Annotated in this window: 32 protein-coding genes and 2 pseudogenes (2 of these 34 running past the window's edge); 11 read left to right on the top strand and 23 right to left on the bottom strand. The window is 41.7% G+C overall.

What is annotated here, in order from left to right:
• Positions 1 to 1256 carry the 3' portion of a glycoside hydrolase family 95 protein gene (locus tag BacF7301_RS07250; protein WP_167961575.1) on the top strand. It extends 1162 nt beyond the left edge of the window, so 1256 of the gene's 2418 nt are visible here — the last part of the coding sequence; the start codon falls outside the window, past its left edge; its stop codon occupies positions 1254 to 1256.
• Between the two features lie 144 nt (positions 1257 to 1400).
• The gene (locus BacF7301_RS07245) at positions 1401 to 5420 is read left to right on the top strand and encodes a hybrid sensor histidine kinase/response regulator transcription factor (RefSeq protein ID WP_167961573.1); all 4020 of its coding nucleotides are present in this window, start codon (positions 1401 to 1403) and stop codon (positions 5418 to 5420) included.
• Positions 5421 to 5441: 21 nt separating this feature from the next.
• Here the strand turns inward: BacF7301_RS07245 and BacF7301_RS07240 are convergent, their stop codons facing one another.
• From BacF7301_RS07240 to BacF7301_RS07160, 17 genes and pseudogenes are all read right to left on the bottom strand, one after another.
• On the bottom strand, positions 5442 to 6827 hold the full coding sequence (locus tag BacF7301_RS07240; RefSeq protein ID WP_167961571.1) for a glycoside hydrolase family 43 protein: 1386 nt from the start codon (positions 6825 to 6827) through the stop codon (positions 5442 to 5444).
• Between the two features lie 5 nt (positions 6828 to 6832).
• Positions 6833 to 8749, bottom strand: coding sequence for a sialate O-acetylesterase (locus tag BacF7301_RS07235; RefSeq protein WP_167961569.1), 1917 nt, complete (start codon positions 8747 to 8749; stop codon positions 6833 to 6835).
• Positions 8750 to 8782: 33 nt separating this feature from the next.
• Positions 8783 to 10096 (bottom strand): annotated as a pseudogene (locus BacF7301_RS07230) (glycoside hydrolase family 5 protein); the annotation flags it as partial.
• 127 nt (positions 10097 to 10223) lie between these two features.
• The gene (locus BacF7301_RS07225) at positions 10224 to 12422 is read right to left on the bottom strand and encodes an endo-1,4-beta-xylanase (RefSeq protein WP_167961565.1); all 2199 of its coding nucleotides are present in this window, start codon (positions 12420 to 12422) and stop codon (positions 10224 to 10226) included.
• A gap of 19 nt (positions 12423 to 12441) precedes the next feature.
• On the bottom strand, positions 12442 to 13500 hold the full coding sequence (locus BacF7301_RS07220) for a DUF5627 domain-containing protein (RefSeq protein WP_209319511.1): 1059 nt from the start codon (positions 13498 to 13500) through the stop codon (positions 12442 to 12444).
• Between the two features lie 26 nt (positions 13501 to 13526).
• Complete coding sequence (locus BacF7301_RS07215; protein ID WP_167961561.1) at positions 13527 to 15314, bottom strand: RagB/SusD family nutrient uptake outer membrane protein; 1788 nt, start codon at positions 15312 to 15314, stop codon at positions 13527 to 13529.
• A 33-nt stretch (positions 15315 to 15347) separates the two neighbouring features.
• A complete protein-coding gene (locus BacF7301_RS07210; protein ID WP_167961559.1) occupies positions 15348 to 18182 on the bottom strand; it encodes a SusC/RagA family TonB-linked outer membrane protein in 2835 nt (944 codons plus the stop codon).
• Positions 18183 to 18224: 42 nt separating this feature from the next.
• Complete coding sequence (locus BacF7301_RS07205) at positions 18225 to 20225, bottom strand: RagB/SusD family nutrient uptake outer membrane protein (RefSeq protein ID WP_167961557.1); 2001 nt, start codon at positions 20223 to 20225, stop codon at positions 18225 to 18227.
• Positions 20226 to 20235: 10 nt separating this feature from the next.
• Positions 20236 to 23385 carry a SusC/RagA family TonB-linked outer membrane protein gene (locus BacF7301_RS07200; protein ID WP_209319510.1) on the bottom strand — a complete coding sequence of 1050 codons (3150 nt, stop codon included), beginning with the start codon at positions 23383 to 23385 and terminating at the stop codon, positions 20236 to 20238.
• A gap of 120 nt (positions 23386 to 23505) precedes the next feature.
• The gene (locus tag BacF7301_RS07195) at positions 23506 to 25239 is read right to left on the bottom strand and encodes a glycoside hydrolase family 43 protein (RefSeq protein WP_167961553.1); all 1734 of its coding nucleotides are present in this window, start codon (positions 25237 to 25239) and stop codon (positions 23506 to 23508) included.
• Between the two features lie 218 nt (positions 25240 to 25457).
• Entirely contained in the window at positions 25458 to 26789 is a 1332-nt protein-coding gene (locus BacF7301_RS07190) for a glycoside hydrolase family 43 protein (protein WP_099146527.1), read from the bottom strand.
• Positions 26790 to 26808: 19 nt separating this feature from the next.
• Positions 26809 to 28785, bottom strand: coding sequence for a glycoside hydrolase family 97 protein (locus BacF7301_RS07185; RefSeq protein WP_167961551.1), 1977 nt, complete (start codon positions 28783 to 28785; stop codon positions 26809 to 26811).
• 20 nt (positions 28786 to 28805) lie between these two features.
• Positions 28806 to 28997 (bottom strand): annotated as a pseudogene (locus BacF7301_RS07180) (DUF5110 domain-containing protein); the annotation flags it as partial.
• Between the two features lie 14 nt (positions 28998 to 29011).
• Positions 29012 to 30739: a glycoside hydrolase family 43 protein gene (locus BacF7301_RS07175; protein ID WP_167961549.1), complete on the bottom strand. Its 1728-nt coding sequence runs from the start codon at positions 30737 to 30739 to the stop codon at positions 29012 to 29014.
• Between the two features lie 432 nt (positions 30740 to 31171).
• A complete protein-coding gene (gene xyl3A, locus BacF7301_RS07170; RefSeq protein WP_167961547.1) occupies positions 31172 to 33757 on the bottom strand; it encodes a xylan 1,4-beta-xylosidase in 2586 nt (861 codons plus the stop codon).
• Positions 33758 to 33853: 96 nt separating this feature from the next.
• Positions 33854 to 35452 carry a glycoside hydrolase family 43 protein gene (locus tag BacF7301_RS07165; RefSeq protein ID WP_167961545.1) on the bottom strand — a complete coding sequence of 533 codons (1599 nt, stop codon included), beginning with the start codon at positions 35450 to 35452 and terminating at the stop codon, positions 33854 to 33856.
• A 290-nt stretch (positions 35453 to 35742) separates the two neighbouring features.
• On the bottom strand, positions 35743 to 36759 hold the full coding sequence (locus tag BacF7301_RS07160) for a zinc-binding alcohol dehydrogenase family protein (protein ID WP_167961543.1): 1017 nt from the start codon (positions 36757 to 36759) through the stop codon (positions 35743 to 35745).
• 138 nt (positions 36760 to 36897) lie between these two features.
• Between BacF7301_RS07160 and BacF7301_RS07155 the strand changes: the two genes are divergently transcribed.
• Positions 36898 to 38061: an IS4 family transposase gene (locus BacF7301_RS07155; protein WP_167961421.1), complete on the top strand. Its 1164-nt coding sequence runs from the start codon at positions 36898 to 36900 to the stop codon at positions 38059 to 38061.
• A 47-nt stretch (positions 38062 to 38108) separates the two neighbouring features.
• Here BacF7301_RS07155 and fucP read toward each other — a convergent pair whose 3' ends face one another.
• Genes fucP through BacF7301_RS07140 form a run of 3 tightly spaced genes read right to left on the bottom strand, consistent with a single transcriptional unit; the run spans position 38109 to position 41292 of the window.
• Positions 38109 to 39383, bottom strand: a complete 1275-nt coding sequence (gene fucP, locus BacF7301_RS07150; RefSeq protein ID WP_167961541.1) for an L-fucose:H+ symporter permease — start codon at positions 39381 to 39383, stop codon at positions 38109 to 38111.
• A 37-nt stretch (positions 39384 to 39420) separates the two neighbouring features.
• Positions 39421 to 40344, bottom strand: coding sequence for an amidohydrolase family protein (locus tag BacF7301_RS07145; protein WP_167961539.1), 924 nt, complete (start codon positions 40342 to 40344; stop codon positions 39421 to 39423).
• 15 nt (positions 40345 to 40359) lie between these two features.
• Positions 40360 to 41292, bottom strand: coding sequence for an aldo/keto reductase (locus BacF7301_RS07140; RefSeq protein ID WP_167961537.1), 933 nt, complete (start codon positions 41290 to 41292; stop codon positions 40360 to 40362).
• 178 nt (positions 41293 to 41470) lie between these two features.
• Between BacF7301_RS07140 and BacF7301_RS07135 the strand changes: the two genes are divergently transcribed.
• Both BacF7301_RS07135 and BacF7301_RS07130 read left to right on the top strand, forming a co-directional pair.
• Positions 41471 to 42499, top strand: a complete 1029-nt coding sequence (locus BacF7301_RS07135) for a LacI family DNA-binding transcriptional regulator (RefSeq protein WP_167961535.1) — start codon at positions 41471 to 41473, stop codon at positions 42497 to 42499.
• A 479-nt stretch (positions 42500 to 42978) separates the two neighbouring features.
• Positions 42979 to 43692, top strand: coding sequence for a hypothetical protein (locus tag BacF7301_RS07130; protein ID WP_167961533.1), 714 nt, complete (start codon positions 42979 to 42981; stop codon positions 43690 to 43692).
• A gap of 148 nt (positions 43693 to 43840) precedes the next feature.
• Here BacF7301_RS07130 and bamJ read toward each other — a convergent pair whose 3' ends face one another.
• The 3 genes from bamJ to BacF7301_RS07115 all read right to left on the bottom strand — a co-directional run bounded on the left by bamJ (position 43841) and on the right by BacF7301_RS07115 (position 47365).
• The gene (gene bamJ, locus BacF7301_RS07125; protein WP_167961531.1) at positions 43841 to 44440 is read right to left on the bottom strand and encodes a BamJ family beta-barrel-assembly machinery protein; all 600 of its coding nucleotides are present in this window, start codon (positions 44438 to 44440) and stop codon (positions 43841 to 43843) included.
• A gap of 11 nt (positions 44441 to 44451) precedes the next feature.
• Positions 44452 to 45993 (bottom strand): glycine--tRNA ligase, encoded by a 1542-nt coding sequence (locus BacF7301_RS07120; RefSeq protein WP_167961529.1) that lies wholly within the window; start codon positions 45991 to 45993, stop codon positions 44452 to 44454.
• Between the two features lie 103 nt (positions 45994 to 46096).
• On the bottom strand, positions 46097 to 47365 hold the full coding sequence (locus BacF7301_RS07115; RefSeq protein ID WP_167961527.1) for an ATP-binding protein: 1269 nt from the start codon (positions 47363 to 47365) through the stop codon (positions 46097 to 46099).
• 1044 nt (positions 47366 to 48409) lie between these two features.
• Between BacF7301_RS07115 and BacF7301_RS07105 the strand changes: the two genes are divergently transcribed.
• The 6 genes from BacF7301_RS07105 to BacF7301_RS07080 form a co-directional block, all read left to right on the top strand.
• The gene (locus BacF7301_RS07105) at positions 48410 to 49582 is read left to right on the top strand and encodes an AraC family transcriptional regulator (protein WP_167961525.1); all 1173 of its coding nucleotides are present in this window, start codon (positions 48410 to 48412) and stop codon (positions 49580 to 49582) included.
• A 285-nt stretch (positions 49583 to 49867) separates the two neighbouring features.
• Positions 49868 to 50941, top strand: a complete 1074-nt coding sequence (locus BacF7301_RS07100) for a family 16 glycosylhydrolase (RefSeq protein WP_167961523.1) — start codon at positions 49868 to 49870, stop codon at positions 50939 to 50941.
• Between the two features lie 90 nt (positions 50942 to 51031).
• Positions 51032 to 54172, top strand: a complete 3141-nt coding sequence (locus BacF7301_RS07095) for a SusC/RagA family TonB-linked outer membrane protein (RefSeq protein WP_167961521.1) — start codon at positions 51032 to 51034, stop codon at positions 54170 to 54172.
• A 17-nt stretch (positions 54173 to 54189) separates the two neighbouring features.
• Positions 54190 to 55773, top strand: a complete 1584-nt coding sequence (locus tag BacF7301_RS07090; protein ID WP_167961519.1) for a SusD/RagB family nutrient-binding outer membrane lipoprotein — start codon at positions 54190 to 54192, stop codon at positions 55771 to 55773.
• Between the two features lie 62 nt (positions 55774 to 55835).
• Positions 55836 to 57170, top strand: coding sequence for a glycosyl hydrolase family 18 protein (locus tag BacF7301_RS07085; RefSeq protein WP_167961517.1), 1335 nt, complete (start codon positions 55836 to 55838; stop codon positions 57168 to 57170).
• Between the two features lie 20 nt (positions 57171 to 57190).
• Positions 57191 to 57671: the 5' end (the start) of an acyltransferase family protein gene (locus BacF7301_RS07080; protein ID WP_167961515.1), read on the top strand. It continues 641 nt past the right edge of the window; only the first 481 of its 1122 coding nucleotides appear in the window; its start codon is at positions 57191 to 57193; its stop codon lies off the right edge, out of view.

The raw sequence follows: 57671 nt of genomic DNA, 5'->3' as shown, positions 1-57671 counted from the left end.
GTGAAACACATAGTCCACTATTCTCCATGTTGAAAAATTTATCTGTCACAGGAGCAGAAACAGCCCGAAACATGTATGATTGTAGGGGATGGATGGCGCATCATAATACTGATTTATGGCGAATTTGCGGAGTTGTAGACTTTGCCGCAGCCGGAATGTGGCCTAGTGGCGGTGCATGGTTAGCTCAACATATCTGGCAACATTATCTCTTTACCGGAGATAAAGAATTTCTAAAGGAATATTATCCGATACTGAAAGGAACCGCACAATTCTATATGGACTTTCTCGTGGAACATCCTACCTATAAATGGTTGGTAGTAGCTCCCTCCGTATCACCGGAACATGGTCCGATTACTGCCGGATGTACCATGGATAGCCAAATCGCTTTTGATGCGCTATATAATACTTTATTAGCTTCACAAATCGCGGGTGAAGCTCCTTCTTTCCAAGATTCTCTCAAACAAACACTAGAGAAACTTCCACCCATGCAAATTGGAAAACATAACCAATTGCAAGAATGGCTGGAAGACATCGATGATCCCAAAGATGAACACCGCCATATTTCACATTTGTATGGGCTATACCCCAGCAATCAAATCTCTCCGTACTCAAACCCTGAATTATTTCAAGCAGCAAGAAACACATTGCTACAACGCGGCGATAAAGCTACAGGTTGGAGTATCGGTTGGAAAGTCAATTTCTGGGCACGTATGCAGGATGGGAACCATGCCTTCCAAATTATCAAAAACATGATTCAACTATTACCTAATGATAATATGGTCAAAGAATATCCGAACGGACGTACTTATCCCAACATGCTGGATGCTCATCCACCTTTCCAAATCGATGGTAATTTCGGTTATACAGCCGGAGTAGCGGAAATGTTACTTCAAAGTCACGACGGTGCTGTACATCTATTGCCCGCATTGCCTGATGCATGGGAAGAAGGAAGTGTGAAAGGATTAGTAGCACGGGGCAATTTCACAGTTGATATGGATTGGAAAAATAATTTATTGAATAAAGCAACCATCCACTCCAATATAGGTGGCATCCTCCGTATCCGGTCTTATGTTCCACTGAAAGGAAAAGGCTTGAAACAAGCAGACAGAGAATGCCCAAATCCACTATTCACCGCCACTCCGGTTAAGAAACCTTTGATGGCTAAAGGACTGAAGCCTGAATCTCCTCAATTGCAAAAGGTATATGAATATGATATTGAGACAAAGGCCGGTAGAGCCTATGTCATAAATAGGTAGCATCTTTATCCATGTTACATTGTCCACCTTGTCTTGTTACAACATCAAACCAGAACCTCAGAAGCCATTTAAAATATTCCTCTTTTATTAGGTTATATTTAGGTTTTTAGCTTCTTTTGTACTACAAACATTGATCTGATGAACATGAAAAATGTATTAACCTTTCTATTACTATTATTTTCTTTGTTATGCAACGGGCAATCTCCCAAGTTATTTACTGCTGACAGAGAACTATCCAGTAGTCTGATTAATCATATGTATCAAGATCGGAACGGCTTCATCTGGATTGCGACAGAAGACGGGCTGAACCGTTACGACGGTGCAAAATTTACTATTTACAAACATGAACCCGCTAATGAGCATTCATTGGCCCATAGTTTTGTCCGTACTGTATTTGAAGATAGTAAAGGACATCTGCTTATCGGTACATATATGGGAGTTCAAATGTATGATCCCGCCACTGATAACTTTACCCCACTTGCAAAATGGGAAGATAATGGAGAAATATTTGAAAGCAACATCGTATCCATTATCGAAAGAAGAAATGGAGAAGTATGGATATCAGGCAATGTATTGTGCAAACTGAATATTAAAAACAACCAATTGACAGTTCAACAGATTAATGCTTCCATAACCTCACCGGGGTATATGATTGAAGACAGAAAGCTGAATATTTGGATGTCCAAAGGAGAAGAAGGATTATATCGGCTCGATCCAAAAAATCAGCTCTCCCTGTATTTGTCTAAAGACAACGGATACATCAACAGTATTTGTGAGGACCCACAGGGAAATATTTATGTAGGGAGTATGAGAAAAGGATTATTCGCCTACGATAAGAAATCCGATACTTTCGCACCCGTTGACTTCAAAGAAACAAAAGAACTTCCTGTCAGCTTCCTCTATTCCGCAAGCCCGAATGAATTATATATCGGGACTGACGGGAAAGGAATGAATATCTACAACAATAAGACTCATAGAATCTCTGAATATCGGTTCGACAACAGTTACTTTGACTCCAATAAATCAAAAATACATTCTATCCTAAAAGATAATTCCGGTAACTTATGGCTGGCTGTTTATCAGAAAGGGGTCATACAAATACCTGCCCGGACCAACAGTTTCAAGTATATAGGACACAAGTCCATGGACAAGAATATTATAGGTTCCAGTTGCATTACTTCATTTTGCAAGGACAATAATGGCATATTATGGGTAGGAACAGACAACGACGGTATTTACGCTCTCACAGAAAAGTTAGAACCCGCAAAACATTTCTCACATACCAATCATCCCAATTCAGTACCTTCAACTGTTATAAAACTATATGAAGATTCAGAAGATAACATTTGGATAGGTTCATTTATCAACGGTATGGGAAAACTGGACAAACGAACAGGACAATGTAGTTACCAGTACAAGCTAGTGGACAAGAACAATAACTATATACAACGTGTATATGACTTTGCAGAAGATAAAAACAAACGTCTTTGGGTTGCGACAATGGGATTCGGACTATTTTATTATGACCTCAAAACACAGAAGTTCACCTCTGTACAATCCAATTCTTCCTTGATAAATGAATGGATAGGTTGCCTGCACTATTCTGATGACAATAAATTATATGTAGGAACTTATGACGGAATGAACTGCATTGACCTTGATAGCCCTGATTTTCATAGCTACAAGATATTATCGCAGCACGTAATCTATTCAATTTATGAAGACAACCATGGAATTATATGGCTTGGAAGTTCCGAAGGGCTGTCAAGTTGGAACAAGGAGACTAAAGAAATAACGACCTATACCACCGCGGATGGATTGCCCAGCAACACAATATATGCAATACAAGGAGACGAGGATGATTTCCTGTGGATAAGCAGCAATGCGGGAATATCCCAATTTCAAAAGAAAAACAACAAATTCATCAATTATTATGTAGGTGACGGATTACAAGGGAATGAGTTCTACAAGAATGCCTCATTCAAAGATGAGCAGGGCACCATCTGGTTTGGAGGCATGAATGGCATCACCTACTTCAGCCCTCAAGACATTATCAATCCGGCAAAAATATGGAACATACGTATTACCGACTTTTTTCTGCATAACAATCCGGTCAGAAAAGGAATGAAATCCGGTATTCACAATATTATCAACTGCCCTGTATTTAATGCAAAAGAGTTTTATTTATCCTATAAAGACAATGTGTTCAGTATCGAGTTTGCAACTCTGGAGCTAAATGCCCCCGAACATATCAACTACCTTTATTCCATTAACAACGAAAAATGGATTAGCCTGCCCAAAGGTGTAAACCGTATCTCATTCAGCAATCTGAAACCCGGTACCTATAACTTTAAAATCAGAGCAAAAGACAACACTGTGTATTCAAATATAAAAGAAATTACCATCTTCATATCTCCTGCATGGTATGCTTCATGGTGGGCCAAAGTTATCTACTACTTATTATTACTGACCATTATATTTATCGTTATTCTTCAGATCAGACATCGGTACAGAATGCATCAGGAAATGCTGCAACATATCCATGCCGAACAAATCAATGAAGCAAAATTGCAGTTCTTTATCAACATCTCTCATGAGATACGCACTCCGATGTCTCTAATCATCAGCCCTCTACAGAAACTGATTAAGAATGAGGACAACAATGAACGCTTGAAAACATATCATATTATCTACAGAAATGCGGAACGTATTCTGAATCTTGTCAATCAACTAATGGATATTCGGAAAATTGATAAAGGACAAATGTTCCTGATGTTCCGGGAGACCAACATTATTCCTTTTATTGAGGATTTATGTACAACTTTCGGTCAACAGGCAAATACAAAAAATATCCAGCTACAACTTCATTGTACACTCCGGAAACTGAATGTATGGGTGGATACAACCAATTTTGACAAGATTATCCTGAATATTCTTTCCAACGCCTTCAAGTTTACTCCGGAAAAAGGGAACATAGATATCACGATCCGCACAGGAGAAGATAACACCCAACCTGAGCCCTTGAAACAATATGCCGAAATAATTATCTCGGATACCGGAACCGGTATTGACGAGAAGGAAAAGGAGCACATCTTCGAACGTTTCTATCAGATTCGCAACAGCCAGCACAATCCGAAAGGCGGCACGGGAATAGGATTACATCTTACCCGCTCACTAGTGGAATTGCACCACGGAATCATATTTGTAGAAAATAATAAAGAACAACCGGGCTGCCGGTTTATTATCCGGCTGCCATTGGGAAACAAGCATCTGCGTCCGGAAGAAGTAGATAACAATGAAAAAGGGACAACAATAGCCGCACCAGTAACTCCCGTCATTTCTCATGCTATAGAACAAGAGGAAGAAAGGAAAGGCAGGGTGAAAACGAAATATCATGTATTAATTGTTGAGGATGATGAAGAAATCCGGAATTATATAGCGAAGGAGTTCGGGGACAAATTCCATATCATGGAATGCTGTAATGGCAAAGAAGCACTGGAACTGATATTTAAAAAGACTCCGGATTTAGTCATCAGTGACATCATGATGCCTGAAATGGACGGACTTACCTTATGCAGAAAAATCAAACAGAATGTAAACCTCAACCATATCCCAGTCATTTTGCTTACCGCAAAAACAAGAGAAGAAGATAATCTGGAAGGTCTGAACACAGGAGCCGATGCTTATATCATGAAGCCATTCAATATCGAAATCCTGCAAAAGACAGCGGAAAATCTGATTAATACACGCCAACAGTTGCGCAAGGTATTTACAGGTCAACAGGATCAAGAGAACAAGGTTCAGAAACTGGAAGTGAAATCACCCGACGAAAAGTTGATGGAACGTGTCATGAAAGTGATTAATGAAAATATCAGCAACCCTAACTTAACGATAGAGACAATCACTACCGAAGTAGGTATCAGCCGCGTACATCTTCACAGGAAACTCAAGGAGCTCACCAACCAGACAACCCGTGACTTTATACGTAATATACGTTTAAAAGAAGCCGCTCGTTTATTGTCCGAAAAACAGCATACCATATCCGAAATAGCCATGTTAACAGGATTCACTGATCCTAACAATTTCTCGACAACATTCAAAGAACTGTATGGAATGCCGCCTTCAATGTATATGAAAGAGCAGTTGAGTAAAAAAGAAGAGTAACCCAACTGCTCTCTAGCATGTTTATCTGTTAAACTTGTACCAATCAAAGTTAAACAGTTTGCAGCCTTTACGTCCTTTGAATACAAAATAAATATCTTGTATTCCTGTGACCGGTTTTACAATATCAGTCTGCAATGTTTTCCAGCATTCCCAACCTCCCGTTGAAGGAATAGTCAGTTCCGCAATTAATGGTCCGCTTATACTGTCTGTACGTACTTCAAGTGTCCCGCCACGAAGGGCACTGGCAACGGTAGCAGTGAACCGTTTGGGAGATTTATTGCCGAAATCCACTTCACGTACCTTTATATAATCTCCATTATGAATTTCAGATATATATATACCGGTTTTCACATTTGGTTCGGACTTCACACCCTCGGAAAAAGCTATTGTTTCAGCTTCCACCCTTTCGTAAGGATTGAGCGTACCTACCGGTGACACCCCTTCCCGGGTAGCATTAATAATCGGGAAAGTGCCGTCAGCATTATACTTAAATTGCTCCACCGCTGCACTTCGCCCGAAGCCTCCACCACCCGGCAGCTTACCCGTATGATAGAAGAAATAAGAATTGCCTTTATAGTCTATCACTCCACAATGGTTAGTAAACGAGCCCGTATCTTGTAAAGGCATGATTTCTCCCATATACTTCCACGGACCAAGAGGTCCGTCACTCATGGAATAGGCAATATGTTCGGGTACACCTCCGGCAGCATAAAGAAGATAGTATTTTCCTTCCCGTTTATGAAGCCATGGACCTTCTGTATAAGTATCTTTATACTTAACACCTTTGACACGCTTTTCCGGATTGGGTGCACCAAAGCTTTCAACAGTCTGTTCCAGTTTGCCCACTTCACCTTTCAAAGAAATCATATCTTCATTCAATTCTGCATAATAGATATTCGGATTTCCCCAATACAGATAAGCACGACCGTCATCATCTATATATACGGTAGGATCTATATAATCCCAGCTCCCGTCATGAAGGGGTTTACCGATGGCATCCTTAAAAGGACCGACAGGCGTATCACCGACTGCCACACCGATCGCCATGGTATTGGTCAGTTTAGAGTGCAAACAGACATACCAGTAGAATTTACCATTACGCTCGATGCACTGTGCTGCCCAGGCACGATCGTCCGCCCAAGCAAATGATTCAATAGCAAGAGGAGAACCATGGTCAGTCCAGTTCACCATATCTTTGGTAGAATACACGCGCCATTCCTGCATCCAGAAAAAATCAGCCTTATCTTCATCATGTCCCGTATAGACATACAATGTGCCATCATGCACCATAGGGGCAGGATCTGAAGTATAGCAAGTTTGTACAATCGGATTTTGCGCAGATAAATGATATGGCAATATCCCTAAAAACAGCAATACTGCCGCAACTTGTTTAAGTTTCATATTCATATTATTTAATGTTTAAACAGGTTTGGAAGAAACTCTTTCAGGCAACGTCTCCAAGTCAACCATTCATGTCCCGTACCTTTCGATTCATAATAATCGACTTTGATTCCCAATTCGCGGAGTGATTCTACCATTTTCTTTGTTCCCATTTGTTCTTCCGTACCACAACCAAGAAAGAAATAATTCACCCTTTTATTGAACCCGTCCGCATCGGAAAATACTCCGTTAAAACAAGTTTTCATATCCAATCCGAAAATTGCTCCGCTAAAACTCCCTATATAAGAGAACTTGTCCAGGTGGGGCAGTGTAGTATTGAAAGTCTGGTGTCCTCCCCACGACAATCCTGCCATTGCACGATGTTCGCGGTCGGTCTTGGTGCGGAACGTACGATCTATCATAGGTATCAAGTCTTTCAGGATAACATCATAAAAAGTTGCGCCATACAGAGCCCGCTCTTCATTTATATCCTTTCCGGGACGCGGCCGGAACGGAGCTTCCACATCTCCGCTATCCATCACTACCAACATCGGCACGCACTTGCCGGATGCAATCAAATTATCCATAATGTGATTCATACGTCCTTGTGTGCTCCAGCCGGTTTCATCTTCTCCCATACCATGCTGCAAATATAGTACCGGATAACGCTTCTTCGGATGAGTTTCATACTCTGCCGGCGTATATACCATACACCGACGAAACTCTTTTTGTGTTTCCGAATAATACGTACAGGAACGAACTTGTCCGTGAGGTACTTGTTGAGGATGATAATAATCCCCCTCTTCACCTTCAGGGATTTCGATACCACTTGCCACACGGCAACAACCGAAGAACGTGTAACTGGAAGGATCTGTTACCGACACTCCGTCTGCTATCAGAAAATAATAATGGAATCCTACAGGTAGAGGATCGGTCGTTACCGTCCAGAGTCCTCCGGCATCTTTCCACATATCATACTTCTTTCCGCAACAATCCACTTGTAGTTTAGTAGCCTGCGGAGCATAGAAACGAAAATGAGCACGCCCCTCTTTATCCACCCGGGGATAGTCATATCCCGGAATATTAGTGGATGCCGGTTCGGTAGTAATTCCGGAGTTTGGTTCTTTCTCCAACAAAAGGAGTCGTTTCTCGGCATACCGCACTCCCAATTTTCTGTATCCTTCTGCCGTGAAATGCAAATTATCTTCTGCGGCAGGACAGCCCGAAGAAGGAATCACGTACGCAGTCGGAATCGCTTGCGGCAGCGTATTGATTATCTCATTCATGCTTGCACATCTACCATTCTGGTCGGCATGCACCACTTCTCCCGCCAGTAAGGGAACATCCTTTGCCTGAAGATTCAAATCCCTCAACAGATTCTCATAGACTCTCTTCACTTTTTGAGGCCACTCTTTATCACCGGTATTAGACTCGCCTTGATGTAAGAGGATACCTTTAATCACACCCGCTTTCTGTGCTTCTACAGCCAATTCCTTTAGTCTACGGTAAGGATTATTACCATACGCTTTCGCGGTATTTTTCAGCCATTCCGGTTGAGAGGCAATATGCTCTTCGCAATTCTCCTCATCAAACAGTTCAATCTTGCAACCACCTACAGCTACATTGATGACACCCACCTTCATATTATCAGGCAGCCTTTCCACCAATGTACGACCGAAATAATCGGCAGGCGTTAACCCTGTATGGCAACGTACCAATGGTGGAACAGCTTTATACCACTGTCCTTTGACACGTCCCAAAGACGGACAATCAACAGCCGCCATCATCAGAAAGCGTTCATTGACATTGCACGTATCCTGCGCTTCTATTTTTGCATTCCCTTCCATATTGGATTGTCCTAGACAAAGGTAAATATGGAAATTAGGGTCTTGTGCAAAGGCAAATATGCTTGCACATAACATACAACTCAATAAAATAATATTTTTCATCTTGTAACAAAACTGATATTATTATTCATCCATTTCGGCATACTCTTTAAACCAGTGATAAATAGCCCACGGGCACGCTTCCGGATCATTCAAAAAAGTATAGTTTCCCGGTTCACCCGCTACATCCTTAAAAGCAGCCAGTTCATGAGACTTTGTAGTAAAGAACAGCCAGGAAACATTGCCGGATTGATCGGCTATATATTTGAAATTAGCTCCAAAACCTTCGCCTTTCGCCACTCCCGTAATACTTTTCCCCCATGTTGCATCATATTTCTTCGGTGCCCAGTCTATCTCAGTCACCATGACAGGAGCAAAACTAGCCACCGGACCGACCTGCTTGTCCCAACCACGTTGGAAAGGTTCATATCCCCCTCCTGTAGAGGAGCCATTTCCTTCACCACTGTCCTGTTCGGCATCACTTCCATACCAGCCCGGATAACAGTGTACGGCAAAACCAATATTTTCTCCTTCGATACGATGGTCTTTATAGCCACTATACTGAGATTGCCAGCCCAATCCGGGTACCCAAATAATATTGTTACAAGCATTTCCACGTATTTTATCAACAATCGCCTGAAAATACTTTTGCATATTGATGAAGCAAGCATCACCGTCACCACCATATTTACCGTCTGTACCTTTTATATGAACGGGTTCATTAGCCAACTCGAACATAATTCCGGGATTATTCTTCACAACAGCATTCTGCGATACAATATCCCACACTTTCAGCAGAAACTCCTGATAAGAATCTCCCAACTCTAGACCTAGATACCTGTTATCTTCAGTATCACCTGCATGTGGACAAACTCCCGGCGGGCGCATCACCACATACATCCCTTTAGAAATAAAGTATTCCGCCATCGGGACAAATAACTCTTTCAGGTACTTCTTGAAACGTGTTTCCGAGAAACGTTCATGTCCTTCATAACGCACATAAGGCAACGTAGTATCATCACTCCAATAAGGATCCATATGCAGACGTACAAAGTTAAATTTCCATCCGGCAGCCAGTATTTTATCCACCATACTTTTGTTATAGCTAAGACAACTGCTTACATCATAATTACTCCATGCGTTGTTATTAAAATAAGGACTATAAGTCTGCGTAAATCCATGCAAGTTGACTATTTTTCCTTGTTCATTTTTCAGATAACGTCCCTCTACATGTAAAGGAACAACCAGCTTCGGAGAATCAGGATCATCATCCGATTTATCACCGCCGGTATCATCACCGGGTGTTGTCTCTTCTGTTTTCTTTTCGTTTTCCTCTTGCGGAATTTCATCCTTGGCACAAGCAGAAAACAGCAGACAAGACAAAGTTAATATACCTATTATTCTTTTCATAATTTCATCAATCTATTTAATTACATCTATTTAAAATAATAGCGGAGTTCTATCGAGAGACTCCGCTATCCGGACGAGCGTGCCTAATCTAAATCAGCATAAACTACATGATAGTTTTCTACCTCATTTATTTACTGGCAGTACCATTTTTCAAACCTTCAAGGAAACCGACATAGACAGGTTTGCGGTTGTAATTCAAATCCCACAGACCAATTGGCTGTCCTTTTCTCCAGAAGGAGTTTTCAGAAGGGCTGTCTGTCGGGCTCCAATGAGTGATGCCATATTGCTGTGCCACCGGAATAATCTCAAAGTATTTCTCAATAATGAACTGATAGAAATCAGACATATTCTGCTGCATTTCGTCTGTCAGATTCTCTGTCAGTATCGTTTCACCGGCTGCATCGACAATACCCATATCCAATTCTGTGATCTTTATGAGCTTACCGGTAGAAGCTAACAGGGTAAACATATTGATAATGGCGTTTTCCTTACTAGCCTGAGTAGCAGGACTCATATAGTAAGACACATGCATTTGAGTACCGATACCGTCCACCTTTGTTTCCCCGTCAGACTCCCAACGTTCGATCCAATGTATCAAGCTCTTTAACTTCTTATTCTGATCCCAGTCGGATTCCAGATTATAGTCGTTAATAAAAAGCTTCAACTCATCAGGGTTACCACCGGACTCCGCAAAATACTTACGCGCAAACTTAATCGGAATACGGGCGTAATCATCACCCAAATAATCCTGCCAATAGAAGTTTTCACCGGAGACACCATTATCATCTGTTTGAGAAGCTGACTGCAGATCGTAATAACCATCTCCATCCGAATCTTTTCCGGAAATAGGTTCATTCACGACATCCCATGCTTTAACATAACCACCGCAAGATTCCAACATACCTTTAATCCAACGTTCCAGTTCGTTCGTTAGGATTTCTTCTTTCTCTTCAGGAGTCAGAGGAATCGTATTACCCGATTTCTGCCAATATATAGACAAATCATCAATATAGATGGTACCGACATACTTCCCATAGTTAAAAAGAATACGAGTAGCCGCATCTCCCGTGCAGTTGGTAAATACAGTAACCTCTTCCCATTCTGTTGTAATTGGTATGGAAGGGAAGTCACCACGCCCGGCAAATCCGTCCGGTTTTTGAAAGGCCGCCCCAATGCTACCTGCTACACTGCCTTTAATCTTCATCTTTAAGAAATAGGTAGTCCCTTCTGTCAAAGGAGCTGAAAAATCATAGCCAGCCTGTGCTTCCCAAGAATTTACTTCCGACGGATTTGTCATTTGATGTATTCCGTCAATCACCTGCCGAGTCGAATTATTTCCCCAGCCCATCATAGCCGTCCCACTTGAAAAGTCATCCTCTAATATATATACATTAGTTAACACGGATCCACTTTCCTGAACCTCCTCTATACCATAGGCAAAATCAATCCAACTCGCTTTGCTCCATCGGGACAGATCTTTGCTTTCTTCGAAAGTAGAGTTCACAATCAAATTTTTTTCAGAGCCCACGGCAGTCAATGTTAAATCATCAAAATACAAATCACCGCCAAACAAACCGAAACAGAATCGTAACCTATCTATATCAGCAGAAGGCGTAAACGTAAATGTGTTAGTTGACCATTGCTCACCCGCTGAAAAGGTCCCTGCACCATATTGCGTGTCAGATCCATCTTTCTTCCCCGGCCAAAACGGAAAGGTTATAGCCGAAGAAGCCTTCATCCGCACACTTATGGTATATTCTTGATTTGCTATTAATGCTTCATCCAAATCATAATACAATTCCCAATCCCATACATTCGATTGAGGATTCGAAGTTTTTATATGAAGTGCGATTTCTGAACTTCCAGGATCCGGTTCCAGTTCTTTATCCGCAATCAGCCCATTCAAATAAGCATTTTGCTGTTGTGAATGCCAACAGAGCGTATGTCCGTAAATACTGATTCCCGTTTCTTTAGCAGTTTTCACAAACTTCTTGACTGTACCGAAATCCATATTCCCTTTGGCATCTACGCATGAGCTATATTTCATGGCATTACCAGCCGTCACGTCGTCATAGTTGTTGGCAGTCAAAGTATAAACCAAATCTTGCTTCAAGAAATCACTCACCGTGACCCCCGTTCCCAACTTGAAGTCGGGATGGGTGGTACGATTAATATATGTTTTCAAATCACCATATTCGTTCAAGTACTCATACTTTTTCAGACTCTCCGGTTTCTCCGTCTTGAAGTCTGCAAAAAGTGCATCCGCACAAGATACAGTTATTCCGGCAACCATAGCAAGCAGTAAAATTCTATTATAGTATTTCATATTCTTCTAGATTTAACAATTAATTCTTCACATAGACCGGCGTAAAATCTTCTCTTGCCACACCACGGCTATGCGCAACCAATGTATCTTCCGTTTCAAACTTTAACCCGTTACCGAAATCAACAGTATACTCCAAATAAATGGCATCACGATCTTTATTGCCCCAACTATTCTTCTCACCGTCTTGAACAAACTTGCCTGTACCAGTTGCCGTAACGCCGTCCAACCCGGAAACCACACATTCATCGCCATTGAAAGTCAGCAGTAACTGATAATTGATGTTACGCGGATTGTCCGTTGTCCCCAAATTGGTAGTAACCGTAAGAATGGTTTCAGTCAAGGATTTTGTTGCAGTCTGACATATTTCATCATTTTCTACATACTCGTTATGACGATCATTCTCGGTAGTTGTCCCGTTTTCTGTCACTTTGTCCACGCCATGACGTAGATACTTACCAGTCCATTTATTGATGTATTTCACACAATAAAGTACATAATCCTGTGGTTGCACCAGCCACACTGACGAATTACATCTGACGGCTTCTGCCCCTTCAGACAAAGTACCATTCAAAATACGGTCAGCATTAGTCACACCTGTCATTACCAAAGGTATGACATAGGTAGCGGTCAATGCTTCGGGATCAGTAAAGAAAGCATCTGTAAATGAGACTTCCACACCATTCATTAATACATTCTTCAGAGTGATCTTATCATCGGATAATGTATAGTAGTTGGAAGGCATAGCTTTTACCGGCATATTCTCAGATGCAGAAGTATACGAATAATAAAGGTTATCACACAATGTATTGTCTACTTCAATATCTATCGTGATATCCTTCTTATTAGCATAAACACCGCCCATAGTAGCATTAATCTTACATTTATGAGCATTGTCCAGCGTCGTATCATACTCATCTTCACCCATAACCAACGTTCTCACCGGATACTGGGTTGCAAAATAGACTGAAGTGCCGCCCTCATAATCAGGAAATTCATTATCTTGATTTTCACAGGATGTCATCGTCCATGAAACAAAGACTCCAACTGACATGGCAAATATTAATTTAATTAATTTCATATGCTTCATTATTTATTATTTTACAATTATTTCCAACCGACATTCTGTTCCAGATTGCTCCACTTCATTACTTCAGCAAAAGGTATTGGCCCGTAAATCATATACTCCTCATACTTTCTTTTCTCTACCGTAAGCGGAGAGTAGTTCATTACAGAACCATTCTTGCTTATTTCCACCCCAAGAGCAGTTTCATTCAGTTTGGTCAAATCAACATTCCAGCGACGTAAATCCCAAAAACGGAAATTCTCAAAACAAAGTTCGATACGGCGTTCATTACGGATTAGTTCACGCATCTTGTCTTTATTATCCTTTATGCTCTCCAAATAAGCATCTCCATTATCCATACCTAAATCGGCACGCGTACGAATGGCTTTGATTACATCATAAGCACTAAAAAGATGTCCATGATTATTCTGTGGTCCCCAAGCCTCATTAGCCGCCTCCGCATAAATCAGAAACATCTCTGTATAACGGATACGTGCGGTATAATGCTTCTTCTTTGTATTATACTGTGAATTAGGGTTACACTCTTTACGCAATAGTTTCCGCAAGTAATAACCTGTACGAGTAGACCTTCCGCTTTCCTTATTCACAACGTCTGTATTCGTTCCGTAAGTCCCTGTAATAATTTCCGTATCACTAGGACCTTGCTTGCTACTATTGTAAACGATGTATTTTGCCAAACGCGGATCACGGTTATCATACGGGGTTTCTGCATCGTAATTGCCTGATGTTTCAGAAATAGGGTAACCGTTCGCCATAGGAAAGGCATCCACCAGATTCTGGGTAGGATTGACACGACCGTTTCCGTAAAGTGATGGAGGGAAGTTAGCTGTTTCCAATGTATTATTATCATCTGTACTACTACGCCAAATAACCTCGGCGGGACTGCCGCCCGTTCCATAATCTTTATCCGCAAGTGTATACCACTCCAATCCATCTGCATCCAGCCCGCAGCCGCCGCCACCGTTAGCTTTCTCTATAATTTCAGCAGCATAATCGGCAGCTTGTTCCCAAGTCATTCCCGACCCGCTTTGAAATGCCGGACTGGCAGCTAACAGAGCCGTTTGTGCACGGACTGCCAATGCAATCCGTCCGCTCATCAACCCTCTATATTCTTCACCACAAACACGCCGATAATCACTCGCATTCGTCACACCGATGTTTTTATATTTTTCCGGTATCTCACTATCTGCAAATTTCTTATAATCGAGCGGCAATAATTCGATAGCCTTATCAGCATCTTCCATTATTTGCTTCACGCAATCGGAATAAGTGGCACGAGCATGATTAAAATCCGCATCCGGTCCTTCCGATTTCAAAATAATAGGTACTCCCATCAATGTGCCGTCCGCAATCTTACCACCATGTGCACGTAACAAATAATACATATGCAATGCACGCAACCCATAAGCCTCTCCTTTCAAACGATCAAGAAACATGGTAGAGATACGTTCGTCTTTCGCCCATTCTACCTTATCCACATTCTCCAAAAAAAGATTGATATACTGGATAGCATTGAAACGATTCTGCCATTGGGAAACCGGATTATTATTGGCAGTCCAGGAACCTGTAGCCATCCGCAGATAGTTACTGGAAATCTCATTAGTCACAGCATCATCCGTAGCCAAGTCACTTGTAGGTGAAGTTTCGTAAGGAAGTATAATATAAGCGTTCGCAAGTATACCCTGCGCATAGCTCGGTTCTTTATACATAGCCTCAAGATCTCTGTTGTTCTCCAGTGCCGGTTCAAACAAATCGTCACAAGCAGTCAGCAGAGGTAAGAAAGCCAATAATTTGAATATATTTTTCATAATTTCGTTCTTTAATTATTGAAATAATCTGTATTAGAAAGTTGCAGTCACACCTAAATTATAGAAGCGGCATTGCGGGTTGGAGCCAACATTCAATTCCAGTGCCTTGCGTTCCTTGGATATTGTGAGCAAATCAGAACCGCTGATATATGCGGATACTCCATGAACAAAACTATTCTTAAACCACTTGGAAGGCAGGTCATACGTGACCTGTACTTTTGCCAGACGGAAAGCATCCGTCTTATACATCCAGAAGTCGGAAGAATAAAAGTTATTAGTTCCACTTTCTGTAGTCAGACGCGGATAAGTAGCTGTTGCTGCCGTTTCCGGAGTCCAACGCCCCCGGACTACTGCCGAGTATTTATCTTCACCGGATATCCAATAATAAGACTCGTTGTTTTTCATGGCATGTCCGCCAAACTCACCTGTACCCAATACAAAGAAAGTTAATCCTTTCCATTTAGCAGTCAAGTTTATACCCAACGCCAAGGGAGCTCCATACCAACCGCCACGAGCCAGATAAACCTGATCTTTATCATCAATTATACCGTCATTATTCTGATCTACATACTTCAAATCACCCGGTCTTATTGTACCGCCAAGACGCTGTTCTGGAGAATCGATGATGTCCTGCTCATCCTTGAAGAATCCGATGCACTGTAATCCCCAAATACCGTCAACAGCATATCCTTTACGATATTGGTATTTATCCTGATATAATTCATCCCGCTTGGTAGCTTTCGTTGTATAGTAAGTTCCGGTAACGCCCGCTGTAAAATCAACCTTGCCAAAACGTTTGTTGTAGTTTACGTTGAAATCAAATCCCATGCGACGGTCATTATCGTAGTTGATGTACGGACGAAACGAAGCGGTCGGATAATAAGTGAAGAAATACTCCGGATACTGAGTAGTAGAAGTCACGATTTTACCTTCGATTGAATTAACAAAGAAAGATGCATCCGCTGTTATCATCCGGTTCCATAAAGAAGTTTTCAGATTAACTGAAAGCTCTTTACGCTTGATAAAGCTCAAGTCTTCATTCGCCCCTTGTTTGGAATTAGTAGAGTGTAGGGATACACTCTCGCGCCATCCCCACCATGCACCGTCCGACTGGTTGTAATAACCATCATACATATAATAGTTGTCAATTCCCAAATCCGTATTCAAGATACTGCCGGACACACTCAACATCAGTTCGTCCACTGCCGGAGAATTTTCCAGGAAGCTCTCGTTTGATAATTTCCAGCCCAATGTCAAAGAAGGTGAGAAAGCATTACGATGTCCCGGAGCCAACTTTGCAGAATGTATAACAGCCCCACCAAAATCGGCATAATATTTATTGCGGAAGTTATATCCCAACTGCATGCCCAAATTTACATTGCTTGTCTTATGATATTCTCCTGAATAACTTTGTTGATAACCGGAGACTATTAACATGGCAGCCAAATGATGATCATCATTAAAAGTGTTCTCATAATCGAACTGGCCGGAGAATAAAACAGTCTGGTTATCCGAACTGCCGCTGATATTCTGCACACCGGATTTCTTATCCTCATTGTATTTTGTCAAACCGACAATAATATCTTTCCCCCCATTATTAGACCAGGTAGGAGCATATGTGGCATAGCTGTTATTATAAGAAGTAATATAAGCAGTAGAGTAATCTACAGAAAACCGAGTATGAAAAGAGAGTCCTTTCAACACCTTGTCCAAACCAATGTTCACTCCCGCATCAAACTGGAACGAACGATCTGTTGCTTTGCTATAACCTGAAGCATAATAATCGCCAAATACATTTGTCATATCAGATTGTGTCCCTGCCAGAAAGTATTTTCCATCAACTATATTATTGCTATTCGCCACCAAATCCCATGCACTGGCTGCATTTGCATCAATATAGCTCAACGGAATCAACGGAGAAATACGATTGGGACGCAATGTAGATGCCGCACTCCAATAATAAGAGCCATTGGCACTACGACGTGAATAGAAAGATACCTTAGCATTTACATAAGCTGTAATAAAGTCATTTAATGTCAAATCTACGTTACCGCGAATATTTAAACCATTGGTCCCATTATGCTTCGCTTCACCGATTTTGAAAACGTCATTGGAACGGAGATAATTTATATTCGTATAAAAATGGGCACGGTGATTGCCACCCGAAATTTCGGCTGTAACATCCGAACGATTATATGCCTTCTTGATATAGTCCGACGAATACATATTCACATTAGCATAACGATAAGGATTCTCACCGGATCCATAATGGTAAATATCCTCCGCGCTATAGAGAGCACCGAGCCCGTCATTGGCACGTGCTTCATTATAAAGAGTCATGTATTCGGCCGAACCTAAATATTCGGGATAACTCTTTGCGACATAAAACCCTGTATTGGCACGTACATCTACTTGAAGATCCGTACTCTTACCTCTTTTGGTTGTAATCATAATTACTCCTTTAGCCGCACGACTACCATAGAGCACCACAGCTTGCGCACCTTTCAAAAAGGTTATCTGGCTGATTTCCGTAGGAGAAATATAATCAATATTACGAGGTACTCCGTCCACCAATATCAGCTTTTCATCCATTCCCCACAATGAATTTCCATTGTAACCGCCAATATATCCCTGCATACCAGCCAAGCTCCATGTATCGTAATTTTTCTTCGTCAATTCCTCCACGTTTACTACTGAGGTGCCCCCTAATAAATCATTCTGAGAAACCTTTCGGAAAGCTACCTGCACCAACGAATCGTTTTGCAGCGAACTTGTATTATTCCCTGCCAACTCTTGTGCACCGGCAGAAATAACAACCGGTAAAACAAGCACTGCACTGAGAATGAATCTTCTATATATATGTTTCATTGTTTATTCATTTATAATTATACATTCAGTAACCATAAGGAATTACCATCCCGGATTCTGCGGGAATTCAGCATACAGATACACGTCATTATCCAATAAGGGGAACCAGTAATGCTTCGTTCCAAATACCCGTTTCAAAATAGTCACCTCACGGAAGTTTCTCACTTCTGCCTCTGCCGGATCATTATTCTTATAAAAGTCTTCATTCTCTACACGTTCGAATTCTTGTGAAGTCTTAATAGTATAGGGCTCTTCGGTCAGCAGCAACCAACGCTGCAAATCGTTAAAGCGGAAACCTTCGAAAGACAACTCGACAGCACGTTCACGACGAACTTCATCCATAAATTTCTGGGAATTAGAAATATATTCCGGACAAAGAGTACCTTTTTCATCACCCGGTTCCCCTCCACCAACAGGGCCTACTCCCGCACGTTTACGCAAAGTATTGATCGCATCTTCGGCCGTTTTACCAAAATTCGTAGATTTACCTGCAGCACCGTCTACTGCCGCACAAGCCTCAGCATACATCAGATAAATATCCGCCAAACGCATGTAAGGTAAGTATGTATGCAGGTTACCCGACCAATTATAGAGTCCGTCATATTTATTAGCCTGATGCGGTACTAATTTCTGGATGAAATAGCCGGTACGGCTGGCATTGGCCACGGCTCTCATAGCTCCGCCCGTATACAGGGTGCAATAGCGCAAGAATTCCTTGTCCGCTTCAGGAATAGCTGCATTGACATAATGGAATCCGTCGAAAACTATGTCATGATAAAAACGGGCATCACGATTTCTAAATGGAAAATTCTTTCTAAAACCGGATTTTGTTTCATCTTCACTCAATGGCAAACCGTTCTCCATACCATATAAATTCACATAGTTGGCGGTAGGCTGGTGGATGATATTATCATGTTCAACCAAACCATAAATTTTAGGTCCCCACAATTTGGTCATATTCCAGTTACTACCGTTGAAGTCTTCGGACGGACCACGGAAAATAGCTTCTGTAGTACCCGGCATTTTCCAGTTCTGACCAGTAGTATAGAATATTTCAGAATAACTATTAGAAGCAGATGCCGATTTGGTATGATTGTAAATATCACTATAATCAAACTGCGCCAATGCATATTGCGTCTGCCCGCTTTCGACAAGTGTCAGTAACTCTCCGAATGCCTCTGCTGCTTTTTTTGCATATTCTGTATTGTAATTGTAAGTATTGCTTCCACCTAGCTGCGCACCATGCTCCATCAGAGGACTGGCAGCCCAAAGATAATTCTTGCCCAGATAGCCTAATGCCATAATCTTGTTGATACGCAAATCATTCTTACCCGCGGTTTGTTTGCCAACAGTTGTGTTATCCCAATTAATAGGAAGCAAATCCGCTGCCATACGGAAATCGGCTGCTGCTTTATCCGCACATTCCTGATAACTCAGACGTGGCAAAGACATTTTCTCTGTAGCAGATAAGACTGTATCAATATAAGGCAAGCCGCCAAAATATTGCATCATTTCAAAGTGCCACCATGCGCGGAAAAAATAAAGCTGACCGGCAATCAGTTTTTTCTCCTCATCCGTAGCTTCCGTTAACCTTTCTAGATTAGCGATACCGATGTTAGCCTTACGTATACAATACCATGCATGTGGCCACAGTGAATGTTTAAACTTAGCATTGCCGTCACTGTTCGGATGATAAGTAGCCGTAGGATCACTGCCGGTACGATAGAGCCAGCATTGATTATTGGTAGACCATGCACGGAAGTTACCCAAATCGACCTGATGCGTCATGTGGCTGTCACCTTCCGGGTTGAATATTTCATCATCTCCCCAGTTCCAGGAAGTAGTATAATTGTTCTTCTCCTTATCAGGAATACAGTTGTATATTTCCTCGATAAACCCCTGAAAATTCCTAAAGTTCTTAAATGCTTCTTCTTCTGAAACAGTAGAGTCGGCTTCCTTGTCCAGATAGTCCTCACAAGATGAAAATCCCAACGAGAAGAGCAATAAGCTACCGCATAAAAGAGTTCTATATATTTTTCTCATAGTACTTTGATTATAATGTAAATTTAACACCTAAGTTGAAACGTTTCACCGTAGGATACGCCCCTTGATTACCCGAACCTGCAAAATTCGATTCACGGTCGTCCGGCATCTTAGACCATACCCATAAGTTGTTTCCATTTAAGTAAATCTTCAAATTTTTCACCCCGAGTTTTCGCACCCATCCATCTGTAAAGGTATAGGCTATCTCCGCATTTTTCAGACGAATGTAAGAACCATCATAATAGTATTGCGTACCATTACTGTAACTGCTCACCTTTGACAACCAGCGCGGAGTTACAACATCGGCCGCATCGCCAGCCTCTGACCACCAGCTACCCTGGTCGTACACCGTATTCATCTGACTGCCGAAACTGGTCAACTGGACGACACGAGTCACATTATTTACACCATAGAACTGAACAAAAGCGCTGAATCCTTTCCACTCAAAGCCAAGAGTAGCATTATATGTGTTCTGTGGAGTATCAGAGTAACCGTAAGGAGCTTGGTCCTTGCTGTCGACGACACCATCCCCATTGAAATCGACAATATAATAGTCTCCGGGAAGACGTTGTGAATTGTTTGTATCATGCTGCGGGCTACCAATTACATCGTCATAAGAATTCAAATATCCATTATCAATATATGCCTTATTCTGACCAATGGCATAACCAGCCACCTTTTGATACCCAGCCAACAATGGAGCATCGTCTTTTTCAAGTATCTTATTCTCCGCATGGGTCATGCTCATATTAGCCCAAACGCGCATCTTATTGGAAAATGTCTTGTTGATACGAAGTTCCAACTCATAACCTTTGGTTCTAACCTTACCTAAGTTAGCAGTAACTGCTGTAGTACCAAAATAAGAAGGAATAGCCCGATCACTTCCACCCACCAGAATATCAGTACGTTTATCACGAAAGACTTCCACGCTACCTGCAAACAAACCATCCAAAAACGAGTAATCAATACCAAAATTCAATTTCTTTACTTTCTCCCAATGCACATCAGAATTACCCACTGCTGATTCACGATACCAAGTATATGGGCTTTCACCACGATCTACATCCAAAGACGAGGTTCCGCCGTAAGCCCATTGGTTCATATACAACCAACGTGTTTTTACATTATCATCACCGATTTCACCATAAGAAGCACGAATTTTCAACATATCCAAAATTCTGCGTTCTTTCAAGAATTTCATAAACGGTTCTTCACTAACCATCCATCCGATAGCACCGGAATTAAAGAATGCAAAACGATTTTCTTTGCTGAACTTCTCGGAACCATTATAAGCACCATTATATTCAATAAAATACCGATCCGCCCAATTATAAGTAGTACGGAATGCCCAGTCTTCACGATAGTGAGGAATTTCACTTCCTGTAGCCGTTTCCTGACGACTGAACAATCCCATAAGGGTAACATTATGCTTTCCAAAACTACGGGCCCAATTTAATTGTGCCTGATAATTAAGGTTACGCTGTGTCGCCCAATTCTTGACTTCACCACCTTCCGTATTCCACATTACACCCTGCATAAAATCAAAACCTGTATTGTTGTCATACGACTTTTTATAACTGACCTCACCTGTATCCGGATTAATCCATTTATGTTGTGCGTCGTTATATAGGTCATTGATACCGCGCTTCCATTCTACAAAAGTATTATCCCAAGAAACCATAGCCCTTGCACTCAATCCTTTCGTTATAAAGCTCAAATCCTGCTCCAATGCAAAGTCAGTTGTTATCTGTGTAGTAGTGGTAGTCATCGTACCTCCCAATGAAACATTCTCTGCAGAGTTGGTAACATTCGAAATATTCGGATAATATCCCCACGAACCATCCGAATATTTGGGAAGGAATACATCCGGAGCAATATTATACGCCCCCGCCCACTGCTGGGCAATCGACCAGTCGGCCGAACTATCATAATTGGAATTATTATAAGGAGTTTTCTTGTATCCATTAGAGCCTGCTACATTAACCTTAAAAACAGTACTCTTGGTTATCTGAAAATCCAGATTACTACGTACATTAATTCTGTCATATCCATAACCGGAATTATAATCACGCCCATTATCAAATACATCGAACAAGTCCCCCTCATGCACATAATCGACAGAAGCGAAATATTTTACAAACCGAGTTCCACCGCTGACATTCACATTTGCATTGTAGGACATCGCATAGTCTTTGAACAATACATCCTGCCAGTCCACATTCGGATAGCGTTCCGCTTCTTCCAAATTTGCCGGATTACGATACTTATTAATTATTGCCTGCGGCTTTATGTACGACCATGAATCCGGATACAAGCTCAACTCATGCTCAATAGCCATATTGCGCGCCATCAAAGCATCATAAGAATCCAACTTGTTAGGAAGCTTGGAAGGTATCTTCATCGTGGCATTGGCTGCTATGTTTATTTGGGCAGCTCCCTCAGTTCCGCGTTTGGTCGTTACCAAAATGACACCATTTGCACCTTTCACACCATAAACAGCAGTTGCAGAAGCATCCTTCAAGACAGAAATAGATTGTACAGAAGCAATATCCACACTGCTCATCGGACGTTCTATGCCATCCACCAGTACCAACGGGTCACTATTATTCCATGAACTAGTCCCACGTATTGTGATTTTCGGTTCTTCTTCACCCGGCATACCGGAACTTTGAGTCGTTATAACCCCCGGCAGGTTACCGGTTAACGCCGCACCAATATCAGAAATACCAGCCGCCCGTTCCAATACTTTTCCAGTGGTCTGCGTGATAGCACCTACCACACTCGCTTTCTTCTGTTGTCCGTAACCTACAACTACTACTTCTTCCAGTTGTTTAGTATCATCTTCCAACACCACTTTAATAAGACCTTTGGAAACCACTTTTACTTCCTGTGGCTTCATTCCTACATACGAAACAACAAGAGTGGACTTCTCATTGGGTATGGTCAATACAAAGTTTCCATCTATATCCGAGATCGTACCTACGGAATTATTACCTTTTAAAGTTACCGAGGCTCCAATGATTGTCTCACCATTACTATCAAGAACCGTTCCCCTCACCGTTATCCCTTTTTGTGCTGATGCTGTTACAAAACTAAACAACATAAGGAGAAACAAGTAAGGAATCTTTTGAATTTTCTTCGTTACATTTTTCATTACCATTAGTTTAAGATGTTAATTAACTACATTGTTTTCTAATCATCATTCTTTTTTTAATTGCATTAGCTATCATTATAAATACCACCCATAGTTACTAGTATTAGATTTATATAAAAAAAATAATTATTTGCAAGTAGCGTATAATCCGATTGTAGTACCGGTAAATCCACCAGCCGTTGTAGTAGAGAGATAACTAGGATCTACATCTTTACAAAGCAGTTTCCAGCTTTTTTCACCATCAATAGAATAATAGAAATCATAACCAATTCCTTGAGATACTAATTTCAAATATACTTCATTTGTATTTGCGTCTATTTCATCTGAAGCCAAAGTCTGTTCCTTTTCACCGATTTGTTTCAGAGAAATATTTTTATTCTCACCCACTTTATTCAAGCAGAAGAAATATTGATACGTCTCATCTTTAAACAACAGCATTCCGGCTGTTTCCTTATCGTCAGAAGGATTGAACAACATGCGAGTAGCACACTCAAATTTATGATGTTGTAATCGACGACAGACAAATGCCGGAGTCTTCTTTTCCGTAGCGCTAATATCTGCACACTTCAAGGTCAGGTATCCGGGTGTTTCCGACAAAGAATATAGATCGGAAGCAGAAGTTCTTAAAGTCATCCAGGTCATATCAAGTATAGGAGAATCAAAATTCTCTATTAACTCGAAATTACCATAAGTAACTGTCGTATCGCGTTTCACACCTTCACGTTTTACAATCATAGGTACTAAATCATCACCTTGAGTCATGTACGGGAAACCGTCTTCACTCCATTTCACCGGCATCATAAATGTTTCACGTCCCAAATTCTCAAACTGATTATTAATAGGACGACAAGCCAGAAAAACAGCCCACCAATCACCTTCCTTTGTTTGAATCAAGTCTGCATGGCCAGCAGAAGTTACTGAATTCGGACGATCAGAATTCAAATGCCTTTGCGTCAGGATCGGATTGTTTTCCCATGGAAGATATTTACCCATCGGAGAATCAGCACGGAAAATCACTTCCGAATGCCAGTTCCCCGTTCCACCTTCAGCAGACATCAAGAAATACTTTCCATTTATCTTATATAAATGAGGGCCTTCTATCCAAATTGGTTTGTCTGCCGGTTGAGCTCCTTTGTTTACAAGAATTTTACGGGGACCGATCGTCTTATCTGTTTTCACATCAAACTCTTGTATGCGTATAGTACGGTGTCCGCTATATTCAGGTTTATTATCCGGAGCCTCATCATTATTAACAATATATGCCTTACCATCTTCATCAAAAAAGAAAGAAGGATCAATACCTCCGACCTCCGGCAACATGACGGGTTCCGACCATTCACCAAACGGGTCTTGCGTCTTAACAAAGAAATTTCCGGCTCCGACATTGGTTGTTACCATATAATATGTCTTGTTATACGGATTATAAGAAATAGCCGGAGCAAAAATACCGCCACTCACTTTCTGTCCTTCCATATTCACTAATTGCGAAGCACGGTTCAACACATGCCCTATCTGTTTCCAATTCACCAAGTCTTTGCTGTGAAAAATAGGAACACCGGGGAAATAAGTGAATGTAGATGTTACCAGGAAATAATCACCTTCTCCATTTGTGCAAACACTAGGATCAGAATACCATCCCGGCAAAATAGGATTATAGAAATAGTCTTCATCTGACAGAGGATTGGAAATATAAAAATCATCATTTCCTTTATAAGAAAAATAATCAAAGAGAGCCACAGATTTTCCAATAACCGGTAATTGTTGTTCTTTCTTTGAGTTACATGACATCATTGTTATCCCCAACATAAATATGGAGAGCCGGACGATTGACATTAATTGTATTACCTGTGTATTCTTCATAATACCTCTTATTTTCTTTATAATCAAATATGAATTACTGATCTTTTTCTGCAAAGATATGCCAGCTTATAAAACTACAAACATAATTATGTTACGGGCTTCTTTTCCTAAATAACATCTTCATTTTCAATGTTACATCTATCTTTCCCCTTGTAGCACACCCAAACAATTACACTGATTATAAGCACATTACAATCTTATTTTTTTTTGAATAAAAGCTATTCAAATTCCCAATAATCCAGATTGAAAAGTTTGTTTCCTTTCTCTCCTTTAAAGCAGAAATAAAGATCATGTACCCCCTTTGCATTCTTTATCCGGCATGACATCTGTTTATATATATCCAGTCCTCCTGTTGGTGATATACTGACACAGCCTATTACCGGACCTTCCGTGCTGTCCAGACGAATTTCTATCATTCCGCCTTTTTCAACACAAGCTGCGCTTACACTGAATTTCTTTGCTCCCTTCTTGCCAAAGTCGACACCACGCACACACAGATATTCATTATCATCAATATCGGTTATATACAAACCACCATTCTTATGATTTTCAGCTTTCAGACCATATCCCCAAGCCATCGTTTCGGCTTCCACTCTACGGTAAGGATTAAAGTTTTCAATCTGTTCCAGTTTCGTCTCCTGCCAATAAGGAACTTCCTTAATGGTTCCATCCGGATTATAATGCATTTTTGCAACAGATACCGAACGACGTTCTTTATGGTCGAAAGTCTCCAGATGAAGCAAATCATAATTTAGGCCGAACACATAAGAACTGCCTTTATAATCAATAATTCCGGGATGATTTCCTCTGGTTCTTTCCGTTGGACGCATAATATATCCTTTTGTACTCCATGGTCCGGTAGCTTTGTCGCTCATAGCATAGCCAATCCCTTCCGGACAACAAGTAGAAGCAAAAGCCATATAATAATGACCGTTACGTTTATATACCCACGGACCTTCCTGATAATGTTCCGGTTTATCAGCCAATTTGACTATTTCCCCCGAATATGAAATCATATCTTCATTCAGTTTCACATAATAAACATTCGGATTGCCCCAATACATATACGCTTGTCCGTCATCATCAATAAATACGGTAGGGTCAATATCATCCCAATGCTCTTTTTGCCAAACTAATGGTTTATTCAAAGGGTCTTTAAAAGGACCGTAAGGAGAGTCGGATACCAATACGCCAATACCATTACCGTGAATCGGGCAATACATGTAAAACTTGCCATTACGTTCGATGACCTGTTCTGCCCAGGCACCATTATCACGTTTCACCCAATCAAAACTCTTCAGAGAAGCGACCGCTCCGTGATCGGTCCAATTCACCATATCAGTGGAGGTATAAAGCAACCAGTCCAACATTTTGAATCCTTCGGCATCATCCTCATCATGGGTTGTATAAAGGAAAACGGTATCGTTATATACCATCGGAGCCGGATCGGCAGTATATTTTGTTTGTATAATAGGATTTTGTGCAGTTCCTGAAGTAGCGGCAGTGATTGCCAACAAAAACGACACGCCTAAAAATTTAAAGTTTCTCATATTCTTTTATTTAAAATGGTTATTTGGTTATTAATACTCCACCATTGCAAGGAATAGCCAATTGTAATTCTTGTATCTTTCCTATTTCTATTTGTTTCACACCACCCTGCAATGCCTTATCATCACTGAATAGTCTCACCTTTTCTCCATTGGAGAACATCGGCAAATTAACTTTAAGTTTCAGTGTTTCCTTCTGCGCATTTACTCCGGCAATATACCATTTGTCGCCATGACGACGGGCAAGAATAACGTATTTACCAGGATAACCGTCAATGAAACGTACCTCGCCCCAAGTCGTTGGAACCTCTTTCATAAAATCAATAGCCCACACAGGAGCATCAGTCAGATTATTCGGTGCCAAAGCGAAATGTTGTACCGGGCTCTGAAATAGAACCGCCGTAGCCAGTGCGTAGACATCTGATGTCACCCGCCGGCTTCCCCGTGGAGCATTATCCGCATTATAATATTTGTTCAATGCACTACCTCCAAAATCCATGCTACCTACAGTGTTACGAATAAACGGATGCAGGGTGGCATTAAAGGCCTCATTATCACAACTGCCTTGAGAGAAATGAAGATTTTCACTAGCCAATACAGCCTCACTCGATGCGAAGTTAGGATACATACGTTCCCAGCCACGAGGCAAAGTACATCCATGGAAAATAACTAAAAGGCCATACTCGTTTGCATCCGACAAAATATCCTCATACAACTGCATAGTCATTTGCTTGTCACCTCCGAAAAAGTCAACTTTTATTCCACGGATACCAATGCTTTGCATCCATTTCATCTCCTTACGTCTAGCTATCGCATTATCCATCATACCCCTCGGAGTTTGCGGAGCATCATTCCAATACCCATTCGAATTATACCACAAATAAAGAGCTACCCCTTTATCCTTCCCATATTTAGCCAATTCTTCAATTTTATCACGTCCTATTTGCTTATCCCACAAAGCATCCACCAACACAGACTGATAGCCCATTGCTGCCGAGAAATCAATATACCGGAGTTGCTCTTTATAATTAGTACTTCCATCCATACCGATAATCCAGCTCCATGAACCCCTGCCATACGTATACTCTCCTTTTGCAGGATAAAGCGGTTTTACAACATCAAAAGGAACCGTTGTCTCCACTATTGGAGCCAAAGTCTTGCCCACAGTAATAGTACGCCAAGGCGTCTCGCCCGGCAACGCTATCCCCGGAGAAACCGTACCATTCCCATTTGCTTCACCTTCTTGCGGAAATCCGATTGTATACGTTCCTTCTTTGTGTCCCAACAGACGGCTCGCACAATATCCACCATTTACTCCCGTTTCGGAAACAAGCACCCAACCGTTATCTCCATTACGGAACAAGCAGGGAAATGTGTATCCTTCTCCCCAGCCATTTTTCCCTGCGGCATCATCTACCGTATAAGACGTCTCATAACTTGGAGAAGTACGGGCAAATCCCCCCATCGGTTTACTTTGCGGACAAAGGAAAGTGGTGGTTCCGTCAGGAAACGCAAATCCTGTAACTTCTTGCTTAACCACGCAACTTAGTGTCTCACCTTGCGGATACATCTTATATTTAAAAGCAACATCGTTATTACTTATGCGGAATATAACATCATAAATTGTTTTCCCTTGTTGTGTAAACGAAAATACAGCTTCATTGGCCACATAACGAACCTTGTTCTGCTTAATAGAAGCCAACTCGTATGTTTCATCTATTTTATTTGTTGAAACATTCTTTTCCAGCGACATCCCCGATGAAAAATCTCCAATATTTGCAATAATCCCCAATGGAGATGGCTTCAAAAAGAGAACATTGTCATAACTAACAGAATAAGAGGGTCTTCCATCCATATCTGAGACTGTTACTACCAGCTTCCCATCAGGACTTGTTATCTGTTTATTTTCTGCACTTGCAACGCTACTCCCCAATAGCATAGCCATTACTATAAAAGACTTCATCATATTTCTACTTTTCAGATTCTTTTCTACTGACATAATCACACATTCTATTACAATCAAAACTTTACAGAAACTGCCTTCCCACTATAATCAACGCTTTTTTGAGTCCCGTCCTGAAGGGTTACAGTAAACTTACGGTTCTTCAACATTCCCTCATACGCACCTTTTCTTGCCCCTATCGTCAATTTACGAGATGCATTATTCCAAGAGATTGGAATTTCCGTATAAGCTCCTTTTTCATAATTATAGAATAATAAGGTTTCTAATTACCAACAGATGTTGCATACAGTCCGATCATTGTTCCTGTAAAGCCACCAGCCTCATTAGTAGAAAGAATATCGCCGGAAACGGTTCCTCCTAAATTTATGAAACCCTTGCCATCAATCGAATAATTAAAACGATAATTATCTCCATTAGCTGCTACTTGCAGTGTCACAGGTTTCTCTGTTTCTATCTTCACCTCACCCAGGACACTCGCTTGTCCTTTTTCGGTTCTTTGCAGCATCAGGTAATAGTCTTTTCCCTTTTTAGTAATACCGAAGACATAGTGATATCTTTCATTCTGATAACATGTTATACCAGCAAAATCTTTCTCATTTTTCGGTTTGTACTCCATGGTCGCTGCCGCTGTAAATTGATTATGCTGCTGACGATAGAACAAGGTAGAAGTAGGTTTCACTTCATTGATATTTGAGGTAAAAGGGATGATCCGCAACCCTTTATCGGTCATATCAACGAAATCTTCACGAGGACCTCTAAGACCGATCCATCTAAAATCTAATGTCTTATCGGAGAAATCATCCTTAAAGACAAAGTTACCACTAGGCAAATAACCGTTTTTCCCTGTTTGGTTCTCTACTCCCGAAGGCATCTTCAATGTAGGTTTCATAGGGATAAGCCCATTCTCGAAAACGGGAAATGTTCCGCTCCAGTCCACCGGAAGAATAAAAGTTTCGCGTCCGGTATTCACTCTGTTCTTCTCATTGGGGCGTATTCCTAAAAATACACCATAATATTTTCCGTCGGGTCCCTCCACTAAATCTGCATGACCAGCCCAGTCTACTTTATCCGTCCGATTTGCAGGAAAATAACGTTGAGTTAAAATAGGATTATTATTTGCCGGAAGATAAGGTCCTTTCGGATGATCACTTACAAAAATGACTTCGCTATGCCAGCCTCCGGTTCCTCCTTCGGCACACATTAAATAGTAGCGTCCATCTTTTTTATAGATATGAGGAGCTTCAATCCATATCGGCTTTTCTTCTATATTGACGCCACCGTTTACAATGATCCGGTCCGTTCCCGGAACCACTTTATCATTCTCCACATCATAATCCCATATTTTTATGACACGGTGTCCCGAGTAACGCTCGTTTGCTTTAGCAGGAGCATCATTATGTACCACGTATGCCTTGCCATTATCATCAAAGAAAAGAGAAGGATCAATGCCTTCAAATTGTAGTTTGACCGGATCACTCCAGCCATTCTCCGGATTCTTTGTCTTTACCACCATATTTCCAAAGCCACCTGAGAATTGAGTGGTTATCATATAAAACGTATCATTATTGGGATTATATCTTATAGCAGGAGCATATACACCAGCACTAATACCACAATCTTCAACCTTTAATTGTGACGTTCTGTCCAGCACATGACCGATTTGTTTCCAGTTGACCAGATCATTAGAATGGAAAATAGGCACCCCGGGAAACATAGCAAAAGATGAGCACACTAAATAATAATCATTCCCTTTCCGCGTTATACTCGGATCGGGATAGCAACCCTGCAAAATAGGATTATAGAACTCACCCGGCTTTAAAGGATTGTTTTGATAAATAGCATCCTCCCCCTGATAAATAAATTGCGTAAAGACAGGAGCATTTTTCGTTATTTTACCCTTGCCACTCACCTCCATATTAAAAAACAGCATAAAAAATACGACAAGACCCACGGATTGCCAGCCCGACAAAATCAATTTTAATGTTCTCATATTATCACTTTTTATTTTCTATAATTTTCTGTTCCATAGTAGTGTTTGCAAATGTATCGATTCGGTTTTATCATATATGTACAAACATGATACAGGCATCTATATACAAGTTACATTTATCACAGACATGTAACATTCTTCTTTTCTGATGTAACAAAAAGCCCCAAAACAGAAAAATGGTAAGATAAATAACTACATTACCTATTATTTCAGTACTTTTATCTTCCATCATGTAAAATGCTGAATATCAAGAATTAGCAAATACTCATTTTCCTTTAAAAGAAAGTCCCCGTTGGTTTAAAAGAAACGGGGGCTTGGTTTAAAAGAAACGACCCGTTCCTTTTAAAGGAACAAGGTCGTTCTTTCTTTATTCATTCAATAAATAAATCCGGATTGTCTATCTGTAACAATAAACAAAATTCCAAAGTGGTATTACTGTACGTTCATTACAATCGTTTTCAACTTATTTCTATCAGAAGTTCCTCCATACAGTAATTCATAAGTACCTTCCAACGGACGCATCGTATTCGACTCTGCATCAAACCATTCAAAGTTCACACCAGTAAGAGGAATAGCTACTGATTCAGTTTTCCCTGCCGGAATATGAACGCGTTTGAAAGCACGCAAGGTATAACGGGGGCCTTCCTTATCACCCGGACGTCTCAAATAAACCTGAACCACCTCTTCTCCATCACGTTGCCCGACATTGCTTACCGGAATAGTCAATACTACATTTTCACCTTTGGCGATTGTATTCTTGCTCAATTTAGCTTCTCCATAAGTAAACGTAGTATAACTCAGCCCATGACCGAATGGGAAAAGTGGTTGCTGTTGCATATATCGATAGGTACGCCCCTTCATGGAATAGTCTTCAAAGTCCGGCAATTGATTCACATCCTTATAGAAAGTGACCGGCAAGCGTCCACCGGGATTATACTCTCCCCAAAGAGCATCAACGATAGCCGTACCACCCGCCTGTCCCGGATACCACGCCTGCAGAATCGCTTCACAAGTATTTGTCTCCGGCACCAACCCGATAGCCGAACCGGAATAATTGATAAAGACCACCTTCTTTCCTGCCTTCTTCAATGCTTTCAACAGATTACGCTGAACAGCGGGAAGTTCAATATCCGTACGGTCACCACCTTTAAATCCGGGAACAGCAATCGGCATTTCCTCTCCTTCCAGACTTGGAGAAATTCCACCTGCAAAAAGAACCACATCGGCATCTTTTACTTTCTCTACAGCCTTATCCAGATTGATTTCCATCTCTTTGCCCATATCAAAATCGAGGGTTGCCCCTTCATTCCGTTGAGTGAACAGAATTTCGACCTTATATTCTTTTCCTGCTTTTGCCTGCAAGGTATAAAGATTCGTCGGATTTTTTACATATACTTTTTCCGCCACCTGTTCGCTGTCGATAATAAGTGTCACCGCACCGTCCAATTGAAAACGGAAAACAACATCACCCGACTGCGAAGGACGAAAGACTGATTCATAACGAGCCGAGAAATTAGTTATTTCCACACCGGGCGCAAATGTAGTAGCCCCTGTTGTCGCAAAATGGAACGGAGTGGAAATCTGATCGGTAGCAACCACTTCCCCTTCACGATCACGATTATTCCAATATTCTGCCAAGAAACCGGGTTTACCATTTATGCTACATTCATCAAACAGGCTTTGGAGTGTCTTTCCGTCCACACGGTCACAACCCGGTTCGTATATGATTTGTCCTTCCGGTAGTTTGGCACGGACAGCTTCCAATAAGGTAACCGTATGTGCCGGAATACCGTTATAATTTCCCCACTGCATCACGGAGTCATTGGCATTAGGTCCCATAACGGCTACTTTCAGATGGGTATTCAGAGGCAGGATGTTGTTTTTATTCTGCAAGAGCACCAATGATTCACGAGCCATACGCAAAGCCAATGCCTGATGTTCCTTACTATTCAACACAGAGGCCGGAATTTCCGACCAAGCCGGTTGTTCGTCCATTTCTCCCAGTTCAAAACGTGCTGTCAACAAACGTTTCAATGAAATATCTATTTCTTTTTCGTCAATCAAACCGGCTTTTACAGCACCCACCAGTGAAGCATATTCACTTCCACATTCAAGGTCTGTGCCTGTCCGCACAGCAGCGGTCGAGGCGTGTTCCTTATCCGGGTGAGTCTCATGCGTTCCCGGTCTATAGAAATCGGAAATCGCTCCACAGTCAGAGACTACAATGCCTTTGTATCCCCATTCATCTCGCAATATTTGCATCAACAGGCGATTGCTGCCACAACAAGGCTCTCCCTCAAAACGATTGTAGGCACACATCACTTCCTTTACATGTGCTTTCTGTACCAAATCTTTAAAAGCAGGCAGATAGGTTTCCCATAAATCCCGGGGATCTATATTCTCCGCATCAAAACTATGCCGGTTCCACTCCGGTCCTGAATGAACGGCAAAGTGCTTGGCACATGCGTGCAGCTTATCATATCCGGCATCTTCCGGTCCTTGCAAACCACGGACTACAGCCATTCCCATTTGTCCTGTCAGATAAGGGTCTTCACCGTATGTTTCCTGACCACGTCCCCAACGAGGGTCACGGAATATATTGACGTTCGGTGTCCAGAATGTTAATCCTTGATAGCGTTTCAGTACGCCACTTTCACCGAAAATACGCGATTTTACGCGAGCCTCATCGGAAGTGGCATTGAACACTTCATATAATAATGAATCATTAAAAGAAGCTCCCATACCGATAGACTGGGGAAAAACAGTAGCCAATCCGGCACGTCCCACACCGTGCAACGCTTCATTCCACCACTCATATTCTTTAATTCCCAGTCGGGGGATAGCAGGTGACGCATTTTGCATTAATGATACTTTTTCTTCCAAAGTCAACCGGGGCAACAAATCCTCCGCCCGTTGTTCCGCCGTTAAAGAAGTGTCCTGGTAAGGCAGCAATTGCTTACATGCCGAAAACGATAACACCAAACAAACACCCATAATCGGTATCCAACCTCTTTTCATAATATTATACTTATTAGTTATGATTAATTTGGAAACAAAAATAGCCTATTTTCCAATAAAACAATGTTTCATTGGTTACAAATACATATTTTTGTGTTACATTGACGCATCACAGAACGAATAATCAAAGGAATCCACATCCACATAACCGCCCACGGAACGTGTAGCATAGTTAAATATGGCAAACTTACTGCCCATGAACATACGGGTGTAGTCAAATTTCATCTTAATAGGCAGACCGACAGGTATCCATGTTTTCCCGTCAAGACTATAAGAGAAACGTGCCTCATCCCGTCCATTGGTAAAGTCACCTTCCACACGCAAATAGACAAGCTCTTTTTTAAGAGGTATACGGGCTTGTTCGGTCATATCCACACGGCTAATGGCATGCTTCGTTTTATCAAACACACTTTTCTGTTCACTCATCACAAGAGACAGTTTATTTCCGTTCTTTTCAACCGTAAGCACACCGCTGTCACCATTAAAAGCCGATAATCCCGCACGGTCACCATCTTTCATCCCCGCCAGAGAGAGACTGACAGTGCCCATGCATTTCGGTCCTACCATACGCTGAGTCAACGTATTGGGAGCAACAAACAGGTTATCTACCACACGGGAGGTTTTCAAACGCAGAAATCCGGGACGGTCGGTAAGACTCCATGCCTGATCGACGGGGTTATGATTCCACTGCCAATAGAGGGAAAGCTCGGAAGCGGAAAAATCATCCGAACCGCAGATACCATCCATTGACATATACGACAAAGTGGTATCATTCGGGATGCGCCCATCCTTGTCTCCCAGCATAGGCCAACCATCTTCCGTCCATGTACAAGGCATGAGGCACGGCACACGTCCTACGCCACCACGATCCTGAAAAATCAGTCCGTACCATTCACCGTTTTTCCCGTCTACGATGCATCCCTGACCAACACCGCCATGCCCGTCGAACTCTGTTTCAAGAATAACACGTTTTTCGTAAGGTCCGGTAATCTTATCGGCACGATAGCATACTTCACGACGCAGACGACCGGGAATACTCCAATCCATAGAAATCATCAGCAAATAATATTTTCCATTATGCTTGATGACGGAACTACCTTCCAACAGACCTTGTTCGTCAGCATCCCGTTCAAAGATCTGCTGGTTGATGCCACCGGGAAGCACATCGGTCAAATCGGGTTTCAACTCTGTAAGCTGTCCTGTACTGTGAAAGAGATACACCCGCCCGTCATCATCAAACAGAAGCGAACCGTCATGGAAATGCGGGGGGCGCGAAAGAAGTTTCCAGGGACCGGCCGGATCTGTCGCAGTATAGACAAACCCGCGTCCGGGCGCGCCATTGGCTGTAAACCATACATAGAATTTTCCGTCATGATAGCGGATAGATGATGCCCATTGTCCTTGCCCGTAAGCAGTGCCTTCGAGCAGATCATAACGGGGACCATCGTCAATGCGAGGAAATACGTAGCTGATAGTTTCCCAATGTTTCATATCCGGCGAACGCATGATAGGCGCTCCCGGCATCAGGTGCATAGTAGTGGAAACCATGTAAAAGTAATCACCTGCGCGACACACCGACATATCGGGAACGTCAGCATAAAGAATAGGATTACGGTATTGTGCTCCGGCTGATAGCGGGAAGAACCATGTAAAAAGAGTACACAGCAGAATAGTGTTGATTTTTGTTTTCAGCATAATCATCGTTTTTTGTTAACTGGCTATATTATCTATTATTTGAAAGCGAATTATTTAAAATGTTCCTTGTTATCTTCCACATCACAAAAATAGAAAATGCAAACAGACAGATTGACTAAAGTATGCTACATAATTTCTTTGTGATGCTACATACCGGATAAAGAATGTTACATCTACATTTACTCATGTTACATCACCCCATCTCACACAAAGAAAGGAGACTGTTTGCAGCCTCCTCTCACTTATTACATACCCGAAATATCAACAACTATTCTTATTACAAGAACTTATCAGAACTCAACCAGTATACGGAACACCTTTCCCGGATTAGCCGTCCATTCCTGCATGGCTTCCAAAGCACCTTCCGGTTTCGCTATCTTGGAAATCAACTCTTCTACCGGACAATTTCCTTCTTTCATATAATTGATTACTGCACGGAAATCTGCCGGCAATGCATTTCTGGAACCACGGATATCCAATTCTTTCTGAACGAAAAGTTTCGTTTGGAAAGCCACTTCACTCTTGGCATAGCCGATGCAAACCACACGCCCAGTGAATCCGACTTCATCCACTGCCATTACGTAAGTGACAGGACTTCCGACAGCTTCAATCACGACATCAGCACCGAATCCTTCCGTTATTTCCTGTATCCGTTCATGTACATTTTCTGTCTTAGAGTTAACCACATAAGATGCACCGACTTTCTTCGCCAGTTCCAGTTTTTCGTCATCCAAATCGACAGCAATTACCGTTGCTCCCCTTAGGGCAGCACGTACAATCGCGCCTATACCGATCATGCCACAGCCAATCACCATCACAAATTCGTTATCAATTACCTGCGCACGTGATACGGCATGGAATCCGACACTCATCGGTTCAATCAACGCACAGTCACGGGAAGAGATATTGTCTGCCGGAATAATCTTTGTCCAAGGCAATACGGCATATTCGCACATCACTCCATTACGCTGCACTCCCAGCGTTTCGTTATGTTCGCAGGCATTGACACGACCATTCCGACAGGAAGCACATTTACCGCAATTAGTGTACGGATTCAGCGTCACATTCATTCCTTTCTCGAAACCTGCCGGAACACCCGAGCCGATTTCTTCAATTACCGCCCCTACTTCATGCCCCGGTATCACGGGTAATTTCACCATCGGATTCTTGCCCAGGAACGTGTTTAAGTCCGAACCACAAAAACCGACATACTTGATTCTTACTAATACTTCACCGGCGCCAACGGTCGGTTTTTCCAGTTCAACCACCTTCATTTCTGAGGGGTTGACAATTTGAACTGCTTTCATTTGATATGTTTGATCATTAGTGTCCACTAAAAAATCGCAATAGTTCTTTGAAATATTTGAAATATAGTTAGTTACAAAGGATTCCTGAGAGAACGGATTTGAAATTGTAGATTTGCATCATATTAAATATGATAGCAGATGCATCAAGATAAATACGTTTTCTCACAGTTGGTATCATTCCTTGACCGAAGTAAATTTAATCGCATCGTTACTAAGTATGATGGAGACAAATATGTGAAGTACTTCACATGCTGGAATCAACTACTAGCTTTGATGTTCGGGCAACTCTCAAACAGAGAAAGTCTACGCGACCTTATTATCGCTTTGGAAGCCCATCAAGGGAAAACATACCATTTAGGTCTTGGAAAAAATGTAACCAGAAGCAATTTATCCAAAGCCAATCAAAATAGAGACTACCGTATCTTTGAATCTTTTGCTTATTACATGGTTGAACAGGCACAAAAGAAACTCAAAACTAGTATCTTTAATCTCGGTAGTAATGTTTATGCTTTCGATTCTACAACCATTGACTTGTGTTTGGTTGTATTTTGGTGGGCAAAGTTCCGAAAGAAAAAAGGAGGTATTAAAATACATACACTATATGATATAGAAACTCAAATACCTGCATTCTTCCATATAACTACAGCTTCGGTTCACGATAGCAAAGCTATGAGTGAAATTCCTTATGAGACAGGTGCTTACTACATCTTTGACCGTGGTTATAACTGTTTTAAGAGTCTTTTCAAAATAGAAACCTTAGAGTCCTATTTCGTTGTAAGAGCAAAATCAAACTTACAGTTCAAAGCTATAAATTGGAAACGCCGTTTACCCAGAAATATACTTTCTGATGCAATTGGCGAACTCACTATTTATAAAAGCTCCAAGGATTATCCTTCTCACATACGAAAGGTTTGTTTTTGGGATGAAGAGCAAAAACGTAAGTTTACGTTCCTTACCAATGCTATGGATTTATCTCCGCTACAAATTGCAGAACTTTATAAAAACAGGTGGCAGATTGAGCTTTTCTTTAAATGGCTTAAGCAACATCTGAAAATAAAGAAGTTCTGGGGCAATACAGAGAATGCTGTAAGAATACAAATATACTCTGCAATCATTGCCTATTGCCTTGTAGCAATTATTCAGCATGACATGGAAATTGATAGAACAACTTATGAGATTCTTCAAATCCTGAGCATATCGCTAACTGATAAAACTAGACTTAGAGACCTCTTTAACAAAACTAATTTCAATAATGACAAAGAACGATGCGGTTTTAGTGAACCAAGTTTATTTAAATTTTAACCGTCCGCTTTTTTAGTGGACAGCAATGATGTTTGATAATAAATTTATTAATCGATTACTTTATAACCTTTCCAACCGTAATAGGCACAGAAGACAAAGCAAATCATCGGCACGCAATAGGCCATATAATAGATGTGCTCATTGGCATGCATGAAATAGGCAGTCAACTGCGGGAGACAGGCGTTGCCCACAATCGCCATGACAAGAAATGCAGAGCCGCTCTTTGTCTGATTCCCCAATCCTTTCAATGCCAACGAAAACTGCGTAGGATACATGATGGACATAAAGAAAGAAATAGCCAACATCGCGTATAATCCGACCATTCCGCCCCATATCATGACAACTCCGCACAGGAGAATATTCATCAGTGCATAGATTAACAGCATATCCTGCGGACGGAATTTAACCATCAATCCCGTACCTATCCAGCGTCCTAAAAGAAAAGCGAGCATATACAATCCGAAGAAAGTAGTCGCCGTATCTTCGGGTAGTCCGGCATACGTACAGCAATATACCAAGAAAAGACTGTTGATAGCCGTCTGTCCGCCATTATAGAAGAACTGCGCAATGACTCCCCAACGCAAATGCGAATGTTTCAGTACTCCAAAATCAATCAGCTTTTCTTTCTTATTGTCAGCCGTCGCTTTATCTGAAGAAGCTTCGGCACCCTCATCTCCAATCTTCGGCAGTTTGGAGAATACAAAGACAACAGCTATGGCGACAAGCAGTAAAGCCAATATCAGGTAGGGAAGTTTCATGGCATCCGTTTCCAGTTGGATATAGGCTTGCCAGCCCCCCGGATAATCTACCGGGAGAGTCTCGCGCGTATAGTGAGTTCCACTAAGGATGAGTTTACTCAGGAACATGGCAGCGATGAAAGCTCCCAGACCATTGAAGGATTGTGCCAGGTTCAGTCTTCGCGGAGCCGTTTCGGGAGCTCCTAAAACCGTGACATACGGATTGGCGGCTGTCTCCAGAAAACACATGCCGGTGGCGATAATGAAGAAGATGCAGAGGTAAGCCCAATACTCCTTCAGGATAGCTGCCGGGAAGAACAGCAGGCCACCGATAGCTGCCAATATCAGTCCGAAGATGATTCCCGCCTTATAGCTATATCGCTTCATAAACATAGCTATGGGAATCGGGAAAATAAAATAGGCCAGCCAATAGGCCGTTTCGGTAAAGGAAGCCTCAAAGGTATTCAGCTCGCAGGTCTTCATTAACTGCCGTATCATCGTAGGAAGCAGATTACTGCTTATCGCCCACAAGAAGAAAAGGCAGAAGACCAAAGCCAGAGGTATTGTATATGTATTCTTTTTCATGGTATAATATTGTTTCACAATGTGGTTATTTTCTCAATCATTCAGACATGTTCTTGATGTAAGGAAGCACGGGAAGGTCTGTAAATCCATAAAAGTTCCGAGCATTTTCTCCCAGGAAAAGCGCTTTTTCCTTCTCTGACAATTCAGGTGATTTCAGCACAAAGTCATAGGACATCTTGTAGGTGATAGCTGTAATAGTACGCGGATAATCTGAACCCCACATCAGCTTCTCCATTCCTACCAATTCTGCCGCTTCACGAATAGCCTTAACCGCGCCTTTGAACGGATAGAACTCATCATTGAAAAGCCACGTGATTCCTCCGGATTCAATCATTACATTCGGGTGGCGTGCCAACTTTATCTGTTCGAGCCAATCCGGCAACGTGACCATCCCGAAATGTCCGACAGCTATCTTCAGCCGGGGACATTCTTGAATTATCTCTTCCATTTCAGGAACTTGTGTCGCCCCATCCGCCAAATCAATGGAAAGCATCACATTCCGCTCTTCCATATAGTGGAACATCTGCATCATCTCTTGGCTATTCAGCATCACCCTGCCCTCTTTCAGCAACAGACGATGTGCGGGAATCTTGATAGCTTTAAAACCTTTGGCTATAAGTGCCTTTGCCTGTTCCAGAAATCCCGGTTTACGAAACTCACACATTCCGCATACAAAGAAACGATTGGGATAACAGGCAACAACCTCGGCTAAATATTCATTCTGTATGCCATCAATAAATTCCTGTGTAATGACAGCGGCAGACACTTGCGCATAGTCCATATTCGACAGAAAGACTTCCGCACTATTCACTCCGTCTATCATAAAAGGTGGAACCATCTGCCGGATTTCTCCCATAAATAACGAACGGCCGTTTTCAAGCGTTCGGATAGGGAGTCCATCTACGACCGTATCCTGCCGTAACCACAGATGAGCGTGTGCGTCAATAATTGTGTAGTCCATACGAGCGGTTCTGTTTTATGAGTTTGCCCAGCTTACGCGTTTCTGTTCTCCGATAATATCCTGTACTTCCCGAACGAGTTCCCAATCAACCGGTTTCTCGATGAAAGCGATATTCTTTTTCACATTTTCAGGATTAGTCGTACTGAACAAAGTGGTAGCAATACGAGGATTGCTGACTGAGAATTGCATGGCAAGTTTCTCAATCGGATAGTTTTTCGCTTTGCAATATTCCATTGCTTTGCGACAAGCCTCTACTAAAGGCTTTGGAGCCGGATGCCAAGCGGGAACACCCCGTTCGCTCAATAGTCCCATTGAAAGCGGAGAAGCATTGATTACACCTATTTCTTTAGATTCAAAGTAATCCAGGAAGTCAGCCAGTTTATCATCGCACAGGCAATAATGGCAGAAACTAAGGACAGATTCAACCGTACCGCTTGGAGAGTGGTCGATGACCCATTTCAGATTCTCCAGTTGCAAGTCGGTGATTCCGACATGACCTACGACACCTTTCTCACGCAATTCCACCAAAGCTGGTAGTGTCTCATTTACAACTTGGTTTAAATCGGCAAATTCAACATCGTGCACATTTATCAAGTCGATAAAGTCTATGTTCAAGCGTTCCATACTCTCATACACACTTTCGGTAGCACGCTTGGCAGAATAATCCCATAAGTTCACACCGTCTTTGCCATAACGTCCCACCTTTGTAGACAGATAATAGCGGTTTCGAGGAAGTTCTTTCAGTGCTTTCCCCAGTACGGTTTCTGCTTTATAGTGTCCGTAATAAGGAGAGACATCTATAAAATTCATCCCAGCTTCAACAGCAGTAGCTACCGCCTGGATACCTTCTTTTTCTTTCAAATCATGGAAAACTCCCCCTAAGGAAGAAGCTCCGAAACTAAGAGAGGAAACTTTCATCCCCGTCTTTCCGATTTCATGGTATTGCATACTTTTAGGTTTTAAATAGTTTTGTATGCGACAAAAATAGGTCAGGAATGATTGCCGTCGGTCAGAGGAGAGCGTAAAAAGCAACGTAACGGTTTACGTAAAAAATATTGCTTCAAATGCTCTTATTTATCCGGGAATGTGCTTTCTTTGTAAAAGATTCAAAGCAGAAGACCTTTTAATGGAAAACCGGAAACATACTTCACTCAAAGATCTTGCCCAAGCATTGGGTGTATCGATTCCCACTGTATCCAGGGCGTTGAAAGACAGTCCCGAAATCAGTCGTGAACTTTGTGCCAAAGTTAAGGAAGTGGCCAAAGAGATGAATTATCGTCCCAACCCTTTCGCCATGAGCTTGCGGAAAAATGCTCCACGCATTATCGGTGTGGTCGTTCCGGATATCGTTACCCATTTCTTCGCTTCTATCCTGAACGGAATAGAGAACATGGCTATCGCCAACGGATACTTTGTGATTATCACTACCTCACACGAGTCTTATGAGCATGAAAAGCGGAATATCGAGAATCTGGTCAATATGCGTGTGGAAGGTATTATCGCCTGTCTCTCCCAAGAAACAACCGATTTCTCCCACATCTCCGCCTTGAAAGACATCAATATGCCGCTTATCCTGTTTGACCGTGTTTGCCTGACGGATCAGTTTTCTTCGGTCGTAGCGGATGGGGCACAATCAGCGCAAATGGCTACACAACATCTGTTGGATAATGGAAGTAAACGGGTAGCCTTTATCGGTGGAGCAAATCATTTGGATATTGTAAAGAGAAGAAAACATGGCTATCTGGAAGCCTTGCGTGAGAATCGTATTCCTATCGAAAAAGAGTTGGTTGTTTGCCGGAAGATTGATTATGAAGAAGGTAAGATTGCGACTGAAACATTGCTGTCTCTCCCTCAACCGCCCGATGCTATTCTTGCGATGAATGATACATTGGCTTTCGCGGCTATGGAAGTTATCAAAAGCCATAATCTCCGCATACCGGATGATATCGCTATTATCGGATATACGGATGAACAGCATGCTAATTATGTAGAGCCCAAATTATCAGCAGTATCTCATCAGACGTATAAAATGGGAGAAGCAGCCTGCCGGTTGCTGATTGAACAGATTAAGGGAGATAAAACTGTCAGACAAGTGACGATTCCGACGCATTTGCAGATTAGGGAGAGTAGTATTAAACCATACATTTTATTTTAATATATAAATCTAAATATCATAACTCATTGTTTTTTTCTTGTAGGCAAACATAAAAGAAATTGCAGAATAAAAGTAGCACTTTTACGTAAAAGTGCTACTTTTATTCTGCAACTCATTTTTTAGTAAAAAACTAAATAGTTTTTTTTACAAACACCAATAATTTTAAAAGCTACGAATACAAAATAACTTAGAGATGGCATAGCAATTTTTCGATAAAGGAATAAAACAGTTAGTCACACATCCATACTATCTAGGATTCATATCATATTAAAAGAGAGAAGACTGATAGAGTAAGCTAAAGATGAAATATAGCCAAACTAAGCATTATTTCTAGAACCTACAGACTGAAAAAAATACTTGAATAATATTTCATATTATATTAGGATAGTCCAAAACAAACTCGTATATTGTAGAATCATTTGAAACGAGCTCAAAACAAATGAACACAAAACCAATTGAAAACATTAAAATTTAGTATCATGAAAACATTTATCCATTATTTGGTAGCTTGTATTATATTAGGAATGGTACAAGCATGTAGTCAAAGTACATTTGAAGAAGAACTTTTCGATAAAAAGCCTATTGCAGAATCAGGTACTGTGGAATTTAAATATCAAGGAAACATATACGTTTCTAAATACGAGAGAAATGGAAATGATATCATTTATCAAAATAAGGAGGTTGATAATATAGTCAACTTGTTTAAAGAGAATCCCAATCTCTCTGTATATATACACTCAGATGGGCTACAAGAATATTTTGATTCGTATTCCATATTTTTGAATCAAGAAATATCCAACAAAGATTCAGTCAATCCGACTACAAGAGCAACTGGAATTAGTAGTGCCACCCTAACAGTGTATACTAGAACTAAGTATAGAGGAGACAAAGGAAGTTTTACAGTTAACCAACAAAGACCTATCTTACAAATAAATGATTTAGGAGTTTATAATTTAGCTAATAAAATAACCTCGATGAAACTAAATGGTTTAAGCGTTACTGATGGTCCTTTAACATGTAAGGCTACTTTCTTTGAATATACAAATTGTCAAGGAAGATCTTGTACTTTTCAGATTACATATCCAAACATTGACTTAGGAATTAAGGATTTTTCCAGTATCAGCTTAAACCCCATTCCATTATTACCAGAGCCTTTAGATGATAAAACAAACTCAATTAGGCTTGAACTATAACAATGTAAGTTTAACAATAAAAACGTACTGCAAATCTTTCAAGCATATATAAAACGCATACAAGTTTAGAGAAATTATACTAATCATATTAAATAAAGCTACTGATCCATTTTGAATCAGTAGCTTTATTTACATCTACTCCAAAAGATTAAAACTCACAACTTATTATTTGAATATCAAATATTAAAGTCGAATAACCTTTAATAGGAATTGAAGAACCAGTCGGTGTATACTCGCTAGAGCCATAACCATATTTCCATGGGACATAAATTTCGTAACGTTCTCCGACTTTCATCCGTTGCAGAACTTCCGACAAACCTATCACACGCGAATTAACTGCAAATTCTGCTGTTTTTGAGAAATCAATACTAGGATTCGCTTCTGTAAAAACACCTTCAACTACTTCTCCGACAAAATTATCTTGTTCATCAACACTTCCAAGAATATATGATCCCTTATAATATACTGTTACTACATCAGTTGAACGAGGAGATACATTATAAATTTTTCCATCTCCCACAGGAGTTTTCTTTTTAAAATAAATAGGAACTTTAGAATAAGTAATCATATGAATAGAATCCAAGTTGCCACGAGTAGCCAAATCAGCATGCCTATTAGCTATTGAATCAATAAATGCTTCATTACGCGCCTGCCAATTATCATACTTACCAGTCTCTTCAGTTTCACTACAAGCAGTAAACGCAAGAGCCAATAATATTAAGGAGAATAAATAGATCTTTTTACTCATTCGTCAAAGGTTTATTGTAAAGTTTTCAATAGAGAAGTGATGCTTACTCTGTCTGCAATAATGTTATTCAGTTCAGAGATAGCGACACGCTCTTGCTGCATGGTATCACGGTTACGCAATGTCACACAGTTATCTTCTAATGTCTGATGGTCGACTGTTACACAGTACGGAGTACCAATAGCATCCTGACGGCGGTAACGCTTTCCGATACTATCTTTTTCATCATATTGGCAATGGAAGTGGAACTTCAAATTGTCAATGATTTCACGAGCTTTTTCAGGCAGACCGTCTTTCTTCACCAACGGCATAACAGCTAGTTTCACCGGAGCCAAAGCAGCAGGTAATTTCAATACTACACGGCTTTCACCATTTTCCAGTTGCTCTTCGCAGTAAGATGCACTCATGATGCTGAGGAACATACGGTCTACACCGATAGAAGTTTCAATTACATACGGAGTATATGATTCGTTCAATTCCGGATCAAAATATTTAATGCTCTTTCCAGAGAACTTCTCATGTTGTGACAAGTCGAAGTTAGTACGAGAGTGGATACCTTCCACTTCCTTAAATCCGAACGGCATCAGGAATTCAATGTCAGTAGCCGCATTTGCATAGTGAGCCAATTTATCATGGTCATGATAACGATAGCTACCATCACCAAAGCCCAACGCCTTGTGCCATTTCAGACGGATTTCTTTCCATTTCTTGAACCAGTCGAGTTCAGTTCCCGGCTTTACGAAGAACTGCATTTCCATCTGTTCAAACTCACGCATACGGAAGATGAACTGACGGGCAACAATCTCGTTACGAAAAGCCTTACCAATCTGAGCAATACCGAAAGGAACTTTCATACGACCTGTTTTCTGTACATTCAGGTAGTTTACGAAAATACCCTGAGCAGTTTCCGGACGAAGATAAATCTTCATTGCACCGTCGGAAGTAGAACCCATTTCAGTAGAGAACATCAGATTGAACTGGCGAACCTCTGTCCAGTTCTTAGTACCGGAAATAGGACATACGATTTCTTCGTCAACGATGATTTGGCGGAGTTCATCCAAGTTATTATCATTCAGCGCCTTTGCAAAACGAGTGTGAAGAGCATCACGCTTTGCCTGATGTTCCAATACACGTCCGTTAGTAGAACGGAATTGAGCCTCATCGAAAGTTTCACCGAATCTCTTGGCAGCTTTCGCTACTTCCTTATTGATTTTATCATCATACTTGGCTAACTGATCTTCAATCAGTACGTCGGCACGATAACGTTTTTTAGAATCTTTATTGTCAATCAAAGGGTCATTGAATGCGTCTACGTGTCCGGAAGCTTTCCAGATAGTAGGGTGCATAAAGATGGCAGAGTCGATCCCGACAATGTTTTCGTGCAACAGCACCATGCTGTCCCACCAATATTTCTTAATGTTGTTTTTCAATTCAACGCCCATCTGACCGTAGTCATACACAGCGCCCAGTCCGTCGTAGATATCGCTTGAGGGGAATACGAAACCGTACTCTTTGCAGTGCGATACAAGTTTCTTAAAAACGTCTTCTTGTGCCATTTTCTTTTCTATATCTATTAATTTGATTTTCCTTTTTTCGTAAAAAGTGCCACAAAGATAGGCATTTATCTCATAAATAAGACAGAGAGGGTATTAATTTATCTTATTTACCCAACAACCACTTCCAAACCGGTATTACCTTAATCGTACATTCCTCCAACTCAATCTGTTCTTCATCGTCATACGTTATTATCAATAACTGCCGACATTCAACTACTTTACTCAATTTTACCAATGCCTGAACTTCCCGTTGAAAAGTCTCATCAGAGAGATTCATGGTATAACAAACCTGTATAGCCACTCCTGTTTCAGGCAAGTAAAAATCAACCTCTACATTTCTATTATAGAAGAATACAGCATCGTCCGTTCCATAACGCCGCAATAGTGTCACAGCGACCAAATTCTCAAGCAATGAGGTATCAGCATCCAAAAGAAGTAAATTGAGGATACCATTATCTGCAAAATAATATTTAGGATTGGTTTCACGCTCTACCAATTTATCCGCAATATTTTGTATAGGAATTAACAGGCAAGCATCTTTGGCATATTCCATATAGTTAATGACAGTATTCTTCGATATTTTCACTCCGGTCGAAGCTACAATATTAGTTATACGAGTAAACGAAACCGGTTGCTTTATACTTTCGGCCAATTTACGGAAAAGGATGCGTAAAGCAAAAGTATTTTCGATGGAATGTCTTGCTGCAATATCCCCTAAATATATCTTTTGATAGACACTTGTCAGATAATCCCGTTTCGCAGCAAGCGATGCCCCTTCCGGGAAACCACCGGAACGAAAATAATCATTGAATATACGTTTTATTTCCGCCCGACTTTCTGTTGCAAACAAAGAATTCTCTGTAACTCCAACTCCATTAGCATAAAGAAACTCTTTAAAATCATAAGGGTATACATGTACTGTAATGTATCGTCCCCCCAAAGTGGTAGCTACATCCTGACTAAGCATTTTAGCATTGCTTCCTGTCACATAAACCCTATATTTATTATCAGCCAATCGGCGTGCAAACTTGTCCCAACCATCAATATTCTGAATTTCATCCAAGAAAAGCATAGGTCTATCCACTGACATTTCAGCATGCACTTCAAGTATAAGATTTAAATCTGCCGCCGTCATTCCAATCAAACGCTCATCTTCAAAATTCACATATAGCATTTCATTCCAAGTATGCCCACTATGCAAAAGTTCCTGTATCCGTTGATAAAGCAAAAATGATTTTCCTGCCCGCCGGATACCTACAAATACATAATTTCCAAACTCTTCAAACTGAAAACTACGAGATATAACCTGATGTTTGACTACCTCATTTCTATTATCTAATAGAACTTCTTTTAATACTTCTTTTCTAATCATATTTGGCATTTTGTTCTAACCACTGAACAAATATAGGCAATTCCTGTTCAATCAACAAGACAATATTAGTTTTTCATGCAACTATTCATCAATTTCCACCCTTTCCACATCAAATTCCGCCAGTTCCGTTTCCTTATCCACCCTTTTCATCTCCTTGCTCAACATACTTTCAGGCATATAATATTTAAAAGGCCAGATATCTTCAGCAGGTACTAGCAAAGAAAAACAAAATCATTTCTCATATTCTCATAAAAGTATATATTTGCTTGATAATTAAATATATAAACTATGAGAATTAAAATATTTACATGTATTTCTCATACTTTTTTCCTAAAAACACGCTTAAAACAATGCATTTCTCATACTATTTTCGGTATTTCTCATACATCGCAAATGTTATTCTCATAACCTAATCATCAGTACTTAATGAATTGCAGTAAAACCATGAGTTATCTCCATTATAACTAACTGATAATCAAAGATTATCCTACTGTAATCAATAGATTTTCTATAAGACATCTCTATCGTTGCACTCTAGTGAACAAGCTTGTGCACTAGAGTAAACAGGTCTATCCACTTGAGTGCACAGCACTGTTCACTGGAGTACAATAATACAGATGAAGGTAGGAAAATATAATAATGCAGGCTGTGAAAGATATATTATCTACTGACTGAACATACAAACTACGGTTATATTGGTCGCTACATACCAATCTATTGAAACAAAAATAAGCATGATATATAGCATGAGAAATGCGAAATAAAGTATGAGAAATACCTTTTTTGAAGGCATTTTACAGCAATAAGCTATGAGAAATACATGTAGAGATTTTAATTCTCATAGTTTATATATCTAATTATCAAACAAATACACTCTTCTATGAGAATATGAGAAATGATTTTAAAAAATCGTTTCTAGTGCGATAGGGAGCATAGGTCATACAAATTATTCCTGCTACAAAAATTAGTCTTTATTCTAAGAGAATAAAAGAATTCTTTTATATTTGTGCATCCTATCATAATACTAAAGAAAAACAACAGACCATGATTAAGATTCTTCTACTGATAGACTACTCCAGCGAGTTCGACAGGAAGCTGCTACGTGGACTTGTCCAGTACTCCAAGGAAAACGGGCCTTGGCTCTTTTATCGGCTACCTTCTTATTATAGTGCAATGTACGGAGAGCAGGGTATTCTGAAATGGGCAAAAGAGTGGAAAGCCGATGCCATCATCGGCCAATGGAACAACGACACGATTGATTTGCAGAAAGAACTGAATATACCGGTGGTACTACAAAACTATCATCACCGGAGCGTTACTTACTCCAACTTAACCGGTGATTATAAAGGTACGGGAAGAATGGCCGCTCAATTCTTTGCCAAAAGAATGTTTCGCAACTTCGCTTATTTTGGTGTAAAAGGAGTAGTCTGGTCAGATGAACGCTGCCAAGGCTATCACCAGGAAGTAAAACGCATTGGCGGTGAGTTTTTCAGTTTCGAATCTGACAAACAGGAAGACGAGATAAGAATGGAAGTGAGCCGGTGGTTGCAGCAACTTCCCAAACCAATTGCCCTGTTCTGCTGTGACGATGCGCACGCCCTGTTCATTTCCGAAACCTGCCGGATGACCAACATCCATATTCCCGAAGAAATCGCCTTATTAGGTGTGGATAATGACGAACTGATGTGCAACATCTCCGACCCGCCCATCTCATCCATAGAGCTCGAAGTAGAAAGGGGCGGATATTCTATCGGCAGACTCATCCACCAACAAATAAAGAAAGAGCATGAAGGTACTTTCAATATTGTAATCAACCCTATCCGCATCGAACTGCGGCAATCGACGGAGAAACACAATATTAAAGACCCCTATATCCTGGAAGTAGTGAAGTACATAGATTCTCATTACAGCGCCGACCTGACGATAGAATCCCTGCTTGCCAACCTTCCGCTATCCCGCAGGAACTTTGAAGTGAAATTCAAGAATGCGCTGAACACTTCTATCTATCAGTATATCCTGAATTGCCGATGCAATCATCTGGCGGACTTGCTGCTTACGACAGATCGCCCACTGAGCGATTTAGCCATAGAAGTAGGTTTCAAAGATTATAATAATACCTCGCGTGTATTCAAGAAATACAAAGGTTGTTCGCCTATCGAATATCGTCAGAAACGAAATTTGATAATACATAATGTGGGAAGTTCAGCGATAGAATAAAAGAGAATAAGAAGCGAACTCCCACTTTCATTAGATTGCACCTTTCGAAGAAGCCATTACACTGTTTTTTAAGATTCACCTGAACCGCTATCCCGTACTTTATTTATTGTTTTAACACAATCACCTCACAATCTTGCGCAAAATGAAGATTCAATTGCGCAAATTGTGCGTAAATAGATTTAAAATACCCATACTTTTGCAGATATAGAAGACGTCTGAAAAACTATATTTTCATTTTCACCAATTAAAATAATATTATGAATCACTAATTTAAATGTGCAGATTATGAATAAAGGTATAATTTATCTATGCATGGCGCTTTTATGTTTCGCCTGCAATGACTCCGATGCGGGAAACACGCTGCCTCTATCTTTCCAGACTATACAGATGGAAAACAACTCCAACTTTGTCACCCTGACAGCCATCACGGACGGGGATGCAAAAGATGCGTCATTCGAATGGTCTATCCCCAGCAAAAACTTACGACTGACAGGTAGAAGCGTAGTATGCTATTTCGAACAGAAAGGAACGTATGAAGTCACCCTGACAAGTGAATGGAATTCGCAGAAAGGTTCGATTACCAAGACAATTACGATAGAGAACGATTCTTACTACCATCAGCAAGGGGAACAGCTTTGGTGGAATGACGAGTTCACGTCCTATACTCTCGACAAGATGGCCTGGAACTATGATATAGGTACTGAAGGATGGGGAAACAGCGAAAAGCAAAACTATACAAGCAGCTCGGAAAACTCCTTTATCAGAGATGGCAAGTTAGTGATAAGAGCCTTAAAGTTGGACGGGAAAACCGGAGAAGAGAAAGGGGATTTCACTTCTGCACGTATCATGACGAAAGGAAAGATAGAAATCAACCGGGGACGCGTGGAAGTACGCGCCAAAGTGCCCGGAGTGAAAGGTACTGTTCCCGCTATCTGGTTTTATGGTAAAAACGCATACCCTTGCTATTCCGAGCTGGATATGATGGAATATGTGGCCTATGAAAAGAATAAGATTCACGGCACTGCTCACACTACCGCGACACTTGCCAATCCGAAAGAAGAAACAAACGTTTCGTCCGGCACTATCATGGTGAACGACGTAGAAACCAGTTTCCATATCTACGGAATGAACTGGACAGACGAGAAAGTGGAGTTTTATGTAGACGATCCGTCAAATGTGTACCTGAGTTTCACTCCGTCGCAAAAAGACAATCCCCGCTTCTGGCCTTTCAACAGTGAACTGTATCTGATTATGAATGTCTCCGTCGGCGGAACCTGGGGAAGCCGGTATGGCATAGACCTGGATAAATTTCCTTTGGAAATGGAAATTGACTATGTGCGTATTTTCAAAAAGAACTAATTACTAACCTTAAAAGATACAAAAGTGAAAAACTCAATTCATTCATTCCATTCGTCCGAAAGAAGAATTTTCCTAAGGAGTTTTTTTCTAATGGTATATATATGCTGCTTCAGTCTGACAGTATTTGCCCAAACGCAGTTCGTGGTGTCCGGCAAAGTGATCGGAGCAGACAAAGAACCCATTATCGGCGCCACCATTCAGGATAAAGCCAATAAAATCGGAGTAATCTCGGATATAAACGGTAATTTCAGCATTAAGGCATCTTCACGCAACGCCACACTCCACGTCAGCTATATAGGTATGAAATCCACGGAAGTCAAGGTAGAGGGAAAGTCCACACTTACAATAGTCCTGGAAGAGAATACAGTAAAAATAGACGAAGTAGTGGTCACGGCACTCGGCATCAAACGGGAAGCGAAAGCTTTGGGATATGCCGTATCTTCAGTAAATAACGAAACACTGACTGCCGGTAACGAGCAGAATGTGATGTCCGCCATCTCCGGTAAAGTAGCAGGCGTCGATATCTCTTCCACCACTGCAGGCCCTTCAGGTTCCACACGCGTCATCATACGCGGTAACTCGCAATTGAGCGGTTCCAACCAACCGTTGTATGTTATCGACGGCATGCCGGTAGACAACACCGAACTGGAAGGAGCCGGGAAATGGGGCGGATACGACTATGGCGATGTGCTTTCCTCTCTCAATCCGGATGATATTGAAAACATCTCCATTCTGAAAGGTCCTTCGGCATCCGCACTCTACGGTTCAAGAGCTTCCAATGGTGTCGTACTCATCACCACCAAGTCCGCCGGCAAAAAGAAAGGAATCGGAGTGGAATTTTCATCCAATCTCAGTATCGTAAAACTGTTAAGCAACTTCGACGATTACCAGCGTGTCTACGGACAAGGACGCGACGGCCGCCCGCCGATGTCCCCGGAGACAGCCTCGAACACGTCGCAAGTGTCTTGGGGTGGTAAACTGGATCCGAGCCTGGAAGCCAACATTTATAACGGGGAATTGCGCAACTACGGAAATGTGAACAATAACATATTGAGCTTTTTCCGCACCGGCATCACAACGACCAATGCCGTAGCTTTCAACAAGACCAATGATAACACATCTTTCCGTGTATCCATATCGGATATGCGCAACTGGGATATCGTTCCCGAATCGGACTTGAACCGCACAAGCGTTTCTTTCAAGGGAAGTGCCAAAATGACCAAACGCTTGACAGTAGAAGCACAGGGTACTTACAGCTACGAGACTGTAAAGAACCGTCCGGCATTGTCCGACAGTCCCAGCAATATAGGTAACGCCCTGATCGGTATCGCACCGAACTTCGACCAGAAATGGCTGGCAGCCAACTACAAAGACGAAGCCGGACGCTACAACGACTGGAACGGGGACAAATACCGTATCAATCCTTACTGGGTAATCAATGAAATGAGCAACAAATCGAAACGCGACCGCCTGATGGGACAAGGACGTGTCTATTATTCCTTTATGGACTGCCTGCAAGCCAGTTTCAAGGCAGGACTGGATTCTTATACTTTCCGGTTTACGGACTTCACGCCTATGTACACTCCCGGTTTCGTGGACGGCTTGATGAAAGAAATGACCAACAACGTGATGCAATACAACTTCGAAATGATGCTTCGTTTCCAGAAACGTTTCAAGGATTTTGATGTTTCGGCTTTTGCCGGCGGCAATGTCATGCGTTACGAGTATGAATCAATGATACAAACAGGACAGTCACAAGTGATACCCGACCTGCAGGATATTACCAACTACTCCAGCATAGAGACAGAACACGCATTGGTACGCAAGGCGGTACGCTCCCTGTTCGGACAGGTAAGTCTGGGATATAAGGAACTGATCTATATTGATGCCACTTTCCGCAACGACGTATCTTCCACATTAAGTGCCAGCAACCGTTCTTATTTCTATCCTTCCGTATCGGGAAGCTTGATATTCTCCAACCTCTTCGAGCATAAGGACTGGCTGACATTCGGAAAGCTGCGCGGATCATGGGCGAAAGTGGGTGGTGATACAAGCCCTTATCAGTTGCAATTGGAATACGGTCTGAAAGCATACACCAACAAAGGTACATCTCTGGGATATATAGCATCCGGCTCCGTACCCAACGCCAACCTGAAACCGACCTCTACTTATTCGTTCGAAGTAGGATTGGACGTGCGCTTCTTTGACAACCGCTTGGGACTGGACCTGACTTACTATCAACAGACGACCAAAGATCAGATTCTATCTCTTCCGTTGTCACAAGCTACCGGATACAAACGTGCCGTTATCAATGCCGGTGAAATAGCAAACAAAGGTATCGAGGCTTCTCTCTCGTTCGTCCCCGTAAAAACGAAGAATTTCACATGGGATGCCAGCGTCAACTTCGCGAAAAACTATAATGAGGTGGTAAAACTGCATGATGAAGTAAAAGACTTCGAACTGGCTTCCGCCCGTTGGGCAAACGCTTCCATCTATGCCAGCGAAGGTCAGCCTTATGGCGTTATTGTTGGCAAGAAGCTGAAACGTACGGAGAAAGGGGATGTTATTTTTGAAAACGGGCTGCCCACTTTCGACGACAAGGTTTCCGTTCTAGGAAATGGCAACTATGATTTCACGCTGGGTTTCCGCAATGCGTTCACCTACAAGAATCTCTCAATGAGTGTATTGTTCGATATGAAATTCGGTGCGGATATTTATTCCATGAGTGCTATGCAGTCTCACGTAAACGGTACGTCGAAAGAGACATTGGAAGGACGCCAGGAATGGTATCGTTCCGAGCAAAAACGGCAATCGGCAGGCGTTCCGGCAGGAAACTGGATAGCTACCGGCGGCTATGTGGGTAAAGGAGTGATGGCAATAAAGAATGACGATGGTGAGATGATGTATGTGCCCAACAATGTATGTGTAGACCCCGCGAAATACTGGCAGGCACTGCAAACAACTTCTCCCGAACCGTTCATCTACGATAATTCATTCGTTAAGCTACGCGAAATATCGCTCTCTTATACCTGCCCCAAGAAATGGTTCGTACATACTCCTATCGAGTCGATAACCCTCTCTGCTTACGGGCGTAATCTATTGTTAATCTATTCCAATGTCGACAATATAGATCCGGAATCTTCTTACAACAACGGCAATGGTCAGGGATTTGAGTATGGCTCATTACCTTCACGCCGCACCTTCGGATTCGGCATTAATGTTAAATTCTAATATAACGCACACCGAATATGAAAAGAATAAAATGGAATTTCCTAATTGTCAGCTTCTTCTGCCTGTGCAGTTGCGCCGACCTCACAGAGTTGAATGAAAATCCGACGAAGGCAACCGGCATCTCTTCTCATTTGCTGATACCTACTATACAATTGACTCATTCACAATACCTGCAGAGTACTCTCCGCTATATGATTTTTCCGGGAGCGTTTGTCAACCACTGGATTGGCGGCTGGAGTATGCAGGAATATGGTGGCAAGTGTAAGAAACGTGTCGACTACATGGAACGTCTTTGGACAATCTACTATCCGGAAATTATCAAGACAGCCGTCGCCCTGATAGACCAGACCGCCGACAACCCGGAAGAAACCAACCTGAATGCCATCGGCCGTATCCTGAAAGTGGAAGCTTTCCTGAAACTGACCGATTATTACGGTGATATTCCTTACTTTGAAGCAGGTAAAGTCTATCAGGAAAATATTGTAAAGCCGAAGTATGACAAACAGGAAGATATCTACATGGATTTTCTGAAAGAACTGCGAGAGGCTTCCGCCCAACTGACCCCGACAGCCATAGCGCCTCAGAATGACCTTTATTTCAACGGCGACATAGAAAAGTGGAGACGTTTTGCCAATTCTCTGTGGCTGCGTATCTCCATGCGGCTTCTGAAAGTAAACCCGACACTCGCACAGCAGGAAGCCAAGGCTGCCTATGAAGCGGGAGTAATGAACTCCAACCAGGACATTTGTTATGTGGAGCATGAATCCAGCAGACTGGAAGAAGGACCCGGCAACGGATTCGCCAACCAATTGCTGGAAGACCCGCAACACAGTAATTACCGCATGACCACCGAACTGCTGGATGCGCTGACTTCCGTCAACGACCCGCGTACCGTATATATAGGAGGCGCATATACCGATGGCGACCGCGTAGATATAACCACGCAGGTGTATGAAAAGTTGGGAGCCTATCAGGGAGTTCCCGCACAGGACTTTATTTATAATGCATGGTCGGCGGCATTAACGCTCACGGTTGACGGAAAAGAAGTAAGCGTCACTCATAATTATCAAAAGATGCAGCCTTCCAAACTATTGACTAATCCGGGTTCTCCATATATTCATCTCAGCTATGCGGAAACCGAATTTTATTTGGCCGAAGCGGCTGTCCGCCAGTGGAACGTATCCTCTGAAAGTGCCAAAGAGCACTATAAGAAGGGCTTGAAAGCGGCAATCAAACAATGGGAACTGTTCGGAGCCACTCTGCCAACAGACGCACAAATCAATACGTTTGTAGATAAACAGGCTGTATTGCTGGATGCCGGGACTACCGGAGCATTAGAGGAAATAAACAAGCAATTATGGATACTCTATATCCTCGACCCGATTGAAGCATGGTCTAACATCCGCCGCACTGAAATGCCGAGCAAATATGTCATGTTCAAGAACCTCGCCCCTACGGAGAATGAGTCTAACGGAAAACGTCCTGCCCGCATGATGTATCCGATAGAAGAACAGACCAAAAACAAGGCTAATCTAGAAGCAGCCCTCGAACGCATCGGTGGTACGGACGACTGGACAAAACGTATGTGGTGGGACAAATAATAAAAATAAGACTGAAGATTTATAAGAATATCAAACCAGGAATAAATAAAATAAGATACTATATGAAAACAAATTACCTTTTTTTTCTATTATGCCTCATCGGTATAATGTCAGGAAGTTGCAAGGATGATTCTGCCAACAATCCGGTATTCGGTGACGACGAAATACCTTATATCTATACGGATATGCAGGAAACGACATCGGCCATAGCGGGCGAAGTGACGGAATTCAAAGTGCTGGTATCTCCGGCAGATGAAAAGACTTCCGTTAAATGGTTACTGGACGGTGAAGAAATAGGAACAAGCGCTTCACTGGTTTATACTTTCCCCGAAGCGGGCTCTTTCAGGCTGCGTATCGAAGTCAGACGAAACGGATTATTAAATTACAGGAACTTTGCCCTGACGGTAAAAGAGCCGGTGACACCCCCCGAAGAACCGACTCCTTCCGAATTAAAAAAGAAAATATTCTGCTACTTGTCAAACGGCGCTATCGCCAGCCGCGAAATCGCATGGGAGCAGATGTCTCATTTATGTGTCGTAGGTGGTGTCACGACTGACGGAACTATCCAGGCAGCGACTACTCTTCAGGCAAATGCCGATTTCATCAAGCAAGGACAAGCCAAAGGAGTGAAAATCTTACTATCCATGGATCTCGCCAGCGTAATGAAAACCATGACGGATGAGTTCCGTCAATCACTCGGGGAAAGAGCTTTGCAAGTGGTGGAAGATTGCGGCCTGGACGGAATCAATGTTTTCTTTGAAGGATGGACAGGCAGCGGTGCAGGTGGTTCCGACAAAGCAGAGAATGCAACTTACGCAAGTCACCTGAAAGCACTTTACCAACAACTGAAAGCCGGACTGGGCGATAAGTTACTAACAGCCGGTGTAAAAGGGGACAGTGAAGGTATGTGGGGAAGTCAGAATGCCTACAACGGTGATTTCTCGATGTTCGAATCCGTGGATTATATCAATGTGGCGATATATAACTTTACCGGAGCCTGGGCTTCATCCGCAGTAGCCCAACACGCAAGTTACGAGCATTTCACTGCTGCAGCGACTCAGTGGAGTACTATCAACGGAATTGATAAGGGAAAAATCATTTTAGGCTTACCGGCCTATGGAATCCAGTTCCAGAGTACCACTGTCCCGACCGGTGCCGTACGCAAAGCATACAAGGTTATTTTAACGGAATATGCAGCGGACAGTCCTGTCGAAAAAGATGAAATCGAAAAGGATGGCAAAATTGTCTTCTATAACGGTCACCCGCTCGTGCAACAGAAATCCGACTATGTGGTGGATAACGGCTTCGGCGGAATTCTGCTGAATGACCTTTCGGACGACTCGGAAGACGACGCAACAAGTTTGCTGAACGTCATCTACAAGACCTTTATAAAATAATAATCCAATATTTAGGATATATGTCGACTCAATCAAATAGATTACTTGCACTTGACGTAATAAGAGGAATTACCATTGCCGGAATGATTTTGGTTAACAATCCCGGTTCCTGGCAGTCTGTTTATGCCCCGCTAAAACATGCACAGTGGAATGGGCTAACCCCCACAGACTTGGTTTTCCCTTTCTTTATGTTCATCATGGGCGTAGCTATCCACTTCTCATTACGTAAGTTTGAGAAGTTGGATACTGCCGTCAGCATGAAAATCATCCGTCGCACCGTGGCACTCTTTGCCGTAGGAATCGCTCTGGACTGCTTTTCCAAACTTTGCTACGGAACGTTTTCATGGGAAAATTTGCGTATTCTCGGCGTGATGCAACGACTTGCCCTTGCCTATGCGGGCGGTGCGTTCCTTGCCATCATCGTTCCGAAAAAATACTATCTGGGCGTGGCCGGCGGTATCTTGTTGGTATATGTCGGCTTATTACAGGGTTTCAATGGGT

The sequence above is a fragment of the Bacteroides faecium genome (genome assembly GCF_012113595.1).
GTDB lineage: Bacteria > Bacteroidota > Bacteroidia > Bacteroidales > Bacteroidaceae > Bacteroides > Bacteroides faecium.
Note: the sequence above shows the minus strand (reverse complement) of the source record. Positions and strands in the feature narration are given on the sequence as shown.

Coding starts and splice junctions, on each gene's coding strand:
- BacF7301_RS07155 (WP_167961421.1), top strand. CDS start 36,898: ATGCATCAAGATAAATACGTTTTCTCACAGTTGGTATCATTCCTTGAC.
- BacF7301_RS07135 (WP_167961535.1), top strand. CDS start 41,471: ATGGAAAACCGGAAACATACTTCACTCAAAGATCTTGCCCAAGCATTG.
- BacF7301_RS07095 (WP_167961521.1), top strand. CDS start 51,032: ATGGTATATATATGCTGCTTCAGTCTGACAGTATTTGCCCAAACGCAG.
- BacF7301_RS07130 (WP_167961533.1), top strand. CDS start 42,979: ATGAAAACATTTATCCATTATTTGGTAGCTTGTATTATATTAGGAATG.
- BacF7301_RS07165 (WP_167961545.1), bottom strand. CDS start 35,452: ATGCTGAAAACAAAAATCAACACTATTCTGCTGTGTACTCTTTTTACA.
- BacF7301_RS07105 (WP_167961525.1), top strand. CDS start 48,410: ATGATTAAGATTCTTCTACTGATAGACTACTCCAGCGAGTTCGACAGG.
- BacF7301_RS07235 (WP_167961569.1), bottom strand. CDS start 8,749: ATGAAAAATATTATTTTATTGAGTTGTATGTTATGTGCAAGCATATTT.
- fucP (WP_167961541.1), bottom strand. CDS start 39,383: ATGAAAAAGAATACATATACAATACCTCTGGCTTTGGTCTTCTGCCTT.
- BacF7301_RS07215 (WP_167961561.1), bottom strand. CDS start 15,314: ATGAAAAATATATTCAAATTATTGGCTTTCTTACCTCTGCTGACTGCT.
- BacF7301_RS07120 (WP_167961529.1), bottom strand. CDS start 45,993: ATGGCACAAGAAGACGTTTTTAAGAAACTTGTATCGCACTGCAAAGAG.
- BacF7301_RS07100 (WP_167961523.1), top strand. CDS start 49,868: ATGAATAAAGGTATAATTTATCTATGCATGGCGCTTTTATGTTTCGCC.
- BacF7301_RS07145 (WP_167961539.1), bottom strand. CDS start 40,344: ATGGACTACACAATTATTGACGCACACGCTCATCTGTGGTTACGGCAG.
- BacF7301_RS07175 (WP_167961549.1), bottom strand. CDS start 30,739: ATGAGAACATTAAAATTGATTTTGTCGGGCTGGCAATCCGTGGGTCTT.
- BacF7301_RS07245 (WP_167961573.1), top strand. CDS start 1,401: ATGAAAAATGTATTAACCTTTCTATTACTATTATTTTCTTTGTTATGC.
- BacF7301_RS07210 (WP_167961559.1), bottom strand. CDS start 18,182: ATGAAACATATATATAGAAGATTCATTCTCAGTGCAGTGCTTGTTTTA.
- BacF7301_RS07240 (WP_167961571.1), bottom strand. CDS start 6,827: ATGAATATGAAACTTAAACAAGTTGCGGCAGTATTGCTGTTTTTAGGG.
- BacF7301_RS07195 (WP_167961553.1), bottom strand. CDS start 25,239: ATGAAGAATACACAGGTAATACAATTAATGTCAATCGTCCGGCTCTCC.
- BacF7301_RS07190 (WP_099146527.1), bottom strand. CDS start 26,789: ATGAGAAACTTTAAATTTTTAGGCGTGTCGTTTTTGTTGGCAATCACT.
- BacF7301_RS07200 (WP_209319510.1), bottom strand. CDS start 23,385: ATGGTAATGAAAAATGTAACGAAGAAAATTCAAAAGATTCCTTACTTG.
- BacF7301_RS07185 (WP_167961551.1), bottom strand. CDS start 28,785: ATGTCAGTAGAAAAGAATCTGAAAAGTAGAAATATGATGAAGTCTTTT.
- BacF7301_RS07140 (WP_167961537.1), bottom strand. CDS start 41,292: ATGCAATACCATGAAATCGGAAAGACGGGGATGAAAGTTTCCTCTCTT.
- BacF7301_RS07090 (WP_167961519.1), top strand. CDS start 54,190: ATGAAAAGAATAAAATGGAATTTCCTAATTGTCAGCTTCTTCTGCCTG.
- BacF7301_RS07160 (WP_167961543.1), bottom strand. CDS start 36,759: ATGAAAGCAGTTCAAATTGTCAACCCCTCAGAAATGAAGGTGGTTGAA.
- bamJ (WP_167961531.1), bottom strand. CDS start 44,440: ATGAGTAAAAAGATCTATTTATTCTCCTTAATATTATTGGCTCTTGCG.
- BacF7301_RS07115 (WP_167961527.1), bottom strand. CDS start 47,365: ATGATTAGAAAAGAAGTATTAAAAGAAGTTCTATTAGATAATAGAAAT.
- BacF7301_RS07085 (WP_167961517.1), top strand. CDS start 55,836: ATGAAAACAAATTACCTTTTTTTTCTATTATGCCTCATCGGTATAATG.
- BacF7301_RS07205 (WP_167961557.1), bottom strand. CDS start 20,225: ATGAGAAAAATATATAGAACTCTTTTATGCGGTAGCTTATTGCTCTTC.
- BacF7301_RS07225 (WP_167961565.1), bottom strand. CDS start 12,422: ATGAAATACTATAATAGAATTTTACTGCTTGCTATGGTTGCCGGAATA.
- xyl3A (WP_167961547.1), bottom strand. CDS start 33,757: ATGAAAAGAGGTTGGATACCGATTATGGGTGTTTGTTTGGTGTTATCG.
- BacF7301_RS07220 (WP_209319511.1), bottom strand. CDS start 13,500: ATGAAATTAATTAAATTAATATTTGCCATGTCAGTTGGAGTCTTTGTT.